General features: G+C 38.9%; 57 protein-coding genes and 2 pseudogenes (2 of these 59 running past the window's edge). 23 read left to right on the plus strand and 36 right to left on the minus strand.

Annotation, left to right across the window (positions count from 1 at the left end):
* On the plus strand, positions 1 to 507 hold the 3' portion of the coding sequence (locus DSM106972_RS09725) for an acyl-CoA desaturase (protein ID WP_127080523.1). It extends 336 nt beyond the left edge of the window; only the last 507 of its 843 coding nucleotides appear in the window; its start codon lies off the left edge, out of view; its stop codon occupies positions 505 to 507.
* A 134-nt stretch (positions 508 to 641) separates the two neighbouring features.
* Here the strand turns inward: DSM106972_RS09725 and DSM106972_RS09730 are convergent, their stop codons facing one another.
* Positions 642 to 1,484: a Uma2 family endonuclease gene (locus DSM106972_RS09730; protein ID WP_127080524.1), complete on the minus strand. Its 843-nt coding sequence runs from the start codon at positions 1,482 to 1,484 to the stop codon at positions 642 to 644.
* A gap of 152 nt (positions 1,485 to 1,636) precedes the next feature.
* Positions 1,637 to 1,783: a hypothetical protein gene (locus DSM106972_RS51310; protein WP_158632799.1), complete on the minus strand. Its 147-nt coding sequence runs from the start codon at positions 1,781 to 1,783 to the stop codon at positions 1,637 to 1,639.
* A gap of 111 nt (positions 1,784 to 1,894) precedes the next feature.
* Here DSM106972_RS51310 and DSM106972_RS09735 point away from each other — a divergent pair, with 111 nt between their 5' ends.
* From DSM106972_RS09735 to DSM106972_RS09745, 3 genes are all read left to right on the plus strand, one after another.
* On the plus strand, positions 1,895 to 2,806 hold the full coding sequence (locus DSM106972_RS09735) for a ribonuclease D (protein ID WP_127080525.1): 912 nt from the start codon (positions 1,895 to 1,897) through the stop codon (positions 2,804 to 2,806).
* Positions 2,807 to 3,011: 205 nt separating this feature from the next.
* A complete protein-coding gene (locus DSM106972_RS09740; protein WP_127080526.1) occupies positions 3,012 to 3,857 on the plus strand; it encodes a tetratricopeptide repeat protein in 846 nt (281 codons plus the stop codon).
* A gap of 245 nt (positions 3,858 to 4,102) precedes the next feature.
* Positions 4,103 to 4,324 carry a hypothetical protein gene (locus DSM106972_RS09745; RefSeq protein ID WP_127080527.1) on the plus strand — a complete coding sequence of 74 codons (222 nt, stop codon included), beginning with the start codon at positions 4,103 to 4,105 and terminating at the stop codon, positions 4,322 to 4,324.
* 97 nt (positions 4,325 to 4,421) lie between these two features.
* Here DSM106972_RS09745 and brnA read toward each other — a convergent pair whose 3' ends face one another.
* The 4 genes from brnA to dhaK all read right to left on the minus strand — a co-directional run bounded on the left by brnA (position 4,422) and on the right by dhaK (position 9,426).
* On the minus strand, positions 4,422 to 4,622 hold the full coding sequence (gene brnA, locus DSM106972_RS09750; protein ID WP_233787714.1) for a type II toxin-antitoxin system BrnA family antitoxin: 201 nt from the start codon (positions 4,620 to 4,622) through the stop codon (positions 4,422 to 4,424).
* A 433-nt stretch (positions 4,623 to 5,055) separates the two neighbouring features.
* Positions 5,056 to 7,605, minus strand: a complete 2,550-nt coding sequence (gene ptsP, locus DSM106972_RS09755) for a phosphoenolpyruvate--protein phosphotransferase (RefSeq protein ID WP_127080806.1) — start codon at positions 7,603 to 7,605, stop codon at positions 5,056 to 5,058.
* A 95-nt stretch (positions 7,606 to 7,700) separates the two neighbouring features.
* Positions 7,701 to 8,321 (minus strand): dihydroxyacetone kinase subunit DhaL, encoded by a 621-nt coding sequence (gene dhaL / locus DSM106972_RS09760; protein ID WP_127080528.1) that lies wholly within the window; start codon positions 8,319 to 8,321, stop codon positions 7,701 to 7,703.
* 31 nt (positions 8,322 to 8,352) lie between these two features.
* Complete coding sequence (dhaK, locus tag DSM106972_RS09765; RefSeq protein ID WP_127080807.1) at positions 8,353 to 9,426, minus strand: dihydroxyacetone kinase subunit DhaK; 1,074 nt, start codon at positions 9,424 to 9,426, stop codon at positions 8,353 to 8,355.
* A gap of 359 nt (positions 9,427 to 9,785) precedes the next feature.
* Between dhaK and DSM106972_RS09770 the strand changes: the two genes are divergently transcribed.
* Positions 9,786 to 10,520 carry a hypothetical protein gene (locus DSM106972_RS09770; RefSeq protein ID WP_127080529.1) on the plus strand — a complete coding sequence of 245 codons (735 nt, stop codon included), beginning with the start codon at positions 9,786 to 9,788 and terminating at the stop codon, positions 10,518 to 10,520.
* Between the two features lie 18 nt (positions 10,521 to 10,538).
* On the opposite strand, the gene DSM106972_RS09775 is transcribed toward DSM106972_RS09770, so the two are convergent.
* The 7 genes from DSM106972_RS09775 to DSM106972_RS09810 all read right to left on the minus strand — a co-directional run bounded on the left by DSM106972_RS09775 (position 10,539) and on the right by DSM106972_RS09810 (position 18,945).
* On the minus strand, positions 10,539 to 10,985 hold the full coding sequence (locus tag DSM106972_RS09775; RefSeq protein ID WP_127080530.1) for a GNAT family N-acetyltransferase: 447 nt from the start codon (positions 10,983 to 10,985) through the stop codon (positions 10,539 to 10,541).
* A 784-nt stretch (positions 10,986 to 11,769) separates the two neighbouring features.
* Positions 11,770 to 12,384, minus strand: a complete 615-nt coding sequence (locus DSM106972_RS09785) for an HMA2 domain-containing protein (protein ID WP_233787715.1) — start codon at positions 12,382 to 12,384, stop codon at positions 11,770 to 11,772.
* A gap of 326 nt (positions 12,385 to 12,710) precedes the next feature.
* Complete coding sequence (locus DSM106972_RS09790; RefSeq protein WP_073620646.1) at positions 12,711 to 13,013, minus strand: DUF5132 domain-containing protein; 303 nt, start codon at positions 13,011 to 13,013, stop codon at positions 12,711 to 12,713.
* Positions 13,014 to 13,164: 151 nt separating this feature from the next.
* On the minus strand, positions 13,165 to 15,399 hold the full coding sequence (locus DSM106972_RS09795) for a heavy metal translocating P-type ATPase (RefSeq protein WP_127080533.1): 2,235 nt from the start codon (positions 15,397 to 15,399) through the stop codon (positions 13,165 to 13,167).
* 370 nt (positions 15,400 to 15,769) lie between these two features.
* Positions 15,770 to 16,966, minus strand: coding sequence for an HMA2 domain-containing protein (locus tag DSM106972_RS09800; RefSeq protein WP_127080534.1), 1,197 nt, complete (start codon positions 16,964 to 16,966; stop codon positions 15,770 to 15,772).
* A 104-nt stretch (positions 16,967 to 17,070) separates the two neighbouring features.
* Positions 17,071 to 17,607: a peptide deformylase gene (def, locus tag DSM106972_RS09805; protein WP_127080535.1), complete on the minus strand. Its 537-nt coding sequence runs from the start codon at positions 17,605 to 17,607 to the stop codon at positions 17,071 to 17,073.
* Positions 17,608 to 17,739: 132 nt separating this feature from the next.
* A complete protein-coding gene (locus DSM106972_RS09810) occupies positions 17,740 to 18,945 on the minus strand; it encodes an HhoA/HhoB/HtrA family serine endopeptidase (RefSeq protein ID WP_170213567.1) in 1,206 nt (401 codons plus the stop codon).
* A gap of 289 nt (positions 18,946 to 19,234) precedes the next feature.
* Between DSM106972_RS09810 and dnaA the strand changes: the two genes are divergently transcribed.
* On the plus strand, positions 19,235 to 20,611 hold the full coding sequence (gene dnaA, locus DSM106972_RS09815; RefSeq protein ID WP_127080809.1) for a chromosomal replication initiator protein DnaA: 1,377 nt from the start codon (positions 19,235 to 19,237) through the stop codon (positions 20,609 to 20,611).
* A 456-nt stretch (positions 20,612 to 21,067) separates the two neighbouring features.
* Positions 21,068 to 22,228 (plus strand): DNA polymerase III subunit beta, encoded by a 1,161-nt coding sequence (gene dnaN / locus DSM106972_RS09820; RefSeq protein WP_019494879.1) that lies wholly within the window; start codon positions 21,068 to 21,070, stop codon positions 22,226 to 22,228.
* Positions 22,229 to 22,256: 28 nt separating this feature from the next.
* On the opposite strand, the gene DSM106972_RS09825 is transcribed toward dnaN, so the two are convergent.
* The 4 genes from DSM106972_RS09825 to DSM106972_RS09840 form a co-directional block, all read right to left on the minus strand.
* Positions 22,257 to 24,413, minus strand: coding sequence for a GAF domain-containing sensor histidine kinase (locus tag DSM106972_RS09825; protein WP_127080536.1), 2,157 nt, complete (start codon positions 24,411 to 24,413; stop codon positions 22,257 to 22,259).
* 166 nt (positions 24,414 to 24,579) lie between these two features.
* The gene (locus tag DSM106972_RS09830) at positions 24,580 to 25,761 is read right to left on the minus strand and encodes a TRC40/GET3/ArsA family transport-energizing ATPase (RefSeq protein ID WP_127080537.1); all 1,182 of its coding nucleotides are present in this window, start codon (positions 25,759 to 25,761) and stop codon (positions 24,580 to 24,582) included.
* Positions 25,762 to 25,838: 77 nt separating this feature from the next.
* Positions 25,839 to 26,219 carry a C6orf136 family protein gene (locus tag DSM106972_RS09835; protein ID WP_127080538.1) on the minus strand — a complete coding sequence of 127 codons (381 nt, stop codon included), beginning with the start codon at positions 26,217 to 26,219 and terminating at the stop codon, positions 25,839 to 25,841.
* Positions 26,220 to 26,234: 15 nt separating this feature from the next.
* On the minus strand, positions 26,235 to 26,798 hold the full coding sequence (locus DSM106972_RS09840) for a type III secretion system chaperone family protein (protein WP_127080539.1): 564 nt from the start codon (positions 26,796 to 26,798) through the stop codon (positions 26,235 to 26,237).
* Between the two features lie 259 nt (positions 26,799 to 27,057).
* Here DSM106972_RS09840 and DSM106972_RS09845 point away from each other — a divergent pair, with 259 nt between their 5' ends.
* The 4 genes from DSM106972_RS09845 (at position 27,058) to DSM106972_RS09860 (ending at position 29,455) form a co-directional block, all read left to right on the plus strand.
* A complete protein-coding gene (locus DSM106972_RS09845) occupies positions 27,058 to 27,384 on the plus strand; it encodes a DUF6464 family protein (RefSeq protein ID WP_127080540.1) in 327 nt (108 codons plus the stop codon).
* Between the two features lie 53 nt (positions 27,385 to 27,437).
* On the plus strand, positions 27,438 to 27,884 hold the full coding sequence (gene ybiA / locus DSM106972_RS09850; protein WP_127080810.1) for a riboflavin biosynthesis intermediates N-glycosidase: 447 nt from the start codon (positions 27,438 to 27,440) through the stop codon (positions 27,882 to 27,884).
* Positions 27,885 to 27,917: 33 nt separating this feature from the next.
* Positions 27,918 to 28,199 carry a DUF6881 domain-containing protein gene (locus DSM106972_RS09855; protein ID WP_073620633.1) on the plus strand — a complete coding sequence of 94 codons (282 nt, stop codon included), beginning with the start codon at positions 27,918 to 27,920 and terminating at the stop codon, positions 28,197 to 28,199.
* A gap of 191 nt (positions 28,200 to 28,390) precedes the next feature.
* Positions 28,391 to 29,455: a tetratricopeptide repeat protein gene (locus tag DSM106972_RS09860; RefSeq protein WP_127080811.1), complete on the plus strand. Its 1,065-nt coding sequence runs from the start codon at positions 28,391 to 28,393 to the stop codon at positions 29,453 to 29,455.
* On the opposite strand, the gene DSM106972_RS09865 is transcribed toward DSM106972_RS09860, so the two are convergent.
* Entirely contained in the window at positions 29,452 to 30,144 is a 693-nt protein-coding gene (locus tag DSM106972_RS09865; RefSeq protein ID WP_127080541.1) for a phosphoribosyltransferase, read from the minus strand. The two genes, DSM106972_RS09860 and DSM106972_RS09865, sit on opposite strands and share 4 nt — an antisense overlap.
* A gap of 231 nt (positions 30,145 to 30,375) precedes the next feature.
* Between DSM106972_RS09865 and DSM106972_RS09870 the strand changes: the two genes are divergently transcribed.
* Both DSM106972_RS09870 and DSM106972_RS09875 read left to right on the plus strand, forming a co-directional pair.
* Complete coding sequence (locus DSM106972_RS09870; RefSeq protein ID WP_127080542.1) at positions 30,376 to 31,062, plus strand: uracil-DNA glycosylase; 687 nt, start codon at positions 30,376 to 30,378, stop codon at positions 31,060 to 31,062.
* A gap of 107 nt (positions 31,063 to 31,169) precedes the next feature.
* Complete coding sequence (locus DSM106972_RS09875; RefSeq protein ID WP_127080543.1) at positions 31,170 to 31,697, plus strand: hypothetical protein; 528 nt, start codon at positions 31,170 to 31,172, stop codon at positions 31,695 to 31,697.
* Positions 31,698 to 31,747: 50 nt separating this feature from the next.
* Here the strand turns inward: DSM106972_RS09875 and DSM106972_RS09880 are convergent, their stop codons facing one another.
* Positions 31,748 to 32,056: a TIGR03792 family protein gene (locus DSM106972_RS09880; RefSeq protein WP_127080544.1), complete on the minus strand. Its 309-nt coding sequence runs from the start codon at positions 32,054 to 32,056 to the stop codon at positions 31,748 to 31,750.
* 126 nt (positions 32,057 to 32,182) lie between these two features.
* Here DSM106972_RS09880 and DSM106972_RS09885 point away from each other — a divergent pair, with 126 nt between their 5' ends.
* A complete protein-coding gene (locus tag DSM106972_RS09885; RefSeq protein ID WP_019494866.1) occupies positions 32,183 to 32,506 on the plus strand; it encodes a phasin family protein in 324 nt (107 codons plus the stop codon).
* Between the two features lie 265 nt (positions 32,507 to 32,771).
* On the plus strand, positions 32,772 to 33,302 hold the full coding sequence (locus DSM106972_RS09890; protein ID WP_127080545.1) for an FKBP-type peptidyl-prolyl cis-trans isomerase: 531 nt from the start codon (positions 32,772 to 32,774) through the stop codon (positions 33,300 to 33,302).
* A gap of 49 nt (positions 33,303 to 33,351) precedes the next feature.
* Here the strand turns inward: DSM106972_RS09890 and dnaB are convergent, their stop codons facing one another.
* A complete protein-coding gene (gene dnaB, locus DSM106972_RS09895; RefSeq protein ID WP_127080546.1) occupies positions 33,352 to 36,717 on the minus strand; it encodes a replicative DNA helicase in 3,366 nt (1,121 codons plus the stop codon).
* Between the two features lie 283 nt (positions 36,718 to 37,000).
* Here dnaB and DSM106972_RS09900 point away from each other — a divergent pair, with 283 nt between their 5' ends.
* On the plus strand, positions 37,001 to 37,711 hold the full coding sequence (locus DSM106972_RS09900; protein ID WP_201800700.1) for a CmcI family methyltransferase: 711 nt from the start codon (positions 37,001 to 37,003) through the stop codon (positions 37,709 to 37,711).
* A gap of 127 nt (positions 37,712 to 37,838) precedes the next feature.
* Here DSM106972_RS09900 and rplI read toward each other — a convergent pair whose 3' ends face one another.
* The 3 genes from rplI to DSM106972_RS09915 all read right to left on the minus strand — a co-directional run bounded on the left by rplI (position 37,839) and on the right by DSM106972_RS09915 (position 39,688).
* Positions 37,839 to 38,297 (minus strand): 50S ribosomal protein L9, encoded by a 459-nt coding sequence (rplI, locus tag DSM106972_RS09905; protein ID WP_127080547.1) that lies wholly within the window; start codon positions 38,295 to 38,297, stop codon positions 37,839 to 37,841.
* Between the two features lie 153 nt (positions 38,298 to 38,450).
* On the minus strand, positions 38,451 to 39,392 hold the full coding sequence (locus DSM106972_RS09910) for an alpha/beta fold hydrolase (RefSeq protein ID WP_127080548.1): 942 nt from the start codon (positions 39,390 to 39,392) through the stop codon (positions 38,451 to 38,453).
* A 38-nt stretch (positions 39,393 to 39,430) separates the two neighbouring features.
* A complete protein-coding gene (locus tag DSM106972_RS09915; RefSeq protein WP_127080549.1) occupies positions 39,431 to 39,688 on the minus strand; it encodes a hypothetical protein in 258 nt (85 codons plus the stop codon).
* 497 nt (positions 39,689 to 40,185) lie between these two features.
* Between DSM106972_RS09915 and DSM106972_RS09920 the strand changes: the two genes are divergently transcribed.
* From DSM106972_RS09920 to argJ, 3 genes are all read left to right on the plus strand, one after another.
* Positions 40,186 to 42,966, plus strand: a complete 2,781-nt coding sequence (locus tag DSM106972_RS09920) for an ATP-dependent DNA ligase (protein WP_127080550.1) — start codon at positions 40,186 to 40,188, stop codon at positions 42,964 to 42,966.
* Positions 42,967 to 43,616: 650 nt separating this feature from the next.
* Positions 43,617 to 45,092: an Asp-tRNA(Asn)/Glu-tRNA(Gln) amidotransferase subunit GatB gene (gene gatB, locus DSM106972_RS09925; RefSeq protein WP_127080551.1), complete on the plus strand. Its 1,476-nt coding sequence runs from the start codon at positions 43,617 to 43,619 to the stop codon at positions 45,090 to 45,092.
* A gap of 1,016 nt (positions 45,093 to 46,108) precedes the next feature.
* A complete protein-coding gene (gene argJ, locus DSM106972_RS09930; protein WP_127080552.1) occupies positions 46,109 to 47,422 on the plus strand; it encodes a bifunctional ornithine acetyltransferase/N-acetylglutamate synthase in 1,314 nt (437 codons plus the stop codon).
* A gap of 32 nt (positions 47,423 to 47,454) precedes the next feature.
* Here the strand turns inward: argJ and DSM106972_RS09935 are convergent, their stop codons facing one another.
* The 4 genes from DSM106972_RS09935 to DSM106972_RS09950 form a co-directional block, all read right to left on the minus strand.
* The gene (locus DSM106972_RS09935) at positions 47,455 to 48,267 is read right to left on the minus strand and encodes a CheR family methyltransferase (protein WP_127080553.1); all 813 of its coding nucleotides are present in this window, start codon (positions 48,265 to 48,267) and stop codon (positions 47,455 to 47,457) included.
* 22 nt (positions 48,268 to 48,289) lie between these two features.
* The gene (gene cysC / locus DSM106972_RS09940; protein ID WP_201800707.1) at positions 48,290 to 48,883 is read right to left on the minus strand and encodes an adenylyl-sulfate kinase; all 594 of its coding nucleotides are present in this window, start codon (positions 48,881 to 48,883) and stop codon (positions 48,290 to 48,292) included.
* Between the two features lie 224 nt (positions 48,884 to 49,107).
* Positions 49,108 to 49,896, minus strand: coding sequence for a carbonic anhydrase (locus DSM106972_RS09945; RefSeq protein ID WP_127080554.1), 789 nt, complete (start codon positions 49,894 to 49,896; stop codon positions 49,108 to 49,110).
* A gap of 250 nt (positions 49,897 to 50,146) precedes the next feature.
* Positions 50,147 to 51,232 carry a glycolate oxidase gene (locus tag DSM106972_RS09950; RefSeq protein WP_127080555.1) on the minus strand — a complete coding sequence of 362 codons (1,086 nt, stop codon included), beginning with the start codon at positions 51,230 to 51,232 and terminating at the stop codon, positions 50,147 to 50,149.
* 69 nt (positions 51,233 to 51,301) lie between these two features.
* On the opposite strand from DSM106972_RS09950, the gene DSM106972_RS09955 reads away from it, so the two are divergent.
* Both DSM106972_RS09955 and DSM106972_RS54820 read left to right on the plus strand, forming a co-directional pair.
* The gene (locus DSM106972_RS09955) at positions 51,302 to 51,616 is read left to right on the plus strand and encodes a hypothetical protein (RefSeq protein WP_127080556.1); all 315 of its coding nucleotides are present in this window, start codon (positions 51,302 to 51,304) and stop codon (positions 51,614 to 51,616) included.
* A gap of 7 nt (positions 51,617 to 51,623) precedes the next feature.
* Complete coding sequence (locus DSM106972_RS54820; RefSeq protein WP_267901086.1) at positions 51,624 to 51,755, plus strand: hypothetical protein; 132 nt, start codon at positions 51,624 to 51,626, stop codon at positions 51,753 to 51,755.
* Positions 51,756 to 51,798: 43 nt separating this feature from the next.
* On the opposite strand, the gene DSM106972_RS09960 is transcribed toward DSM106972_RS54820, so the two are convergent.
* From DSM106972_RS09960 to DSM106972_RS55735, 8 genes and pseudogenes are all read right to left on the minus strand, one after another.
* Positions 51,799 to 52,218, minus strand: a complete 420-nt coding sequence (locus DSM106972_RS09960) for a pepsin/retropepsin-like aspartic protease family protein (protein WP_127080557.1) — start codon at positions 52,216 to 52,218, stop codon at positions 51,799 to 51,801.
* Positions 52,211 to 52,429: a hypothetical protein gene (locus DSM106972_RS09965; RefSeq protein ID WP_127080558.1), complete on the minus strand. Its 219-nt coding sequence runs from the start codon at positions 52,427 to 52,429 to the stop codon at positions 52,211 to 52,213. Before DSM106972_RS09965 ends, DSM106972_RS09960 begins: the two co-directional genes overlap by 8 nt.
* Positions 52,430 to 52,613: 184 nt before the next feature.
* Positions 52,614 to 52,793 (minus strand): annotated as a pseudogene (locus DSM106972_RS09970) (MFS transporter); the annotation flags it as partial.
* 55 nt (positions 52,794 to 52,848) lie between these two features.
* Complete coding sequence (locus tag DSM106972_RS09975) at positions 52,849 to 53,079, minus strand: AMIN domain-containing protein (protein ID WP_186538867.1); 231 nt, start codon at positions 53,077 to 53,079, stop codon at positions 52,849 to 52,851.
* 106 nt (positions 53,080 to 53,185) lie between these two features.
* A complete protein-coding gene (locus tag DSM106972_RS09980) occupies positions 53,186 to 53,536 on the minus strand; it encodes a hypothetical protein (RefSeq protein ID WP_127080559.1) in 351 nt (116 codons plus the stop codon).
* 151 nt (positions 53,537 to 53,687) lie between these two features.
* A pseudogene (locus tag DSM106972_RS09985) lies at positions 53,688 to 53,939 on the minus strand (XisI protein); the annotation flags it as partial.
* Positions 53,940 to 54,024: 85 nt separating this feature from the next.
* Positions 54,025 to 54,144, minus strand: a complete 120-nt coding sequence (locus DSM106972_RS55730; RefSeq protein WP_411675295.1) for a hypothetical protein — start codon at positions 54,142 to 54,144, stop codon at positions 54,025 to 54,027.
* Between the two features lie 76 nt (positions 54,145 to 54,220).
* Positions 54,221 to 54,310, minus strand: coding sequence for an element excision factor XisH family protein (locus DSM106972_RS55735; RefSeq protein WP_411675296.1), 90 nt, complete (start codon positions 54,308 to 54,310; stop codon positions 54,221 to 54,223).
* Between the two features lie 251 nt (positions 54,311 to 54,561).
* Between DSM106972_RS55735 and recD2 the strand changes: the two genes are divergently transcribed.
* On the plus strand, positions 54,562 to 56,790 hold the full coding sequence (gene recD2 / locus DSM106972_RS09995; RefSeq protein ID WP_127080560.1) for an SF1B family DNA helicase RecD2: 2,229 nt from the start codon (positions 54,562 to 54,564) through the stop codon (positions 56,788 to 56,790).
* Between the two features lie 8 nt (positions 56,791 to 56,798).
* On the plus strand, positions 56,799 to 57,197 hold the full coding sequence (locus DSM106972_RS10000; RefSeq protein WP_127080561.1) for a helix-turn-helix domain-containing protein: 399 nt from the start codon (positions 56,799 to 56,801) through the stop codon (positions 57,195 to 57,197).
* A gap of 281 nt (positions 57,198 to 57,478) precedes the next feature.
* Here DSM106972_RS10000 and DSM106972_RS10005 read toward each other — a convergent pair whose 3' ends face one another.
* Positions 57,479 to 57,671, minus strand: partial view of a nucleotidyl transferase AbiEii/AbiGii toxin family protein gene (locus DSM106972_RS10005; protein WP_127080562.1) — the end only. 398 nt of this gene lie beyond the right edge of the window; the window shows 193 of its 591 coding nt (coding positions 399-591); its start codon lies off the right edge, out of view; the stop codon is at positions 57,479 to 57,481.

Below are 57,671 nucleotides of genomic sequence, written 5' to 3' on the forward strand. Positions count from 1 at the left end.
GATAAAGACCCATATTCCGCAAAAAAAGGATTCTGGTGGAGTCACATGATGTGGCTATTCTACCCACGTCCAGAATTTTTTAGCCGTGAAATTTATACTAAAGCGGCGCCGGACTTAGCACGTCAACCTTTCTATCACTGGCTTGACCGTAATTTCTTGTTATTACAAATTCCTTTAACATTAGCACTATATTTAATCGGTGGTTGGTCTTTCGTAATTTACGGAGTATTTGTAAGAGCCGTCGTATTATGGCACTCAACTTGGTTTGTAAACTCAGCAACACACACCTGGGGTTATCGCACTTTTGATGCCGACGATAACGCACGTAACTTATGGTGGGTATCAGTATTAACATACGGTGAAGGATGGCACAACAACCACCACGCTTATCCAAACGTCGCAAAAGCAGGGTTCCGTTGGTGGGAAATAGACGTTACCTGGTGGAGTATTAAAGCCTTAAAAAGTTTAGGTCTAGCCAAAAAAGTTGTAATGCCCCCACAACTATAGAGCATCATAACAATTGTGGCACAGGCATCCTGCCTGTGCAGTCATATTTTTTACCAAAGAAACCACGAGAATTCACAGACAAAAAATGTAGAGACGTAACATGTTACGTCTCTACAAAATGTTTGTAATATTAACTAGCTACTACTCATCTGCTGCACCTCTTCTACAGTCAGCGATAGAATCTGAGCAACTTGCTCTACACTCATCCCCATTTGTAACAACTGAAGTGCTGCGTTTAACTTTGTTTGCCGTTCAGCATCTGCACGTTGCCGTTCAGTATCCGCACGTTGCCGTTCCGCTTCCTGTGGTAGCAACACCAGATTTCCGGACTCGTCGTAAAACCTTAGCCAAACTGCATCATCATCTTCAATTACTCCTTGCCAGGTTCCTAACCAAAGCTTTAAAGTCTCGCACCATACCCACCCGGAGGGATTTTCTTCAATAGGTTGATAACCTTTGTAACTATCCAGGCGCCATCCTTGTAATGAGTTGGCTTTATAGGGATGGAAAACAAAATAATCTTTGGTTTTAAATACTTTTTCGTACAGGTCTTTTTTAGTTCCAAAGTCTGCAACTTCTGTTGTGTCAGAAAGTAACTCGATAATTACATCTGGATAACGTCCGTTTTCTTCCCACACTACCCAACCTAAACGTGCTGGGTCTGGTGGGACATCTTGCACTACAAAAAAGTCGGGGCCTTTAAAATCTTTGTTCTTGACTTGTTGACTACTATAGTAAACAAACATGTTGCCACCAACAAAATAGTCGTTTCTTTGTACAAAGTGATGCCTGATAGAACTAATTAACGTATTTATGGCGACACGGTGACGACTGCTTTCCAAGGGTTCTCCATCATCAAATATTAAATCAGTTGGTGGCATCGGGGGTTGCCACACTTCGGCGCCTGAATCTTTTACTAAGTCTTGACTATCACTGACTAACTTTTGAGGTGTAGAAGCAACTTGTTGTGGTGTCATAAAATCTCACTTTGGGTAACGGCGCCACCGTGTCGGATGTTAAAAACTTATGTACTATTATATCTATAAGTTGAGTTGGATAAGATAACTCAACGGGGAGGCGCCTGTTTGATTAGATAACTCGGTCAAGCGAACAAGCGATATACAGGGTTTTATGCAGCACCTGGACATAATTTTAGATTATTTAGCAAAATCAATTTTCTACCAGAAGTACGTAGACGCTTCAGAGCATCCTTAGTAGCATCATGAACGTGACCATCAGTGGCTAACGTGCCATCATAGTCAGTGGCACTCGACAAAGTAACGTATGATTTAAGTCGATATTCGCTGTTTTGTTAATTAAAATTTAATCTTTGTCTAGAGTTACTATAGTTTTTCCATAAATTTATCCAGCTTGAGACATAATCCAAATGCCATACTTAGATTCTCTATCAGAAATCCGTAAATTTATTACAGAATGCACGAAAGCCGAAATTCTGTGGTTAGATACTGAAGTTGCAGATTTTAGAACAAAAACTCCTAAATTATCATTGATTCAGGTTCTTGATGACCCTAATGATATGAGTGGTGAGAGAATATTTATTTTGGACGTACTCGAACAACCTGATGCGGTGAAAGATTTTATTAGCAGCATTATGATAAACGAGAATATCGAAAAAGTATTCCATAATGCAAACTATGACTTAAAATATCTTGGCAGTAGCAAAAAAGCGAAGAATGTTACCTGCACGCTAGAGATGGCGAAAAAAATTCCTTATCATATATTGCCGTTACGCGATTATAAATTACAAACTTTAGCTCGTGAACTATGTAATTTTGACGACATTGATAAAGAACTGCAAACTAGTGACTGGGGAAGGCGCCCTTTAAGCGATGACCAAATAGAGTATGCTATTCTTGATTGTATTTATTTAGCTCAGATTCACCAAGCATTATTAGAGTTAAATGAAGAAGTAAGTCCTGACCCTCAAACAGATGATATTGTGTCTTTAACAACAAGATACAAGCAAATTGAAGACCAGTATAAAATTTTAAATTCAGAGTATGAGCATTTGCAAGAACGTCTCAAAAAGGCAATGCAAGCGCAAAATATAACAGAAACTTCAGATTTTAAATTAAGCAGTTACGAACGTACAACAGTCAAAGTACCACTTGGAGAACTAGTCAAGTTAGTTGAACAAGGTATAGAAATAGACTTTCCTATAACTCTTACGAAAGAGATACAAAAAAATTTGGGTGAAAATCTTGAACAATTAAATGTTGATATCGAAACAATCGCCAGTTTACGATTAAATCCTAAAAAAAATGAAGATGATTTTTAATAATATGTTTTCAATGTAAAATTAAACACTCATAAATTAAAGAAAATTTGTTTAAATATTTATAGTATATTTATTTAAATCAAATGTAAATAGAACTAAAATTCGATAATGCCTCTAAAGTCAACCAACATTAATACCAAGGATATTAAGTATTTATACTCTTTGTAACTATTCGGGATAATCTACTTATTCTTTATACCGACATATGAACTTGTGGTTGTTTAAGCGAAAGTCATCAAGGGCAAGCAAAACAGGTATTGTAGTTATCCTGACAGTATTAGTCGTTACTACAATCACATCTTGTAGCCAACAAAGTAATAATGATGTGTTAGTAACAGAAATAGGAGTTACTTCACCAAAAAATGCACCAGCCAAGCCAACGAAACCTGCTGACTTCTTTGCAATTGGATTGCAACGACAAAGCAAAGGTGATTTACGCGGCGCCATAGCAGCTTATAATCAAGCAATTAAACTCAATCCGAAATACGGCGCCGCTTATAATAGTCGTGGTTTAGCTAAGTTTGATTCGGGTGATAAACAAGGTGCCATAGCAGATTATAATCAAGCGCTACAAATTAATCCAAACGATGCTCAAGCTTATAACTACCGAGGTAATGTTCGTGCATCGCTCGGTGATAATAACGCTGCAATTTCAGATTACAACGAAGCGATTCGGATTAATCCTAATTATGCCGATGCTTATAATAACAGAGGTAACGCGCGTGCAGCATTAGGAGATAGAAACAGTGCTCTTGCCGATTACAATAAAGCTATTGAACTAAATCCTCAATATTCAGTAGCTTATAACAATCGGGGAAATGCTCGTGCAGCCCAAGGTGATACAAACGGCGCCATTGCTGATTATGATGAAGCTATTCGTATAAATCCAAATTTTGCCGCTGCATATAATAACAGAGGAAATGCACGTGCAACATTAGGAAATAAACAAGGCGCCATTGCCGATTTACAACGCGCAGCAGATTTATTTCAAAAGCAAGGTTCACAGCAACTTGCGAAACTTGCTACTAATACTTTAAACCAACTTAAATAAGAGTTTTTAACTTTATATAAACCCGGTTTACACCAAATGTATTCGGGTTTATTTTTATTATAATTTCTTCATTTTGAAACTGAAAAATCGTAATTGTAACTACACACATATATATAAAACGTAGATAATATTATATGAATATAATTGGTTGGTTAGTCAGCTAATTCTTCAGTTCACCAGTGGTGTTTAAATATCATTTCAATTAAATCAAAATTCTGCGTTAAATTCATATCAAGGAGTTTGCCATGCAAGGACGTATGTGCTGGTTATCACGAGATGGCGAAGATAGTGAAAAAATATTGCATTTGCAAACTGAAACAAGTCATGGATGGCGCCCGTATACAACATTTCCACAATTTGCTGCGCCTGACCATGCTTTACCAGGCAGTTCTAAAGGTTTGGCAACTTTCCAAAAGTTATTAAAAGCAGGTTGGACTGTAGTTCCTAGTAATATGGCACACCAATAATTATCTTGTAGATATTATCTTGTGGATATTATCTTGTGGAATGGGCATCCTTGCCCGTTCTAAACCTAGGGGCAAGCAAATATGTACACCCCACAAGCTAGGCAGCAGGCTTATGCTGTTCAAGACGCTCGGCAATCCATACTTTTATAATTGATTGTCGTGTAACACCAATGCGTGCAGCTTCTTTGTCTAATGCTTCGATTACCCATATAGGAAAATCGACGTTGACTCGTCGTTGCTCATGAGTAGTCAACAAAGCGTAGTAAATCGTAAGAAAAACTCGTTTTTTGCTGTTCACTTCGCAAAACTCCTCTGTAGTCGTAACCAGTAGCAAGCGAGTCTTAGACTCAACCACATGGTACGTAGTATGGTAGGAATTTTACAGGCAGACTACCCTGTGCCTGATACAATGAATGTGGTCGTTGCATACCGTTCTAGATTCATTGCATACCCAATCTATTACTAAACTAGGCTTTCCGCAGTACATTCATGTGCGTAGCAAAGACCGCGTTAGTTCTATGTCGTAATATTGCTTTTAATCCGATGTTTCGAGCAGCATTCAAACCGGAATGAGCAGAATAACAATATACAATATTTTGTGTCAAAGTGAAGTACATTGTAACCAACTTTGTATTTTTACTTGTATTAGCGCGGAGAGAAAAGAGTTTCTTAAGTCCGGTGTCTCTGTGGTCAATAAAATCACATGTAATGCACAGGCTTTTCGGCCTGTGCTACGAGTATTTAAATGTTCTAAGTAGTTCGCGGACTTTTGCTGCTGATTCTTGTTTAAGTGCTTCGGAGGCAATGGTTTCTGCTTCAATAAAGCTTAATTGGGTGATTGCTTTTTTACAGCGAGGAATAGCTTGAGGATTTAAGCTTACGTCGTCTAATCCTAGTCCTATTAATATAGGTGTTGCTATTGGGTCTGAGCCAAGTTCACCACATAAGCTAACAGCAATTCCGGCTTTGTGCGCTGCTTTTACTGCTTGTTGTACCATTCTTAGTACTGCTGGATGGAGTGCATCGGCTAAACTTGCGACTTGCGGGTTGGTACGGTCGCAAGCCATAACATATTGACTTAGGTCGTTAGTACCAATGCTGAAAAAATCAACAATTGGCGCCAGTTGGTCAGCTATTGCAACTGCTGATGGTACTTCTATCATTATTCCGACTTTGATTTTATCGTTGAAGGGAATTTCTTTTTGTTGTAGTTCTTGTTGCACTTCTAGTAAAATGGCTTTTGCGGCTTTTAGTTCTCCAACGGTGGCAATCATTGGAAACATTACTTTTATATTACCTTCAGCACTCGCGCGCAATATTGCCCGTAATTGAGTTTTGAATAATTCTGTTCTATCTAAACAAAATCTTATTCCCCGCCATCCTAAAAATGGGTTGTTTTCTGATGGTAAGTTTAAATACGGTACTGGTTTATCACCTCCAATATCGAAGGTACGGATTATTAAAGGACGTGATTCAAGTACTTGGGTGATACCTTGATAAACTTTTAGCTGTTCTTCTTCGCTAGGTGGTGTTTTGCGTTCAAGATATAAAAATTCTGTACGCAGTAACCCAACACCTTCTGCTCCCATGCTTATTGCGACTTTAGCGTCTGCGACTCCTCCAATATTCGCATATACAACAATCCGGCGCCCATCTGTAGTTATGGCATTTTTATGAGCGTTGCGAAATGCTCTCTGCTCTGAGCTTTGCCATGCAGAACGTTGCGCTTCAATAGCTGTAATAATATCTACACTCGGTTCTACCCATACGTTTCCTGTACCACCGTTGAGCGCGACTATTGTACCATCTGCTACTCTTAATATACCTTCGGGAACACCTACAACTGCCGGAATTCCTAGACTACGGGCAATAATTGCTGTGTGCGATGTAGCACTACCTGCTGTCGTACAAATACCTAAAACTTTGCTCGTATCTAACTGAGCGGTATCTGAAGGAGTCAGGTCTGTAGCAATTAAAATAGATGGTTCGGTTAAATTGAGATGTGCTGCTGCAGTTCCTAATAATAATCTTAATACTCGTTGTCCTACATCAATAACATCAGCAGCGCGCGAGCGTAAGTAAGAGTCGTAATGAGTACGATATTGATTGGTAAGTTCTTCAACTACAGCTTGCCATGCCGAAGCAGCATTAATATGTCGAACATATATATAGTGGTGTAGTGCTTCTAAAATAACTGGGTCGTTTAAAAATAATAAGTGCGCGTCGAATATTGCCGCTTCTGTATCACCTATTTGGGTTGATGTCTGGGATAGTAGTACTTCTATTTCAGTTGCTGCATCACTAAGAGCTTTTTGTAAAAATTCCCATTCTCTATCTGGGTTATCTATATAGTATTGCTGTGACTGAACGCTTGGAAGTTGATGGCGAACTAAAGGCGCCATTGCATAGCGAAGACTAGGAGCAATAGCAACACCAGGAGATGCGGGAATACCTCGAAGCGTTGGTGCCGCTGTTGATATAAATGTTTCATCAGGAGTCGCGTGAATTTGTGACTCATGAAGTGGAGTATCACCTTCACCAAAGTTATTCTCTACCAAAGCTTGTAAAGCAGCTATTGCCGCATCAGCATCGGCGCCTGTAGCAGAAATTGCTAACTCATGCCCATGACGTACCCCTAACATTGCCACTTGGTTAATACTATCTGCGCGTACATAACCAGTATTTTTAGTTAAATTTTTAACTTTAATTTGGGCTTCAAAACGCGAAGATGTAGCAACGAATTGTGCCGCAGGACGAGCATGTAGCCCCATACGGTTACTGACGGCTATATGTATCTCTTTTGTATATTCTTCTTTGAAATATATTTCTGAGGGTTCTTCGATATGCTCTGGTTGCTGTGTTGTAGGTACGTTAATACCCAACTGTGAAGCTTTAGCAGCTAAGGCGCCGCGTGCTTCAGCCAAAACTTGTTCGATGCTACCACCAGCAGCAGCACAAACAACAGCAGCGACGGCGCCTTCAACAAGGGGAGCTTCACAAAGACGAATGTTATTGCGTTGCTCTGGTAATAAAAACTCTAGCGCCATTTCCGCACTCATCAGAGCGCTACCCATATCCATTAGAACAATAACACCAGCATCGCTGTAAACGGTCTCAATAGCTTGATGCACTTGCATGACATCAGTACCAAGCGGGTTAAGAGCATCGTCTACTCCACCAGCAACTGCCAGGGGAACTTGACCTTGAACCATCTGTGCTGCTAGTTCCCGCACACCAAGAGCGAGTTGCTTGCTGTGAGAAACAATGACAATTCCAACCACTGTTTGCGGTAATAAGCACTTTAGTGCTTCCATAAAATAAGGACTGCTTGGATAAGATAAGGACTGAAGTCCTTACAACGAGTATTCTTTCATTCTTACAAACTATCGCAAAGACACTTCAACATTAAGAAACATGAAGCGGCGCCAGGGTCCTGATGTCCAACACTACGTTCACCCAAATAACTAGCACGACCCTTTTTAGCTTGTAACATCGAAGTCTCTTGAAGCGCTTGTTCAGCCCTATCTATTGCTTGTTGCATTGCCACACGCATTAGTTTTCCTTCACCTACAGCTTTTTCATAAACTGTTACTGCTGGGTAAAGTACATCAAGCATAGTTTTATCACCTAGCTGAGTTTTACCGCGCTCCATAACTCCATCTAAACCAGCTTTGAGCAGGTCTAACATATCACGCTCATCAAGTTCATCCTTATCAGCGACAGCAGCCGAAGCGCGCAGAAAAAATGTACCATACAACGGCCCACTGGCGCCTCCGATACTAGAAATTAAAGTCATACTTACCGCTTTTAAAATACTGCCAATATCTTTAGATGAGTAAGTCGGCAATTGAACGAGTAGCTTTTTAAAGCCACGCTCCATATTAATACCGTGGTCAGCATCACCAATAGCAGCATCTAATTCAGTCAAATATTCTTTATTTTGTTCAATTTTGGTTGCAAATCGCTGCAACCACCGCAAAACTTGTTCAGTGTTCATTCAACGTTTTAGTTATAATTATCTATTTTGATTAAACCCCCCAACAAAAACTTGGAGTTTTTACAGGAGCATCCCACAACTTAATCATCTCATCATCTAATTTAAGTAAAGTTATTGAGCAACCTTGCATCTCCAAAGAAGTAATATAGGGGCCAATCAAGGTGCGAACGATATGTAAATCCCTACCAGCACAAATTTGAGCTAACTTTCTATAGATAATATAAAGTTCTGAAATAGGGGTTCCACCCATACTATTAATAAAAGCTAAAAATTTATCGCCTTTTTGAAAAGGTGAGCTACACAACTCCACATCAACCCATTTGCCATTATCCACATCCCACTCGCGGACAGTACGCTTATACGCACCATCATCGAGAATCGACAAAGCCAACATCGATGTTATCTCATTCGCGGGCAACATATCTATACGCTTTCTGCCAGGTTCGCCGTGAATCCCAATACCCACCTCCATTTCCGAGGCGCCTAAATTAAAAGTTGGAGACATCCGTACAGGAACAGTACACGAAGACAAAGCTATACCCATACTGCGTCCATTTAAACTAACTCGGCGACACAAATCAGCAACTTGCTGTAAATCATACCCTTGCTGCGCCGCCGCACCACAAATTTTCTCCGCTAGTACTGTAGTTCCAACACCTCGGCGCCCTTGAGTAAACAAACTATCCTTAACAGCCACATCATCATCAATCAAAATATTAAGCACGCGCATACCTTCAGAGTAAGCTATCTCAGTAGCCATCTCGAAGTTCATCACATCACCACTGTAATTTTTAACTATATATAAAATCCCGGCGCCGCCATCAACTTGTTTTGCAGCTTCCAGCATTTGGTCAGGAGTTGGGGAAGTAAAAACCTCACCAGGACAAGCAGCATCAAGCATACCCATACCTACATACCCCCCATGCATCGGTTCATGACCACTACCCCCACCAGAAATAATAGCCACCTTACCCTGTATTGGTGCATCCGCGCGGTACACATAAGTAGGGTCAAAGTTAACTTTTATTAAATCCTCATGTGCAATTGCCATTCCCTCTAGACTCTCGCGTACAAAGTCTTCAGGTTTATTAATCAGCTTCTTCATAGCCGTTACTCCTGGTTCTGGGCGCCGAAACCCTCCACTTGTCAGATTACCATGTTGTATCCATCTTGTGGGGTGGGCTTTAGATTGCCCGCCTTGCTTGATGAACGGGCTAGAAGCCCATCCCACAAAAGTAATTGGATATTTTTTATTGGAAGACTTCGGAGAAACGCCTTTTTTGAAAGATATCTTAATGGTAAAATGAAAGGCAACCGTTTCGTTGGCGATGCTCAATTAAGGAATATTGATTACTTAGAGATAATTTACCCAGAAACGATAAGTGATAAAACCATTTTAAAAAGAAGCTTCATGGTACGTACAGCAGATGGAAATGTTAATAGACCTTTTAGTGAGATACTAAAATGAAAAGTCAATTTAAAGATATTGTATACAAAACTGACACATTTGGATTTAAAGAAGAAACTGGCTCTTGGGATATCGAATTAGGCGTACCTGATGACCAAAATATACCTTATTTAAATAATTATGTTTATGAGTTAATTAAAGTATTTTTATCTGCATTTGAAAAGTTGTGTACACCGATAGAGATTCGTTATAGTACTATAATTTTTGATTTAAATGGCAAAATCGAAAAAGCACAAGAGGGAGAAGTTTTAATTATTCAAGGAAAAAGTCATACACAGATTTTCCAAGAACTAAAATTGTCTTTAAACAATCCAGAAACGTGTTTATTTACCACGATTTTTATTGACTGCGACTTACATGTATATATTGAAGAGCCAAAAAATATAATAAACAGAAATATATCAAACTCTTTTCGTATACCTAAAGCAGCAACATTTTATTTTGGCTTTGTAATCGAACCATCAGAAGATAATGAAGAAGTGTTAATACCAACAGACAGTAGCATTAGCTTTGAAACTTCAACAGATATTTGGGTGGAAAGGACATTAGACCAGCTAAGTTTACATTGGCAAGATAATCACTACTATGCAGCAAAAACTCAACCATTGTTAGAAGAAGCGCTACGTAAATGGGAAACACTAGTTGGAAAACCAATTTGTGAGTGGAACTCTCGCTATTACCGTGACCAAATCTTTAGATACGGTTTTAAATCTTCTAATCAACATTCTTAAGTGCAAACCATTTTCAATTTATAACTTTTTTTGCATTTTGATATGCGGCACACCAGTTGTACCGGAAAAAAAAACTTCGCCAACAGTTTCAAAGCCAGCGTTTTGATAAAATTGTACTTTTGTAGTCCTAGCATTGAGAGTTAACAGACTTGCACCTCGCTCAAGTGCTACTTTGCTCAAAGTTTGAAGAATATTCATTCCTAACCCTTGTCCTTGAAACTCAGGCATAACAACCATTTGATAAATTTGAAACTCCTGTAAACTGTTTTGACCTAATCGACCATAAGCTATAACACTGTTTCCTGGGTCAGCTATAATAGCAACATGCGAATCCTGTTTTTCTTGAGGCTCAAAAATTGAGTCAAACGGGATATTATGTTCTTGATAAAATAAACGATATCGAAGTTGAGCAGCTTGGTAGTACTCATCACTACCGTACTCAATAAACTTTGTTTGATAATTCACAGCATCCTAAATTAATGTTAAAGCGTTATATTTAGTCTATAATAGACCAAAAAAGTTTATCTTAGTACTTTATATTTAATAGGCGCCTTTTTACTAAATTATTTAAAGATGCGCCTGTATCAAAGCAAAATCTTTTATTTTGGTTATGTTACTGGGTCTAGGGGCCTCAAAAGTATATTTATTAATAATTTTTAATTCTTTCTTTGTGTCCTTTGTGTCTAAGAAAGCGGGAAATCCTGCGGATAATGTGGTTCATTTCTCTTTCTTCGCTTTGCGTACTTTGCGTCCTTTGCGGTTCGTTACACCAACGTTATTTTTGACAAATCAATTAGGAACGCTTCCGGCGCCTCAAAGCAAATCTCTCTTACTCTTGTCTCTCACTAACTTTGCTACGATAAAAACCTTTATAGAGGCAAATTCTCTCTGTGAACTCTGTGTCTCTGTGGTAAATAATAATTATATTCAATGCACAAGCGAGATGCCTACGCTACGAATACTACAAGGAATAGCTAAAAATATAAAAATTCGTAGGTTGGGTTGAGGGAACGCCCTTCGGAGTTCTCGCTTATGAAAACCCAACAATCATAAAGCTTTGTTGGGTTACGCAAAGCCTCCACCCAACCTACAATCTTTATAGAGGCAATTTCTCTCTGTGAACTCCGTGTCTCTGTGGTAAAGAAGATTATATCTACTGCACAGGCGAGACGCCTATGCTACAATTTCAATACAAGAATTTTCCCCTCTCTTTGTGGGAAAGGGGTTGGGGGAGAAGTTTCAAAATATATTACTGTTCTTCTTTCGCCAAACTTGAGGCGTGCAACTTCAGAAAACTATCAAACGAATACCAAGCGAGTACATACCAAGGAATAATATCTAACTGCAAACCTTGAAGCATGAGTTTGCGAATTGATAAACAACCTAGTCCTAATGGAAACAGAAAGCGCAAGTCAACTACTCCATCGGTTGATTTTTTGACTTGTTTGTTTAAATTAATTACTGTGCTAGCTACTCCATCTGCTACTTCAGATTTACCTCTACCGATATCACCAAAAATTATTCCTAGGTCTTGAAGTGCGGTGTGTACGTTTTCTAAACTATCTTCACCTTCGTGCTGGATGGTTATACTACCTTGTGATACGTTTGTACGTACTTGTTTGATGTTGGGATGCGATTGTAAAGCGCTGGAGATTCGCTGCATTTCTTCGATTTTGCGATGTTTGTTGCCTACTCGCAAGCGTAATCTTCCTGGTGTGTCGCTAATTAATTTTGCCGTGATTTGAGCAGTATTTTTAATGTTTTCGGCAGTAATATCTAAGACTGCGGGTTGTTCGAGTTTGACTGGTTTTGATGGTTTTATTTTTGGTGGTTTTGATGTACTAACGAATCCGTTTTTTGACATTGTGCTGCCCTCTATCATGATTTTTTCGCTTGATATAAAAATCCTATTTTATTTTTTAAGTAAATGTATGTGAGCCATAGCCCCACTTACTTTTTTGTCTTTACATTTTTTAATATTAAGAAATAATAAGAGGCAGTTGCCGTTTAAGGACATTTACTGCCTTTGGGAAACTTGTAAATAAAAAGTATCAAAATTTTCTTGTGGGGTGGGCATCCTTGCCCGCCGCTAGTATTAGGCATTTTTTTCTGCCTTAGTATTAATGGGCATTTTAGTAAACACTTTGAAGATTAAACGGGCAAGGATGCCCGTTCCACAAAGGAATTTACCTAACCGTGGTCGTGGTCGTGTGTTTCTGGATGACCACTTGCTTCAAAAGCGGGGAGCTGTTTTGAATCAGCTATTTCTGCTCTTGCTTCAGCTACCATGTCTTCCCAGGTTTCACCAAGTTCTGCAAAGGCGCCTTTGCTTTTTTCGTACAGTACTATGCCACCTTTAATTAAGGTTTTAGCGAATGGTTTACCAACGTTTGCTACTACTGGAATAACAACGGGCGCCAGTAATACTGCACCAATACCAGCGATAATTCCAGGGGCGCCTGCATCTTCAACGAAATCTGTGATTTTAGCCATTTCGATTTTCCTCCAATCGATTAATTAATTGTGATAAAGCTGTCTAGTATATAGTCGTTGAAACAACTACTTCATCTCTCTGTGTACTGAATTAAATGCAAGCAAGGAGTTATTAATCAGTTAAAACTACTAACTCAGCACTCAGCACTCATTACTCAGCACTCTTCTTGAGCATTGGACGTAAGGCATTAACACCTGCAACTACTGTTGAACCATTGTTGACAACGGTAGCTGTGAGGGGGTTAAGTCCAAATATCGCTGCTACTACCAATGCGGCAAGATTAGGTATGGCGATAATACTTGTGTTTTGTTGAATGAGCTGTTTGGCTTTACGAGCAACTTCAATGGCTTCGAGTAAACCTTGCAAGTCATTGTTCATTAACACTAAGTCTGCTGTCTCGCGCGCAATATCGGAACCGTTAGCAAAGGACACTGAAACATCCGCATATGCTAATGCGGCTGAGTCGTTGACCCCATCACCAACGAATGCGACTGTTTTACCAGATGCGTGCAACTCTCGAACTACGTCGGCTTTTTGCTCTGGGAATGCTTCGGCATGGGTATTTTTTGGAGAAATGCCTAATTCTGCTGCTACAGCGCTTGCCGTCCGTTTGTTGTCTCCGGTAAGCATGTGAACATCTATACCTTCAACTGTTAACAGCGATTGAACTACTTTTTTGCTTTCAGGACGAACTACATCACTATGTTCTATTATACCCTGTAATTCTCCATTTGTGGCAACAAATATTGCAGATGCAGCTTTTTCTTCTAAAGCATCAAGTGCTGACATGTCAACGTTTTCTTGACGTAAAAAGCGTTCGCTACCGACGTATACTAATTTTCCGTCAATAATAGCTTCTACACCTAAACCTAGTTGATATTCCCACTTTTCACGGGTGAGAAAATCTATTTGTTCCTGTTCGGCGTGACGTACTACTGCCTCTGCAACTGGGTGTGTTAAACGCATTTCGGCTGTGGCAGCTAGAGCAAGTACATAATTTGCAGATACTTCTGAATTGAAGCTTCTAACATTAGTGACACCAATTTCACCTTTTGTTAAAGTACCTGTTTTATCGAATACTATGGTGTCAATGCTTGCTAGCTGTTCTAATGCGCGTCCACTCCGAATTAAAATGCCTCGACGTGCTGCATACGTAAGTGCTGCTAAAACTGTAGTGGGAACGCATACACGAATGCCTGTTGCAAAATCAAGGGTGAGAATACTAGCTGCACGTGCTGGGTTTCTAGTCAGTGCAAATACAGAACCGCTGAGTAATAATGTTGGTACTACTGCTTTTTCTGCTATTTTTGCTGCGTAATTCTCCATACGAGTATCATGAACAGGTGCCTGTTGCATAAGCTCAATAGTCTTACCTACGCAAGTATCATTACCTACACGCTCTGCGACTATATATATTTGACCTTCGCGAACTAAGCTTGATGCATAAACAGTTTGCCCTTCACGCTTACTTACGGGCATTGATTCACCTGTAAGCTTTTGCTCGTCGAATAAAGCTTGACCACGTAAGATAGTGCCGTCTACAGGTACTTGTTCCCCAGGATACACAATAACAGTGTCACCCTTTTCTACTTCTTCAATCGGAACTTGTACTTTTTCGCCATCACGTTCTACCCAGGCAAATTTTCCTAATGATGAGAGTAAGTCGAGAGTTTGCTGTGCAGATGAACGCGCGGTACGGTCGCGAATATTCTCTCCAATTTCAATTAACCCAAGCATTAGCGCAGGTGTGAGAAATTGACCTTGTACGGTGGTTATGGCTATTGCCATAAAGTCGAGAAATTCGATATTGAATTTACGTTCGTTGTAAATTGCTGAAAATGCGCGTTTGGCTACTGGTAATGTCGCTAAAGCAATGGTTGAGGCAGTTAATAATGGTGATATTGATAAACCAAGAGGCCCACCTAAGACAGCTAAGGTTGCTGCTACTGCTGAAAACTTCCAACTTGGAATTCCGTTTTCTTCTTCAGAAGCAGGTGCAGAAGCTTTTTTTGTCTTGAGAACAGCAACATCTGTGGCAGCTTGCAAAATATGACCAATGTGTGCGCGCATTAAAGCTGTGTTTCCGAAGCTAGGTTCGTAATTTACAGTTAACGATGCTGCTGCTGGTTTTACCTTTACGGTTGTTACATATTTATCTGCTTCTATTAAACTCAGCAATCTTTGCGCGTACTCCGCATCTTCTTTTAAATGTGGAACTCGTAAGCGCAGTCTTCCTGGAGTTTCATGGATGACGCTGTAATATACTTTGAGACGACTCGAACTTTTAGTATTTTTGACTAAAGTTACTTTGCCTGACTGTACATGGTCAGGAGGTGCCGCCTTCAAAGACTGAACGGCGGAGGGTAATATCTTTGCTTGAACCATTGCTCTTTTAATGTCATAAAAAATGGGTGAACAGTTTGGCCGCTTGTTAATAAACAAATGGCTAGTAGCTAATAGCTAGTAACAAACTATGACCTATCCTGCATGAGGATAAATTTAGTTTGGTAATCTACATACAAAAAGACAACAATTAAAAGCAGTATTGAGATGAGTTATCAACTCTACTTACCTGGGACTCAATTAAATATTTGATTGTATTTAGTTGTTCTATTTGATTGTAGAAATCTATAGAAAAATCTTATTCGATTTTACTCAAAGCAGAAGCCTTGAGATATCGTGCAATCGAACTTTGAAAAAGTACAAACCTGTCATTTATGATTTGTCCTTGTGTTGATGAACTTTACAGAGGAAACTAATTAATCGGATAATGAGCTACTACGTCGATTAAAACGTTAATAAAAGGTGGCTTTAGGTCAGCAATTAATGAACTTACTCCGTTGCTTGTTGCTCCTAAAGTTGCGTCGGATGCACTTAGCTGACTCATACCGTTGTTTGACTGATTTATTGACTTAATGACAGCTTCTGCTTCCACTGTTTGTGGTCGCGATAGGACTATATTTTTATTGTCAATTTTTTTTTCTATTTGCTGTTCAACTGGTTGTGTCGTTGAAACTGCGTTCCTGCTTTCTGATGCCAATTGAATTAAATTAACCCAATAAGACACATCTAATGATGCTGGTTGATATGAAATTGCAATTGACGCTGCGTCAGTCTTTAGTCGCACATTGGTTGCTTTTGATTCATTATTCAACATATTCTCTAGGCGCCGTGCATAAGCTTTATCTTTGCCTATTCGAGGTACATTGAATCGAATTCTTCCCGGAATCGAATGCATAATGCTGTAATCTACATTAGCATTAGTTACAACATCATCCAGACTCCGTTCAATAGTAGATGTTTTGTCCACTTTTGACACCAAGGGTTGAGATGTACGATTGGTTGATTTACCTTCGTTTTTATTTTCTGGTTCAGCTTTTAAAGCTTCTCGGAAACTACTTATTGTACGCCTTGTTACATCAGATGTCAACATACAAATTGGAATTGATGCTAAACCAGTGACTCCAAGTCTGGATGTGATGGCTAAACCTGTAAGTAAAGGAATTAAATCTATTCCTTGCTCTTTCCAAAATTCAACAGACTTCCACGCTGCGAAGGGGTCTACCTTATTCTTATTATCTGGCTCGCTCAAACGGCGGACACCATATTTTTCTAAAATTTCTAATAGCTGCGACTGTGCTAGTACCTCTTTGTCAAACGCAATGACTAAATTTTGCGTTTCCTCGTTCCAGGTAACTTGCTTTATTCCTTTTAGCTTTCGCAATTCTTCTACAAGAGTATGTAACAACTCTGTACTACTCTCAGTTGCACGAATTCTAATTCGTTCTGCTGTTACATGAACCACTTGCAAATAAGCCACACCTTGCTGCACTGCTTGTGCCTCTTTTTGTATGGTTTGATAAAATTCATCGCTTTGCACCTTAATTGAGACTCCATCAGGAGGATCATCTCTCTGATTACTCAATTCGCGACTACTAATGGTTTGTGTCATTTTACGCTATTACCCGATAACCCTGCATCTAATGAGGTTAACAACTTATTAAGTTTAACTTAATAAGTTTGTAATTGTCACTACTTTTAACAATTATTTTTGAATCATAGTTTATCCGAATTCTGTAGTTTCTGATACTCTTCTTCGGATATTAACTCTTTTGTACTTTCAACGCGGTCTAAAAAGACGATGCCATCAAGGTGGTCATACTCGTGTTGAAAAATACGTGCGACAAAATCCACTAGCTTTACATTTTTTGAATCACCAGTTATATCAGTATATTCCACAGTAACCGACTGATATCTCGGCACGAGTCCGCGAATACCAGGAACGCTCAAACACCCTTCCCAACCCTTAACTGTTTCCGCAGAATGCTCAATTATCTTAGGATTAATCATAGCGATTGGTTCCATAAAAGGAGCATTTGGATACCGGGGGTTCGGGCGAGAAGCTACAATAAACAAGCGATAGTTAACTGCGACTTGAGGCGCCGCAATGCCAACACCGTTTGTTTCTGTAAGAGTTTTCATTAAATCATCAATTAGCTTTTGAATGCGAGTATCTTTAACATTGTTAACTTCATACGATGATTGACGTAATAATGGATTGCCTAGCTTAATAATCGATAACGACTTGCTCATTTTATAAACTCCTTCAAACTTTAGATATATACCTTAAGAAAGAGATACATAATTTTATTAATTCAAACAAATTAGATGAAAATCTAACATCTTTTTATCCCCCGGTTGGGGGATAAAAGTATACATTTATATTTATTGTCTAGCTTGCCGTTGTACGGGGAAAGCAGCAGGACTGACGGCAACTTGAGTAAGTTGACCGTTACGCTGAACTTGCACTTGTAATGGACTTCCGATTTTACTACTTTCTACAATTTTTTGAACTTCTTCAATTTTACTTACAGGTTGATTATTGATTGATTGAATTACGTCACCTGCTCTTAGACCTGCTGCTGCTGCGGGTGAACGAGGTACGATATCTATTAATAATACGCCTTTGTCGGTTGATAAATTAATACCTAATCGTGCATTAACTCGTTCGCGAATTTCTGGGGTGAGAGTCACCATTTGAATTCCTAAATATGGGTGGTCAACCCTACCCTTGGCGATTAATTCTTGTGCTATGCGTTGTGCTGTATTTATTGGAATTGCAAATCCTAAACCTTGGGCGCCTTTAATAATAGCAGTATTCATTCCAATAACTTCGCCGCGTGCATTAAGTAAAGGACCACCCGAATTTCCTGGGTTAATCGCCGCATCTGTTTGTATATAGTCTACACGCTTATCGGTGGCGCCAATATCACTGCTCGAACGACCTGTGGCGCTAAGTATTCCAGAAGTAACTGTATTATTCAAGCCAAGGGGGTTGCCAATAGCAATAACAGCTTCACCTGGTTGTAGTTTTTCAGAATTACCTAATGCTACCGTTGGTAAATTATTAGTTTCGATTTGAACTACCGCAACATCGGTTACTTGGTCTTCACCCAACACCTTACCTTTGAGAGTTCGACCATCTTTAAGTGTAATAGTTACCGAGTCTGCACCATCTACCACGTGAGAATTTGTTAATATCTGCCCGTTAGCATTAATAATAAACCCAGAACCACTACCACGTTCGACACGCTGACGAGGTTCAGGAGTGCTTTCGCCAAAAAAGCGTCGGAAAGGGTCTTCTAATTGTTCTGGGTTTTGCGATATTGTCCGCGATGAATCAATACGTACTACCGCTGGCCCAACTTTTTGTACTACACCAACCACAAAATTAGGGTCTCCTCCAGATGTGGAGATAATTGGTGGAGGTGCAGCTACAATCGGCGATGCTTCAACTATTGGTTCTGTTGCAGCAGTTCCACCTCGAGAAGTATTCAAACTATTGGCAAGCTGGGCACAACCACTTAGTGACATCGAAGCGGCGCCAAACAGCAACACGCATCCAAGATAATTCTTTCTATAGATAGACATAATAATTGATTTGCTGGTATCAGTGTGTTTTTTCATATAACCTCTTATTCAATATTGAACTACGGAAAACTGAGTTTGTTTCGCTCGTAAGTACATTTGCGGCTTTTAATGTATTTACTTTTCAGTGTGAGTCAGTAATGGTAGGATATTGCCTACTAGGACGTGTCAATGTCAAGATTACAACTCGCGCATGTAGTCCTAGGTATAGCGCATGGTTGGCCTTTTGTTTAGATTTGTAAGTACTTTTTGCGTTTTCTGTGTTTAAAACCTTTATTCAAAGGTGTAAATGATGTCCCTAACTATAGACAACCTGTGGCGCCAAGTTTTAGCTCGTTTACAGCTAGAACTATCGCGTCCCACGTTTGAAACCTGGATAAAGACAGCTAACGCAGAACGGTTAGAAAATAACTGCCTGTTCATTCGTACCCCAAACCCTTTCGCCCGCAATTGGCTGCAAAAGTATTACATTGAAACAATAACCAATGTTGTTTGCGACATCGCAGGTTATAAGATAGAAATTTACATTACATCTGACTCTGACGATTCTCATTCTCAGGAAAATATGGCGCCTGTTGAGAAGACAGCACCAAGAGTAGTTTCCATCGGAATTCGAGAAAATAGTCCAAAAACGAACAATTTAAACTTAAATCCTAAATATTTATTTTCTCGGTTCGTTGTTGGCGCCAATAATAGGATGGCACATGCAGCAGCGTTAGCAGTAGCAGAATCACCGGGACGCGAATTTAACCCATTGTTTTTGTGTGGTGGTGTGGGGTTGGGGAAAACGCACCTAATGCAAGCTATTGGTCATTACCGCTTGGACATCAAGCGAGACTCGAAAATTTTCTACGTTTCCACCGAGAAATTTATCAACGACTTTTCTACAGCAGTAAGCACAGAAATGCAAAGCTTTCGCGACTATTACCGAACTGCGGACGTAATATTAGTCGATGATATCCAGTTTATCGAGGGAAAAGAGCGTTTTCAGGAAGAATTTTTCCATACATTTAATACATTGCATGAAGCAGGTAAACAGGTAGTTATTGCTTCAGACCGTCCTCCCAAACAAATTCCCCAGCTTCAAGAGCGCTTATGTTCGCGGTTTTCAATGGGGTTAATTGCCGATATCCAAAAACCCGACTTGGAAACACGGATGGCGATTTTACACAAGAAAGCTGAGTATGACAATATTCGTTTGCCTAGGGATGTAATCGAGTATATTGCATCAAATTATACGAATAATATTCGCGAACTCGAAGGCGCCTTAATTCGTGCGTTAGCGTATATTTCCATTTGGGGTTTGCCAATGACGGTAGAAAATATTACATATGTTTTAGAGGCACCAAGAGAAAAAATTGCCGCTACACCTGAAGCTATTTTAACTGTAGTTGCTGACACTTTTAATGTATCAATCGAAGACATGAAAAGCAACTCGCGGCGCCGGGAAATAAGCTGGGCACGTCAAATTGGCATGTATTTAATGCGGCAATACACAGATTTAAGTCTACCCAGAATCGGCGAAGAATTTGGTGGTAAAGACCACACGACAGTACTTTATAGTTGTGACAAAATTACTCAGCTACGCAAGAAAGATGCTGCACTCAAACAGAAGTTATACCAGTTAACCGACCAAATTCAAATAAACAATCCGCGCAAGTTATTATAGAAACGTGGCACGGGCATCCTTGCCCGTGTTATTAATTGAAGGAATGAACCACAAAGCACACAAAGGACACAAAGAAAGAAATAAAGAAAGAAAGTAAATATTATTACTAATTAAAAAGTAAATTACGTATTATTCGCAAAAAATGCGCTGTTTTACAGGTTAAATTATAGAATTAACGATATTTTTATACATCAAGGCTTACGTAAAGAAACCTGGTTTCTACCCAAAATATTCATTTTTATTAAATGCTATCAACAAAGAAACCAGGTTTCTCAGGCGCCTGTTCTGTACTAACTAATTTTAAAATTAGTACATAAGTGTTAGTAAATTGGCATACGATGTTATTATCTTAAGTTGCTGTGACGATATGTAAGGCAGTGTTGATTTCGATGCAATACTACCCTAGTCTTACTTATTGCGGCATATCAAACGCGCGCTCACTTTTATCCTCAGCATATGAAACTAGTTTGTAACCAAAGCGACCTTAACACAAATCTTTCCCTGACGAGCCGTGCAGTACCTTCACGTCCTACACATCCGGTACTAGCGAATGTGCTGGTAGTAGCTGATGCTGATACTAATATTGTAACGATTACAGCTTTTGACCTGAGTTTAGGAATTCGCACTAGCTTTAATGCAGAAGTTATTCAAAGTGGCACAATCGCAATGCCAGCGAAGTTACTTAATGATATAGTCTCGCGGTTGCCAGAAGGGGAAATTACTCTTGAAGATGAAACTAATACAGAAGAGAATACAGGCGAAGGTATACTTGTTACTTTGACACCCCGAAGTGGTAGCTACAAAGTTCGAGCAATGGGTGGTGAGGAATTTCCTGAGTTACCAGTAATTGAAGATACTCAACCAATATATTTGAGTGCAGCATCGTTAATTGAAGGGTTGCGAGGAACTTTATTTGCTACGAGTGCTGACGAAACCAAGCAAGTATTAACAGGAGTTCACTTAAAAGTTTTACCTAATGCTCTTGAGTTTGCGGCAACTGATGGACACCGTTTAGCAGTTGTGGAAACAATAAACGAAGGTTCTGACGATAATAATGATGCTGAGTTAGAAGTGACAGTACCTGCTCGTGCTTTACGCGAGCTTGAGCGGATGTTAGCACATAGTGCCCAATCTGAAGAAACTATTGCGCTGCATTTTGACCAAGGACAAGCGATATTTGAATGGCAAAACCAACGTTTAACGAGTCGAACATTAGATGGGCAGTATCCGCAATATCGCCAACTATTACCTCGTCAGTTTCAACGCGAACTAACTTTAGATAGAAAGCAACTTTTGAGTACTTTAGAACGAATTGCAGTTTTAGCCGACCAAAAGAATAATATCGTTAAAGTTAGCATTGACAGCGGCGCCCAAGAAATAACCTTATCAGTGGAAGCAGCAGATATTGGTAGTGCAGTAGAACCAATGCCAGCACAAATATCAGGAGATGATATTGATATTGCTTTTAACGTTAAATATTTAATGGAAGGTTTAAAAGCACTACCAGCAACCGAGATAGTAATGCAGTTAAACTCAAATTTGACGCCAGTAATTTTCACACCCCTTAGCGGTGTTAAAATGACCTATTTAGCGATGCCTGTACAATTAAGGAATTAATTTTGTAGAGACGTTACATGTAACGTCTCTACACCTTGATTGGTATTTGAATTAAAAATTCTGTTCCTTCTCCTGGTTGGGATTTACATTTAAAGGTACCGCTATGTTTATCGACAATGATTTGGTAACTAATAGATAAACCTAAACCTGTACCTTGACCGACTTCTTTGGTTGTGAAAAATGGGTCAAAGATTTTCTTAATTACATGTTCTGGTATTCCACATCCATTATCAGCAATAGAAATTAATACGCTGGGTCTATTATCTGAAAATTGGCTGATGTTAGTGCTAATTGTAATTGTATTTTTTTTTGATTCTCGCTGTTGCTCTAAAGCATCAATAGCATTACTCAAAACGTTCATAAAAACTTGATTTATTTGTCCTGCATAGCATTCTACAGGTGGCAAATCTCCATACTCCTTAATGATGCAAATTGCTGGACTTTCGGGTTTCGCTTTCAAACGGTGTTGCAATATTACTAGTGTGCTGTCAATTCCTTCATGAATGTTCACTGGCTTAACTTCTGCTTGGTCGAGTCTAGAAAAATTACGCAGTGATAATACTATTTGCCGAATCCTATCTGTTCCCAGTTTAATGGAAGACAACATTTTGGGCAAATCTTCGACGATAAAATTTAAATCAACTTCTTCTGCACGTTCAATTACTTCTGGTATATCAGTTGAACAATTTTGCTGATATAAATCTAAAATGCCAAGTATGTCATCTACATATTGATGAACGTGATTAATATTACCGTATATAAAATTGACGGGGTTATTAATTTCGTGTGCAATTCCCGCTACAAGCTGACCCAGACTTGACATTTTTTCAGTTTGAATAAGTTGAGTTTGAGTTTGTTTTAATTCTTGTAATGTTGTTGTGAGTTCTAATGTACGTTTCAGAACTTGGCTTTCGAGATTGAAATTAAAATAATTTACTTTTTGATAAAGCTCATATTCATATGTAGCTGTAGCAAATTGATGTCCTATGCTCGCTGCAAGTGTAATTTCATCGGAAGTCCATTGTTTTGCTTGTAGCTGTTTGGACTGGCGCCAAATTTCAAAAGATTGTCGAGGTAACCGTTGTCGTTCATCAGGGTCAAACTCACCTGCCCAAAGGGTTTCAGACTCATAGCTGTCACGAAAAACACTCAAATAACCCTGTAGCTGCGAACGATACATCAACGGTATCATTAAAATACTACGAATATTAGTGGCTTGAAAGGCAATTTGTAAGTTTCGCAGTTCGGGCGTTTGATATATATCTGATATTGCCCAGACACTATAATGTCCTTTATAATGTTCTTCCCAAGCGCTATATTGTTCTATTATGTCAAATTTCGCAATCTTGGGAACAACTGGTTGCTTACCAATTTGATAAACTTTAATTTTTGTAGCGTCTGTCAAACACTCAATAAAGCTTTGTAATGTATCAGTTTGATGAATAGTTTCTGAACAAATACATAATCTACCCCCACAACCATCAAAAGCAGTAACCGTTTCTTCTAAAGCTGTCTGTAAATCCATATCTGGCAATAAATGAAGTCGGTCGGCAATGTGATTGATTATCGTTTCACGATGAGCTTTCAAACGCGCTTCTTGTAGTGGAGTAATATAAGCAATCACGACTGCAAGCAAATCAGCAACTGTTTGCACTGTATCAACTTCAACGTTAGAAATTAAGCGGGGTTGAGAATGATGCGATACTAGCAGTCCCCAAAGCTGATCATGATAAAGTATGGGCACGACAATAGAAGACTGTACCCCCATTGCAGTTAAATATTCTGCATGACAAGGGTCAACTGAACGCTGACTGGCGCTCATCCCATTAAAATTCATAGGGTTCTGAGCAATTTGTCCAGTATCGACATTCACAATCGAGCTAATCCTTGACTGCACGAATAATTCACGCGCATGAGCAGGAATATCATCTGCTGGAAAATTTAAATTTAGTAATGAAGGTAATTTATTCTCGTTTAGAGATTCAGCTATGACTTGCCCGTTATTGTCAGCATGAAACTTGTAGACCATTACTCTGTCAGTCGTGAGAAATAGACGCAACTCTTCTACCACTACCTTGAGAATATTTGGTAACTCTAAAAGCTTACGAATCCTATCATTAATAGAATGTAGCAGTTTAGTCGGCTCAATATTAAGACGTAAATCTGAATCACTAGCTAGAGTCATTGCCTGTACTGAGATAAAAAGGTAACAACAAAAATATGACTACTATTGTCAGATTTTTTGAACAAATTTGTCTTCAGTACAAGTACTGCAACGGATATAAAGGATGTAACGGATAGTTGATTGTACTTAACCATTATGTAACAAATTAATCCGTTACATCCGCTAATTATCCGTTGCCAAAGCGTATTTTGAGATAGTCGTCTTCCATTTTGGCGCCTGTAGGTTGTAGAGCAGCCAATGCTTGAGGTAAGACTAAATTGCGGCGATGGTTGCCAATACGTATATTTAATTCATCAGCATTTTTACTCAATTGAACTTGATTCTTAGGAATTCCTGGTAGGTATAACTCTAAACTATACTGTTGATTTGGTTCTTGAACGACACGAATCGTATTCTCTTTATAATAAACCTGAGCAGGGTCTTCATCTTTGTAGAGTGTATCTTTAAGACGCTCAAGAGCTTGTAAGCCACACATTTCTTCAGAGAATAATGGCACCTCTTTGACTGGCAGAGGATGGAAATTATCGTGAATTTCTTGACGATACTGTTTTTGATTATCTTTCCAGCGTTGGAAAAATGGGTCTTGCACTTCGTCGGGAATAATACGGTTTGCAATAATTAAATCTGTCGCCACATTATATAAGCTTAGATACGCATGGGCACGCAGCGATTCTTTAATAACCATTTTCTCTGGATTTGCCACCAACCGTACACTTGTTTGCGTGTTATCAGTTAAGACTTTTTCTAATGCCTCAATTTGCTGATAAAACTCATACGGAGCATCCATTACTTCTCTATCTGGTAACGAAAAACCCGCAATTGGTCTAAATATAGGTTCTACTAAAGGTCGAAGCGCAACTGATATATTTTGAAATGGCTTATAAAAGCGGCGCATGTACCAACCACTAACTTCAGGTAAACTCAACAGTCGCAACGCTGTACCTGTTGGCGCCGAGTCGATAATTAAAACATCATACTCGCCTTCATCATAATGACGCTTCATTCTGACCAAGCCAAAAATTTCATCCATGCCTGGTAATATCGCTAACTCCTCAGCTTGCACTCCATCTAAACCGCGCGCTTGTAATACCTGGGTAATATAACGCTTTACACTTCCCCAGTTTGCCTCTAACTCCATTAACGCATCTAGTTCGGCGCCCCACAAGTTCGGACGAATTTGCTTTCTCTCATGTCCCAACTCAATATCGAAGCTATCTGCTAGCGAGTGAGCAGGGTCTGTACTTAACACTAAGGTACGATAGCCAAGTTCAGCGCAGCGAAGCCCTGTAGCAGCAGCGACAGATGTCTTACCTACGCCGCCTTTGCCTGTCATTAAAATTACACGCATGGAATGATTCTGTCCTGCCAGTCGCTTTGTTTACATTTATTTACATTATCGACTAAATTCTCTAAGACTGTTCAATATTAGTGGAAGCGAAAGTGCTGTTTAATCACATCAAGACGCGAAGTGTTCCAATAGTCGATATGCGAGCAAATTAAACCTTCGGCATTAAGCTTTAATTCACTCCACCCATTAATGGCAACATGAGGTTTCCAAGGCAAAGGAGTATTCCAATTTAACGTCCACTCCATTTTGATGGTATCGGAATGCTGAGAGATATTATGCAAATCCATCTTGCAATTGAGAAAAAAAGTATCGATAAATTTAATCATCAGCTTGTAACGCCAAAGACCATTGAACTTATTCAAAGGGTCTTTGAAGAAAACATCTGGAGTATAAATAGAATAAGTTTGATTATCAGGAAATCTTTGATAATCCGCCTTGAGGGTTTCTATGATATTCATTGATTTATCTTATATTTATGCTACTTCATCCCATAAACGTTCGAGTTGACGGCGCCATGCAGTAAGAGTTTTCTGACGCACTTCAGGGGATTCATCAATTTCACCCATCAAACCTTCCGCATAAAAGCGGTCTAAGTTTTGCATCGTTGCTTCTAAAGTTTGCCCTTGCTGTTTCGCAGCTTTGACAATAAGTTGAATACGACTTTCTACCAAGTTACCAAAAACATCATTCAAACCAGTTTCCTGAAGTGAAACGAGTTTTGCGATTGCGTCTTCAAAATCTTGTGTAGTTAAAGTGTTGGTAAAATGCTGATACACTCCCCACACAACATTTTGGTGTAAAGCATAGCGACACGCATGTGTATCGTCAAAGTTTGCTTCGAGCAACTGCTGTAAAAAAGGTTGCGCTTCTTGAATTGGCATTATTGGCAGTAATGCACGAAACCAGCTTCCATCATCCGAAAGTAGTACCAGCAACCGAAAGCTTGGTGTCTCAACTTGCCAAGAACCAGGCGCCACCGCATTTACACTCGTATCAAATAATTTGGTTAAAGTACTTGCAATTTCATTACTGTCCATATCTTATGCTCCCTACTCCTTCATTTAGCGTATCGTACCTGCGTCACAGCGAAACTACCTAAAGTAATGCCCTTAAATTCAAACTATAATTTTTCATTAAATAGTACATAAATATTAAAAAATATTCAAATAGATGTTTAAATAAATGTTTAACCTACATGCACCCCAAGGGATGTAAAAGTTATGCTGGGTAAAATGGCGAATCGAAGCTTGTTTAAAAATTAGCTTAATATCGCGTAATCAAAGAGGTGAAATTCCAGTGTTAAAAACACTTTTAGTCCTTGTTATCGGCTGTTTGCCGTCATTGTTTTCACTGTGGATAATTCGCAAAGCTCAGTGGCGCACGCGAATGCGGATTAGACAGGCAGCTAATACCTTTACTTCGGGGCGCCGCGTACCACAGCATCCAAGACCATTAGAACATGACCGTTACTATCTTGAGGGTGTAGGTTATTTGATTGGTGATATTAGCTGCCAGTATAACGCCCGTTCTGGCTACGTTCGTTGTGCGGTTAATCCTAGCGGACCTTGTGAAGGGTGTCGTTTTTACGAAGCTAAAGAAGTTTCATGTCGCGACAGCGTTTGACTGCATCAATTTAATTTTATATATTAGTACAATGGTATACCGTAGGGTAGATGATGACTATCTATTTTTATAGTACTCAAGGAGAATATGGATGTTTTTCCAACTTTTCAACGCATGGTTTTGAGCTAGATGGATTGTATTGGCAAACAAGCGAACATTATTTTCAAGCGCAAAAGTTTGTCGGAACTCCACATTTAGAACAAATCCGTAACTGTAAAACACCCAATGAGGCAGCTTCCGAGGGTCGTAAACGCACTCGTCCACTACGTAAAGATTGGGAAGTAGTTAAAGATGATGTTATGCGTGCAGCAGTTATACGCAAATTTCAAACGCATAAAGAAATATGTGAAGTTTTACTAAGTACTTCAAATGAAGAATTAGTTGAAAATGCACCTCGTGATTACTATTGGGGTTGCGGTCAAGACGGCAGCGGTAAAAATATGCTAGGAAAAATATTAATGGAAGTTAGAGAATTATTGCGCGACTTAAATTTCAAGTAAAATTATGAAAGTAATGTTGTGGGAGTATTGCGTATGCGGTATTATAAGTGGTTCTGGACGGTGCCTTTAGGTGGAGATTTTGATGCATGGGGTACAAGTACCTACTTCTTGGAAATAGGTGAAAATGCTTACACGTATAGGCAAATAGAACTTTACGAAAACGGCAATGTCTTGTCCTACGACAAAAAACATTTCAGTGATGACTATGGTCGGTTAAGTGACCAGCCGATTAAAGATGATAATCTGGAAGAGTTTGAAATTACTGAAGCCGAATTTGAATATGTGTGGAATGAAAATATTCCGATGAATAGGTAATATTAATCAAAGTCAATATCATTTTCAAACAGGCGCCAGAATACGCATCATCAAAAAGCACCCTTTAATATAACTTAAGACAGGTATTTTATGTGGGATGAGAGAAAATAACTATTTCTGGGAAAACTAAAAAATAAGAGTAATCAGGGTGGTTGAATGTGGAAAGCGGATGTAACAACATTACAGAAGAGATGATTCAGGTGCAGTCAAGAACCGTATATCCGAATGTTAGACAGCGCGGCACAATTAACCACGAGTATCAACAAGTACCAGCAGAAATACTAATGTCAGAACTAGATGACTACTCATCTGAAGCATACACACTATTATGCGAAGGTATTCAACACCAGCAAGCCGGTGAGTTTGTTGCTGCAACTAAATCTTTACAACAATCATTAGCATTGTTTCAAGCTTTTGGCAACTCCCATTTACAAGCACAAGCGATTAGTTCTTTGATACTAGTTGCGTATAATTCAGGTGATTACAAAGGCGCCATATCATACTCACAGCAATGTTTATCTTTGGCGATAGAAATCAATGACGTGCGTTTGCGACTACAATCATTATCCCACATAGGCAATTCATACCGTCATATAGGTAATTATGAGCAAGCAACTGAATATTTGCAAGACTGTTTAAATATTGCACGTTCTTGCGGTGATAAAAAAAGTCAAGTTGCCGCACTGAATAATTTAGGGCTTGTGTATAAGGCGAATGGAAATCTACAGCAAGCAATAGAATATAAAGAGCAAAGTCTTAAGCTAGTACGCGAACTCAAAGATAGTTTTGCAGAAGAACAAGTTTTGAAGAACTTGGGTAATGCTTGGTATGCTTTAGGAAATTACCAGAAGGCAATTGAGTGTTATAGAGATTGTGTAAGAATAGCACGCACGCTTAATAATCATCGTAGTGTCATTCAGGTACTTAAACATTTGGGTAATGCTTGTTATGCTTTAAACAATTATCCACAGGCTATTCAGTATTATGAAGAACGTTTGAAAGTTGCTGAAAAAGCACAAGATAAACGTAGTCAGGAGCAATCTTTAGGAAGCTTGGGAGTTGCTTACGAAGCTTTAGGTGATTACTCTAATGCGATTAAGTATTATGAAGAACGTTTAAATTTATCACAAGAGATGAAAGACCTTAAGAGCGAAGAACAGGCGCTTGCGAGTTTGAAGGCTGCTTGCTATGCTTCGGGAGATTATGCGAAAGCAGTACAATATGAAGAAATTATAAAAGGAACACAGACGCGCTAACTTTTAACCTTCAAATATTCTAATGCTTCGGATGTTGGGACTTGTGGAAATTTGAAGTAAAAGCTGCTAACGCTAACAAATTGTTCGGGTGTTGCAAGTACTATGACACGATGGTTAATTTTTGAGTCGTGTAGTATACTATCGCACCATTCTTGTAACCAAGGTATCATCGATGGTGGTGCTAGCGGCGCCACTAACCAAATTTGTGCGGGTTCAAGTTTTGCTAGTGCTTTGACTGCGACAGCTATAGTCATTCCCGTGGCGATACCATCATCGACCAAAATTAGTATGGCGCCTTGATGATTAACTTCTGGACAAAATGGCAGAAATTGTGATTCTAGTGATTTGGCTTTATCAATAGCTGTTTCCATAGCTTGTTCTCGCCAACGCTCTGGTCGAAAGCTAAAGGTTTTTTGCTCCATCCATAATACTTCGCCAGATGCAGTGACGGCGCCTACTGCTAACTCTGGGTTATTGGGGTGGGTAATTTTTTTAGAGACTAAAACCGTTAAAGGACACGAAAGGGCATTTGCAATTGGTGAAGCAACTGGTAGTCCTCCCCGTGGTAGTGCATAAACAATTTTGTTACATGTTGCATCCACCGGATGTTGCATTAACTCAGCTTGAATAAGTGCCGCTAGTTTTTCACCAGCTTGGGTGCGGTCTTGAAAAAGTGGGGCATTTATCATTAATTAACCCCCATACTCTAAAATGACATTACTTTTATAATGACCGATTTTTGAGATAGTTGTAATTATCTGACCAAAAAGATTTAAAATTGTTATACATACGACAAATCGGCAGAAACCTGGTTTCTATGCAAAATCATTGTTTTTATTACACGATATCGACAAAGAAACCAGGTTTCTAGTTAAACTATAATTTGATACCCGGTGCTTTTGCCCGTAAAATAAAGTTTCATGAGTAGTGATCAACTCAACCTCTTCAATCTCTCAGAACCAAGTCTAAGTCCTGGAATTAACGACTTAATTCCAACTGATGCCAAAATTCCTATCCCTGCTGGTACTTATGCAAGCATGGTTCAATTAGCACAACATTGTAATCAGTGTCACCGTTGTGGATTAGGAGATACCCGTACTCATGCAGTTGTCGGACGCGGAAATCTCAATGCCGACATTATGATTGTGGGAGAGGCGCCAGGGCAAAACGAGGACGAAACAGGTTTACCATTTGTGGGCCGTTCGGGACAACTTCTAGAAAAAATCTTACAATCAGTTCGACTTGATACTGAGCAAGATGTTTATATTTGTAACATAAATAAATGCCGACCACCAGAGAATCGGGTGCCAACTGCCAAAGAAATGGCAGCTTGCAAACCTTATATATTTGAACAAATTCGCTTAGTTAACCCAAAAATAATCCTTTTGACAGGTGCAACAGCAGTAAAAGGTCTAATTGGTGACAAAGGGTCAATGACAAGTATTCGTGGTAAATGGATAGAGTGGGAAGGAAGATTTTGTATGCCAATTTTCCACCCATCTTATTTATTGCGTAACCCTACGCGCGACCGAGGTGGTCCAAAATGGCAGATGTGGCAAGATATTCAACTTGTGCGTGCAAAGTATGATGAAATACGTACTGCTTGAATGATATCTGAGTAAATACGCGCATTAAAGTTTTAATGTCGATACACGTGTTTCTATTTCACACTTGTGTCAAAATAAGGTTGCTTTCTTATATATCAGTAAAAGCCATGTACGCTAAAAGTTTAATAGCCATAGTATCGAGTTTAATAGCAATTGCTTATACAGTCCCAGGTGCAACCCAGAATGCACCAGAGCAATCTGCCACCACACGACAAGTAGATAGAAGATTTAACATTTCTTTTGAACCCCGTCCTTGTCAGCGTAGTAGTAGTACAAGGGTAACTTGTGATGTGATAGTTACAAATTTTACAGATACACATCGACAAATCAGCTTTGGCGCCGGATATGATAGTTATCAAACACGTCTTGTAGACACTGATGGAAATGTTTACACAGCAGGTAGTTTACAGTTTAACCAATATCAGCGTGCATCTGAAAGAGCATTAATTGAACTGGCGCCTGGGGTTCCCACAAGACTTGCGTTCAACTTTAGAGTACCACAGACAATTAGTAACTTATCAGTACTCGATTTAGGGTATCGAGTAACTGGCAGAATAGACACAACAGCGCGATTGAGTTTACCTAATATAGGTACCATTACATCGAATAGTGCCCAGAAAAAATCGGATAAATAGCATTTTGGCGCCGGGGGAAAATTGGCACTCCTCCCCCATTAATAAACAATTTACATCTGGAGAAATTTCCGAACCTGATATTCGGATGACTCCACCATTTGGTAAGCAAAGCCAAGAGCGGTATCAAACTGCTGATATATTGGCTCTAAATCCTTTTCTGGTATAGCTTTCCACTGTTCGCGAGTAGCCCACTGTATCACCAAGGTTATTTCTTCAGGTACATTTGGATTAATCCATACTTCTTTACCGAGAAACCCAGGATACTTAGCTAGTGCAGTTGTCCATATTTCATCATCCAATGAGATGAATATTTCGCGCCGTTGCGAAGGGACTTTAAACTTGAGTAACTCGATAACCATGCACTTACATTTACCTATTTTAGTTTGCCACAATAGAGCTGTAGTCTAGAGACACTAGCGATTAGCATAACTTGACGGTAGTTACAAATAACCAGCTAGTTTAAAAAAAAACAATAGGAAAAAGGTATGGATAACAACAATTGGATGCAGCAGCTATTAATGCTTGGTATTGGCACAACCTCAGTAATGGCAGAAAAAATCAAAGAAGCTGGTGACAGATTAGTCAAAGACGGAAAACTCGACCCAGAGCAAGCGAAAGCAGTAATGGACGACATGGTGCAGCAAATGAAATCTGAGCAAGGTAACTGGGATGCCACCATGCAGCGTCAAATGCGAAACATGATGCAAGATTTAGGAGTAGCACGTCAATCAGAAGTAGACGAATTACGCGGTAGAATAGACCGTTTAGAGCGTCAAGTACGCGACCTAGAAAATAAAATGTGGAAATAATCTTGTAGCACAGGCCGAAAAGCCTGTGCACTGATATTGTTATTTTTTTATTACCACAGAGACTATTAGGACATACAGAAAGAATTATTAAGAAATAAACCTAGTAAAATTAATAACATCTAGTACTTATTTACTTCCTCTTCTAAAGATAGAGGAGAGGGAAGTTTTTTCATAAATACCGTTTCTGATTTAAACTTAATTTTGTCGTACTCATAACTCAGCACTCAGCACTCATAACTCATAACTTCCAAAGGAGGGTTTTAAGTTGAAAGCGATATTTCTTAGTGTGGGTATTATGATGGTCTGCGTTGTAGTTCTAGTACTAGCGCAAATCGGTGGCAATAACGCAGAAGCAAAAGCTGCTCAAATCAGTCAACCTACACCTGTTATCACACAAACAACACCAAACATAGAAAGCAACACCTTAATAGCGAGCAAAGACATGTCAGACGAAAATATTATCACTACTCCCTCTGGACTAAAATACGTAGAAATCCAAGAGGGTACAGGTGAAACTCCCCAAACAGGACAAACAGTACAAGTACACTACACAGGTACATTAGAAGACGGTACCAAATTCGATAGCTCACGCGACCGTGGTCAACCCTTCAAATTCAACATAGGTCGTGGACAAGTTATCAAAGGTTGGGACGAAGGACTCAGCACCATGAAAGTTGGTGGGCGCCGTAAATTAATCATCCCATCCGAACTAGGTTACGGAGCGCGCGGTGCAGGTGGCGTAATTCCACCTTACTCAACCCTAATTTTCGATGTCGAACTATTAGGAGTCAACTAATACTCCATTGTAGGGTGGGCACTGCCCACCTTACGAGCAACACCTAACTCTAATAACTGCCTCGTGCTAAATTTTTGAACTGAGTAAACTGTGGGTCAAACAACAGCTTTATAGTTCCAGTTGGCCCATGACGGTGTTTAGCGACAATAACTTCAGCCAAACCTCGCTCAGGTGTATCCGGAGAATAATACTCATCACGATATAACATCATCACCAAATCGGCATCTTGTTCAATTGAGTTGTGAGCAATGATACCGTTAACTACAAAATTATGTAGCCCAGGAACTGTTAAATCATAAACTTCAGTCTCCCCACCTGGTTCGATAGAAATAATTTCATCCCAGTAAACATCACTTACAGATAAACGAGCTAGATCATTGGATTGTACAACAGCAGCTAATCTTGCTGCTCTATCACGACTTATATTTTGCTTGTATAATGTTGTCCCGCAGTAGTCATAATTTAATTGAACTGTTGAAGCAATACGTGAAGAAGGTTCTAACTCATCAAGTCTACACCAACCATTGATGGTTAAAAATTTGTGATTACCTGTGGCACGAATTTTTCTTCCTAATCTAGTAGTCAAAGTAAATACAGGTTTAACACCTGTAGAAAAGGCATTACTCACAATTGCTTTTTCTAATTTCATTGTGGCTTCGTTAAGTGCCCAAACAGCAAAACCAGATTTACCTACTAATTCTTTAATTGGAACTTGCATACCAGTATCAGCTAACGTCACCAAGCTGTCACCAGTTAAGCAACCTGACTCGCGTAAATCTGCTAACATTGGTCGCTTATTTGTACGTGATTCTACGCCTCTACTTAGCTGCGAAAGCGCAATAACTGGTACATTTAATTCCCTTGCTAAACCTTTAATGTTACGAGTAATTTTCGATAACTCTTGAACGCGGTTATCACCTGCACCCTCCATTAATTGTAAGTAATCTATCAAGATTAGCCCTAAATCGGCGCCTGCTTCTGCTTGTAGGCGCCGTGCTTGGCTTCGCATTTCAGTTACAGTAATGCCAGGTGTATCATCTATATAGATAGGCATATCCTGTAATAAGCTAATACCGCGCGTTAAATCTTCCCATTGATTTTGACTAATACGTCCACTTCGCAAATAAGTACTTTCAATTCTTGCTTCGCTCGATAACATCCGCAACGCCAATTGTTCTTTGGACATTTCTAAACTAAATATTGCCACTGGCATTCGCATTGAACCAGCAATATAGTGAGCTATATTAATCGAAAAGCTCGTATTGTGTACACATATATCATTAGCAACAAAGTTGTGAGTTTCTGGAATAGTCAAGTCATAAACTTGCTTTTCTCCCATTGGTTCGATTGAGACAATTTCATCCCAATATACATCACTATTAGCTAACTGTTGAAGTGGTAAACTTTCTAAGGTACTTGCAAGAATATAAAGTCTTTCTCGTGATAGACACCGCTTACCAACATGCATATTTGAAGCTCCTTTGATTCCTGCACGCCTCGCTAAAACAGCCCAAGGTTCATTTCCTTTTACAATAGCAAGTTGTTGCCAAATATCTACAGGAATTGTGTCATAGTTAGTCTGATAAACTCTGTTTTCTAAAGCTAACTCTATATTAGATATTGCTTTCTCTTTACCAAAAATACCTATTTCTGAAATAAAGGTTTTGATAGAGTAAGCATCAGTTATATCTAATTGCCAAGCTTCTCGACGACTCTCGTTATATTTAACAGATTTTCTTTTCAAAGTTGCGATAATTCCAAATCTCAGAAGCAGATGTTGAATTTGCCTAGCAAGTTTCTCACTAACACTACAATACCCTAATTGTGCTTGACCTGATTTTAATAATGATGCCCATCCATCAGTTGCAAATAAGCGGTTTAAGAACAGAGCGATTTGCGCTCGTGTCAATTTAAATACAATCGGTGGAATAGTTTTCTTGTGAGCATTTTTGCCCCATAGGTTTTGTTCTTGTAACCATAATTTTAATAAATTATCGCTACTCTTACGAATTGTTGCAAATCCTAAAGGAGCTAATTGTTGCGGTGTAACTTCAAGCGTTTTACAAAGTAATTCAAAAATCTGAGCATTTGGTACGCTTTTTCCTTGCTGCCACATACAAAGCAAAGCAGGTGAAACTCTCAATTTCAAGCTTATTTGTCTACTTGATAAACATGACAAAGAAATAGCAGTTTTTAAACGTTCAGCAAAAATCTGTCTTTGAGTAGAAATAAATTCATAATTTTTAGCCACGTAAAGTGATGGAGCGCGCATTCCTGAATAATCCTGTAATCTGACCTTCATCCCCACAAAATTTGTTACAGCGTGAGAGAAATCTTCTTGCAGTAAAGGATTGGTATTTGTAAATTGTGGATTTGTTGCAGTTAAACAACCATCACCAATAAGATACGCTAGCAATTTCACTTCGCTATCGGTAATAGTTTCTGTACCGAATACATTATACTTTCTAGGTACTGCGACTTTATCACCTACCTTCAATTCAGAAAGTGGGCGCCATCCATTAATGGTTAAATATGGATGAGTTACAGTTGTTTCTACATATCTCCCTAAGCGAGTAGTAACACGGAATACTGGCTTATAACCATCATCTACGTAAGCTGCTGGTTGAGCTACTTTAAATTTCCAATTATCTCCCAATGTAATTAAATTCCCTGTTTGGCGATGATATATCTCTTCTATAGAAGAAATAGAACCATCAGCTAGCAAAATTTCTGTATCGTAAGCTACACATTTCCCCATCGCCGGTCTCCCGGCAATAATAACTAAGTCTGAGCGCTGAAAACCACCGTTTATCATTGCGTCCAAATCGTAGTAACCAGAGGAAATACCTGGTAAGGCTATACCTTGATTACGATTCTCAATATCTTTAAAATTACTAATTAGAGAATCACTGATATGAACTAAACCGGAATTAGAGCGGTCTTGAGCAATATTAAAAACTTTTTGCTCTGCTTGGTCTATGACTTTACTAATATCCGTTTCTGTCTCGAATCCTAACTGGACTATTTCATTTCCAGCTTTGATTAATCGGCGCCGTTGGTATTTGTCTGTAATTAATTGTGCTAAAGCATCAATGTTTACAGCAGATACTGTAGATTCAATCAAAGACGCGAGTTTATTTCTACCACCAACGCGCGTGAGCAAATCATGGTCAGACAGCCAACTTGTTACACTAAGTAAGTCAGTTGGTTTACCTTGCTGATGCAGTTTTAAAGTCGCTTGGTAAATTTCCTTATGGGCACTGATATAAAATGCTTCTGGTTGCAGACGGTCACTGACTCTACTGATTGCTTCTGGGTCTAATAATATACCGCCAAGCACAGCTTCCTCAGCCTCAATAATTTGCGGTGGTAAGCGGTCAACACTACTATTTTGAAAATTTAATTCTTCAGACATAAAGACTTGTATTAAGGTAAATACCCTTGGAGATTTGGAAACCTCCGAAACTATGATAGTATATATGTATTTTAATTGCTACTGTAGATGCGAAGAAACCGGGTTTTTTTATTGAAATATTGTAATAAAAATAACATTTTTGCGTAGAAACCCGGTTTCTAGGATTTTAGATAACAATAGTTTATATAAAATTAATTTACTAATTCATTTAAATTGGAACAAATGATAACAAATAATCTTCTGAGGCAAATAAATATAGATTAGAGTATTTTTTTGATAAACTATGACAGACTCTATCGCTACAAATAATCTTCATAATCAAATACCCGTAAACGATACAATTGCGGGTTATATGGAAGTAATCAACGAATTCTCTAAAGCTTATTACCATGCACCCGTATTTAATAATCAACCTGTATGGACAAGTACATACTGGCAGGGAATACAAATATTAAAATGTCCGTTAGACTTATGGCTTTACCAAGAAATTATTTTTAACCAAAAACCTGATTTTATTCTTGAATGCGGTGTAGCGTATGGGGGAACAACAGCTTATTTAGCTGATATGTGTAAGTTAGTGGGTAAAGGTGAAGTAATTGGGGTTGATATTGAAATTAAACAACAAACGCGCGAGAGTTTGACGAAGTATAAAAATATTCACTTAATCGAAGGAAGTTCTGTTGATATAGAAACGAGTAAACAAGTATTTGAAATAGTAAAAAATTCTAACACGTTAGTAATTTTGGACTCAGACCATACTAAACACCATGTGTTACAGGAACTTATGTTATACAACCAATTAGTTCCATCTGGTGGCTATTTAATAGTTGAAGATACTAATATAAATGGTCATCCTGTGTGTCCAGATTATGGTTTGGGACCTATGGAAGCGGTAGAGAAGTTTTTATCAACGCATTCAGAGTTTTACATTGATAAAGATTGTCACAAGTTTTTGACAACTTTTAACCCAAATGGCTATTTGAAAAAGGTATAAATTCTTTACTCTAGTGGCTCTTGTGGAATGGGCATCCTTGCCCGTTCCGCTCCACAAGACTTGCATGGGCGGGCAGGGATGCCCGCTCCACAAGAGAACATTCCACAAGAGAACATTCCACAAAAAACTAGCTGGCAACAACCTGGAAGCTGACTTTAGCGCTGACATCCGAGAACAGTTTAAGGTCTGCTTCGTAGGTACCTAGCTTACTGATATCGGGAATAGTAATACCGCGCTTATCAATTTCGAGATTTGTGGCTTTTTTGATTACATCAGCTACGTCTTGGGTAGTTACTGTACCAAAGATTGCTTCGTTTTCACCAGCTTGTACTGAGATACTGTAATTTGTAACTTTTTCTATCGCAGCTTTTTGGTCGAGCGCTTGTTGCTTGAATTCAGCTTGACGCTGACGTTCGAGTTCACGGCGCCGTTCGACTTGTTTTAGAATACCTGGGGTTGCAGGAGAGGCTAGTTTTTTGGGAACTAGGTAATTGCGTGCATAACCGGGAGCAACTTCGACTAAATCGCCCAGCTTACCCAATTTGGCGACATCTTGATTTAATACTAACTGTGTACGTTTTGGCATTGTTCTTTGTTTTCTTTTCCGTGTAAAATCTCATTTGTTAGGAGCAGCTGGATAGTCGGCTTTCCTAGTTAGCTATATTTAGCCTGAAACTTACAGATTTTAGCGCTCGTTGGAGTATAAGCGCAACCCATAGCCCTAAATTTATTTTGGCTCTTACGCAGGCGCCAGTACTTGGTGGCGAATCCAGTATAACAGTTCAAAGTTCACCCGTTCTGGACATTCATCGTGGGCGCAGTGTCCAGCGTTTTCTAATTCTACTAACTGCAATTGTGGATTGAGCTTTAACAAACTATGAGCTAGAGATAAAGGAATCATTCGGTCAAGAGTCCCCCATATCAAAAGGGATGGCAGTTTCAGGTCGGTGACAATGGAACGAATACACGGACTAAAGTCTTTACTCATCATGCTTTTTAGAATTGCACAAAAAGCATGGACTGCACCTTGTTCACGTGCTGGTGTCATGAGAATTTCTAACAGTTCTTCGGTTACTGCTTCTTTACAAGCATAAGCAAAGCTTGCCCAGCGTTTGACTATACGTGGCTGTCGTAGTAGAAAAAATAGAGGTTTTAATACAACTGGTGATGTTAACACACCTAGAATTTTATCTTGCAAGAAGCGTAAACTATTCGATTTTTTATTTTGCTCTGACATGTCAGGCAAGCTAATCATTGCAACACCTCGCACCATTTCTGGATGTGTTGCTGCTGCTTGTAGGCAGGTAAGTGAACCTATCGAGTTTCCTACTAAAACTATTGGAATTTGCACGAATGTCTGCCAGAATTCGTGAATCTGCTCGACCCAAAGTTTAATTGTATATGGTGTAACTGGTTTATCGGAGGCGCCAAAGCCTAATAAATCTAATGCGTAAACGCTGTGATGCTTTGATAATTCTGATATATTTTGGCGCCAGTGTCGAATAGAACCGCCAAAACCATGTACCAACAGCACTGGAACTGGAGATTTAGGATTATTGATATAAGCGTAGCGAATTTTCCAACCTCGCCACATCCATTCACCAAACTCACCGCAAAAATTGCTATTGGCTATGTTTGGTTCAACTGAGATTTGAGTAGGCATTAATTGTGTATTAGTCATATATAGCCAAAGCAATTGCGTATCGTTAAGTTGGAATTTTACAAGCGCACAAATTGTAAGGCGCCGACATAAGGTTCAGCTTCTTTTCTAGGAGTGGGAACTATTTCCCAACCTGCTTTGAATAATTTTTGGAAGGTTGCCCAACCCTTAGAGCCTCTAGGTATTGGGTAATCTGGAACTGCATATTCGCGGCAAAGAGTGTAAGGTAGCCAAGGTTGATTTTCATCGGTACGAAGATGTAAAATCAAACTCTCATTATTAGCAAAGCTTGGAAGCCAACACATTTGTCCAGACATAAATTACTCCATGACATTTAATAGAAGACAAACAAAATCCTGAGAATACAGATAATCTCGTTACTGCTCTGAAGACTTTTCGTTTGAATATATTTCATGTTGTATTAAATAACTACGTGTAATATCTCTACCAATAGTTTAAGTTTTAAATTTTGCTTATATTTCTTGAGATAAGTAAATCTAGTTGCACTTATCTCATGAAGGCTGCAACGGCTTACTACAAATAGATTTTTGATTGCATTACTTTTTTATTATAACTTTCAAATAGCTAAATGTGATACCAAATTGTATTAAAGTGGTAGACATAAACAATCATTAATACCCAAAAACATTAAAACTTTTATTACAAAGACTTTTGCTGCCTCTAGCACAAGATAGATATTGTTGTGCAATCATCAAATCTAAAGTCAGAAAATTTCAAAAAATTATTTTTGCTCTTCAGGTAGAAGTTAATCAAGAATCTACTGGCTAGAATTAGCAAATATTGAATTAATTTTATGAGTTCTTTAATTGAATTTGCCCAGACGGCAGAAAGTATAGCTGCGACATCAAAGCGAACCACAAAAGCTTTGCTACTTGGCGAATATTTCAATAAACTGGTAGATGAAGATTTAATAACTGGCGCGCGCTTTTTTGCTGGTTATATTTTTCCGCTACGTGACCAACGTACAATCAATATTGGTGGAGCAGCTTTACTAACAGCGATTACAACTATTGCGAATATAGAAAAATCTAAATATCAAGAGCGTTTAGTTAAACTGGGAGACCCTGGAGATGTCGCATTTGAAGTTTTGAGCGATAATCTTAAATCTAGCGAACTTGCATCTACTCTTAGTTTAGGTAACTTATTCTCTAAACTCGAACAACTCGCTGGGGTTAGCGGAACTAAAAGTAAAACTTCGTTAGTTACTGAATTATTAAGAATTGCAACTCCTCTCGAAGCGAAGTATATCGTTAAACTGTTAGCAGGAGATTTGCGAATTGGATTAAAAGAGGGAGCAGTTGAAGATGCTCTTGCTCGTTTGTTCAAAGTCCCAGTTGCGAAAGTGCAATGGGTGAATATGTTAACTGGTGATATTGGGGAAACCGCTATCCTTGCTCGTCATCACCGACTTGAGCAAGCAAAAATGCGACTTTTTCATCCCATCAAGTTTATGCTTGCTAGTCCTGCGGATGATTTAACCGAAGTTACAAAGCAAATGCCACAGGGGTTTGCGGTCGAAGATAAATATGATGGCATTCGCGCACAAGTCCATATCGGAGGGGGAAAGCGGCAAGATAGTTTGCATGGAACTGTTATTAATGATTGCCGGGTAGCTTTGTTTTCACGAACTTTAGATGAAATTACATGGACATTTACCGATTTAATTGAACCGCTCGCCCAACTTATAAGCGACGATACTGACAATGGTTTAATTTTAGATGGGGAAATAGTACCAATTCGAGGCGCCAAGATATTACCTTTCCAAGAATTACAAAAACGACTTGGACGTAAGCAGGTTAAACAAGAGTTAATAGAAGAAGTACCTGTAGCATTTATTGCCTACGATATTTTATATGCTAATAATAGCGTATTAATTGAGGAGCCTCTAAAAGAGCGTAGAACTATATTAGATTCGCTACGGTTAGATACAGAAAAAGTAAAACGAGGACTTCATAAACAATTTGACGATATTTCTGGTTTAGACGCCGAATTTGCAGCAGCACGTGCAAGAGGTAACGAAGGATTAATGGTTAAAGACCTTAATTCAACATACAAACCAGGTCGTCGTGGTAAAGAATGGCTAAAAATCAAACGTGCTATTGCCACACTTGATGTTGTAATTACCGCAGCAGAAGTAGGAACTGGGAAACGCGCACGGTTTTTATCAGATTATACGTTTGCTGTTCGACAAAGCGAAACGGAACCGACATTACTAAATATTGGTAAAGCTTACTCAGGACTCACCGATGCTGAAGTCACAGAAATTAGTAATTGGTGTCGCGCGCATACAATACAGGAATTAGAACATGGTCGAGTTTGTATAGTCGAACCAAAGTTAGTATTAGAAGTTACTTTCGACCGAGTACAACCATCATCGCGTCATAATAGCGGTTTTGCGTTGCGGTTCCCTCGAATTTTGCGAATACGTACAGATAAACCAGTTGAAGAAATTGATACTTTAGAAACAGTACAAAGTTTAGCTGAAACAACTCACGTTAATGAAATCAATGTTCCACCTAATTTAGAAGCTGCACAAGAAATCTTTAAAAACATAATTTCCAATCTAGACAAAAATCAACATATAGTAATAATGCATGACTCTGACGCGGATGGAGTTACAGCAGGAGTAATATTACAAAAAATCTTACAGCGTACTGGGTTTGTGCAAGTAACGCGAATAATTCCAGACCGTGAGCGTAATGCATGGGCGCCGAGTAACCGCGATAAAATTAAAGCTACTGCACCCGATTATTTATTCGTTTTAGATTTAGGCTGTCAATCAGAACCTGTAATTCCTGGTATCCCAACTTGCTTTATCGACCATCACCGTCCCGAAGGTACACCACCTAATAGTACTTTAATTACAGCATATACATGGGCGCCAATTCCTAACACCTCGCTGATAGTATACTCACTATGTACAGCTATAACAGACGCAACAGATTTAGATTGGATAGCGGCAATTGGTACAATTAGTGACTTAGGGGAGAAAGCACCCTTTGAAATGCTAGCTGTTACGAAAACCAAGTACACAGCAAAATACCTCAAAGAAGCCACAACATTAATTAACGCATCACGACGCGCAGCTGATTATAATCCAGAAATATCAGCCAAAGTATTGCTTACACATAATTCACCACGCGATATAGTAAATTCCACCACACCCGAAGTTGAACAACTGCGTTCTGCACGCGAACAAGTAAAAGTCGAAATGGAAAAAGCGAGAAAAGCGGCGCCTACTTTTGCTGGGTTAGTTGCTTTAATTAGAATTAACTCACCCTGTCAAATTCATCCTCTTATAGCTCAAAGTTGGCGCACACGACTACCAAAATATATTGTTATTGTGGCAAACGAAGGATACTTACCAGGTAAAGTCAACTTTAGTGCCAGAACAGATTCTGGAATAAACATACTAGATTTTTTACGCAACGTTGGTTTACCAGAAGGAGAAGGAAGTTATGGACATGGACATGATTTTGCTTCTGGAGGCAGTTTACCAATCACACGGTTTTATGAATTATTGAGTAAGTTAGGCTTTGATCCCCCCCAACCCCCCTTGATAAGCGGGGAGTAAGAGTTTCAACACCACGTTTTCTCTTTGGTAAAATCAAAGCACGCTCCAGCAGTAAAGTTTCAAAGCGGCGTGGCGATTACTGATTTGACCCATTCATAGGTGTTTGTGTGGCAACATGGCACAAAAAGTGGTCGCAGCGCACGTTCAAGTACTTGATTTGAGATGCACGCGCTTCCAATATCACTTGTATATAACTTTACCGTCGGCACTCTGCTGCATTAAATGAAAATATCACCGGAGCGTAAATAAAGAATTCCTTCGGGTTTCAACATCTCTCGCATTCGCATTAACCCTACCCTTTTCCAAAAATCGGGCAAGTGATGGAAAGCAGCTTTTGTTATAATAAAGTCCACTGGCTCATCTTTATGCTCATAGCTTAAAAATTACGCATGGTGAAACTCGATATTTGTAGCTTTAGCAGTTACACCTTTATCTTAAGAATGCGACAGCATACGTTTTGAGACATCAACCGCATTATATGGCGCCTGCTTTTTTAGCTTGAGTTGCGTTGATTATTGGCGCCGTAGTTAATTTTATATTATTTTGTGATAAGTCAAGCACTGAAGTGCTTACTACGGGTTCCCTTTCCCCTTTTCCCCTTACCCCTCTACAATAAAAAGCTGAGAAGTAAAGCGAGATAACGTAATTATATGACTACTGCTACTCCTGTTAAAACAGAGTACGAAGCGATTATTGGGCTTGAAACCCATTGTCAGCTAAGTACCAACACTAAAATTTTCTCTGATAGTTCGACCGCGTTCGGCGCCGACCCCAATACAAATATCGACCCGGTTTGTATGGGTTTACCTGGGGTATTACCTGTACTCAACCAAAAAGTTTTAGAATATGCCGTTAAGGCAGGTTTAGCGCTCAATTGCCAAATTGCAAAATATAGTAAGTTTGACCGTAAGCAGTACTTTTATCCTGATTTACCCAAAAATTACCAAATATCGCAGTACGATTTACCTATTGCTGAACATGGTTGGTTAGAAATCGAGTTAATCGATAAAGATGGTAATCCTGTTCGTAAGAAGATTGGTGTAACTCGTCTCCACATGGAAGAAGATGCGGGTAAGTTAGTTCACGCAGGTAGTGATAGATTATCTGGTTCGACTTACTCACTTGTAGATTACAACCGTGCAGGTGTTCCATTGGTGGAAATAGTATCCGAACCTGACTTACGCTCTGGACAAGAAGCTGCTGAATACGCGCAAGAACTACGTCGAATTATGCGCTATCTCGGTGTCAGCGACGGTAACATGCAAGAAGGTTCGCTACGCTGTGACGTTAATATATCTGTTCGTCCAGTTGGACAAAAAGAATTTGGCACTAAAGTCGAAATCAAAAACATGAACTCGTTCAGCGCAATTCAAAAAGCAATTGAGCATGAAATTGAACGACAAATAGCTGCTGTCGAAGCTGGTGAACCTATTATTCAAGAAACCCGTTTGTGGGAAGAAGGTTCACAACGTACTATTAGTATGCGTAAAAAGGAAGGTTCTAGCGATTACCGCTACTTCCCTGAACCTGATTTAGGACCAATTGAAGTTAGCAGCGAACAATTAAATGCTTGGAAAAGCGAGTTACCCGAACTCCCCGCTCAAAAGCGTCATCGCTACGAAACTGATTTGGGACTTTCTCCATATGATGCGCGTGTTCTTACCGAAGAACGTACTGTTTCTGAATATTTTGAAACAGTTATTGCTACTGGCGCCAGTGCCAAAGCTGCGGCAAACTGGATTACACAAGATATAGCAGCTTATCTCAACAAACAAAAACTCGCTATCACCGAAATTGGTTTAACTCCACAAAACCTAGCGGATGTTATTACGCGCATTGAGAGTGGTAAAATTAGCAACGCCATAGCAAAAGAAAAGTTAACCGATTTGCTCAACGGTGTAACCCCCGAAAAAGCTTTCGCAGGCAAAGAACTCATTAGCGACCCTGCTACTCTCGAATCTATTATCGACGAAGTTATCGCCGCTAACCCCAAAGAATACGAAAAGTACAAAGGTGGTAACGTCAATCTTAAAGGTTTCTTCGTCGGACAAGTCCTCAAAAAAACTAACAAACTCGCTGAACCCCGTCTCACCAACGAATTGGTCGAGAAAAAGCTAAACGCTTAAACGGCGCCTTTAATATTTCTTCATCAAAAATTTACAAAAAAACATCTAATAGGGGGTAGCGCACCTCATACCTATAATGATATTGTGCGCTAAGTAGATGCACCCTGATGAATCCGGAGAGTTATGTAAATAGCTCTCCCTTTTTTTGCCTACTTGCGTACTTACGTAATTTCCCTGGCTTTTTAATGCCTACAAAATTTTATTAACGCTTTATTCCGAAAAAATACTTATAGGGGGTATTGCACCTCATCCCAAATATGCTATAGTATGTTAAGTAGATGCACCCTGATGATTCGGAGAGTTACGTAAGTGGCTCTCTGTTTTTTTATCTACCCATAAATATAATCCACCAAAAATTCCCAATTTTAAATAGATTCGGCGCCTAGATGCTAGTAATATCACGCTCAAACAGGCGCCTTAAAAATTTTCTTAACGCATGGCTCAGAGAAAATACTTACAGGGGGTATTGCACCTCATGCCAAATATGCTATAGTATGTTAAGTAGATGCACCCTGATGATTCGGAGAGTTACGTAAGTGGCTCTCTTTTTTATTGCACTTTAAATAGTACTAAATAACTATCTCACCAATTGACTTTAACTTTAAGAATTTATCATATTAACTTCATACCAAATTAAACTAAGGGGTCTTACCCATCATCCCAAATATGCTATATTATGTTAAGTAGATGCACCCTGATGATTCGGAGAGTTACGCAAGTAGCTCTCTGTTTTTTTGTCTGTTTTTCTGTTGTATACTAGATAACAATTACACAGAAATTAATAAAATTTTTCAAAATAAAATGGGGGGTAATGCACGGCATCCCCAAAATAGTGTATTATGTTATCAGATGCACCCTGATGATCTGGAGAGCTGCTGAAGTAGCTCTCTCTTTTTTTCCCCATGAAGCATTTTTACTAACATCCATATATAGTTGCTGGTTATTTAACAAAATACCATTAAGTGGTGACACTATATTGATATAATCGCCAGTCAGTCATAATTGCGGGTAAAGTCATGGCAGACTGGCATGAAATAGATGGTGGAGTTACGGCGCCTAGAGGATATCGGGCAGCAGGAATAAAAGCTGGGTTAAAACCTTCGGGGTTGCCAGATTTAGCGTTGATAGTATCGGATGTAGATGCGATAGCAGCAGGAGTATTTACAACGAGTCACGTGAAGGCAGCATGTGTAGATTATTGTCGTGAGCGGTTGCAAAGTAAACAAATAACCCGTGCGGTTCTTTGTAATGCGGGACAAGCGAATGCAGCAACAGGTGAACAAGGAATGCGCGATGCACTCGAAAGTGCAGAACTTTTGGCTAGTGCATTAAATATTTCTTCAGAATCAATACTATTGGCATCAACGGGTGTAATAGGGCAACGTATCAAAATGGATGCGATGCGAAGCGGAATTCCTAAAGTTGTTGCGGCACTTTCGGGAACTGGTTCTGATGCGGCAGCAGGAGCAATTATAACTACCGATTTGGTGCCAAAAACAATTGCATTAGAGACAACTATTGGAGATAGGACAGTACGAATAGGTGGAATAGCTAAAGGTTCAGGGATGATTCATCCTAACATGGCAACATTACTGGCATTTGTAACGTGTGATGCGGCTGTTTCACCCCATTTATGGCAGCAAATGCTTTCGCGTGCTGCGGACAAAAGTTTCAATGCCATAACTGTAGATGGTGATACTAGCACCAATGATAGTTTAATTGCGCTTGCCAATGGTGAATCAAGAACTCCTGCAATTACAGAAATGGGCACCGAGGCAGAAAAGTTAGAAGCGATGTTAACGGCAGTGTGCCAGCATTTAGCTAAATGTATTGCTCGTGATGGAGAGGGTGCAACTTGCTTGATAGAAGTACAAGTAGAAGGGGCGCCAGATGATGCAGCAGCACGTACTGTAGCAAAAACGATAGTAGGTTCATCGCTAGTAAAATCAGCAATATTTGGGCATGACCCAAACTGGGGAAGAATAGCAGCAGCAGCAGGACGCGCGGGAGTTGTATTTGAACAAGAGAACTTGCGAATTCAACTTGGTGATTTTTTACTAATGGAAAATGGGCAACCATTACCCTTTGACCGTTCGGGTGCAAGTAATTACTTAAAACACATTGCTGCAAATTCAAGTATAAAGAGCGATTTTACAGCAACCAACATGAGCAACGACCTTACAGTTGACCGTAGCACCGTGGCGCCGCAACGAGTGGATAACCCAGTGATAATTAAAGTCAGCATTGGTAACGGACACGGTTCGGGTATAGCTTGGGGTTGTGACTTGAGTTACGACTACGTGAAAATTAATGCCGAGTACACAACTTAACGTAAGGTGGGCATTGCCCACCCTACTGTGATTTAAATACAGCGGCGATATATTTTTTCAACTTTATCTATATATTTATAACTACCTTCATAGGGTGAAAAGCGTATAGATTCTTGTTTGCCTAATACCAATATACCAAAATTATTTAAACTATCATAAAATAATTGATGAACGCGGGTTTGCAAAGTTTTGTTAAAATAGATTAAAACATTACGACAAATAATTAAATTAAATTCATTGAAAGAATTATCACTAGCTAGGTTATGCAAAGAAAAAATCATATTATCACGTAAAGACGTATCAAATATTGCATTTTTCCCAGATATTAAATAATATTCAGAGAAAGACTTTTTACCGCCAGATTGGAGATAATTTTGTGTATATTCCTGCATGAATTTAAGAGGAAAAATACCTGTTTTAGCTTGACGCAATACTCTTTCGTTAATATCAGTTGCATAAAGACGGCAACGATGATATAAACCTTCTTCTTGAAGTAAAATTGCCATCGAGTAAACTTCTTCACCAGTTGAACACCCAGCGTGCCAAATTCTGATAAACGGATAAGTTCGCAAGATAGGTATTACTAAGGAGCGCAAAGCTAGAAAAAAACTGGGGTCGCGAAACATTGAGGTAACGTTAACTGACACGTTAAGCAAAAAACGTTCCATACACTCACGGTCGTGTAAGATTTTATCTTGGAGTGCAGAAATTGTTTTTAGTCCTTCTATGCCAACAATATATGAAATTCTACGTGTAATTGAAACACGAGAATAATCACGAAAATCAAAACCGTAGTAACGATATATTCCCTCTAGTAGTAAATCGACTTCAATATCTTCTAACATGATTCATGAAGTATTAAAATTATCAATTCAAAATAGCTTTTAAATTGTGAATTTTAAATCTTAAGCTGTGACTATCAATTAAAGGCAGGTAATATCCTAACTCTTCCATTTTTCTCAACACTTTACCTGCGCTTTCGGCTATTGTCTCTAGGTGTGTATTACAAGTCACTTCGGGAAAAAGAGGCGCCTCGTAAGGGTCATCAATACCAGTAAAGTTTTGAATTTCCCCTAAACGTGCTTTTTTGTACAAACCCTTAACATCGCGCTGTTCGCACACTTCCAAAGGCGCATTTACATATACTTCTAAAAAATCTGCCGTGTCTAAACGCATCTGATTGCGAATTTGACGGTAAGGTGAAATTACTGAAACTAGTACAATTACATCATTGCGTGTAAGTAAATTCGCAACATAACCGATACGACGAACATTTTCATCGCGGTCTTCTCTACTATAACCTAGTCCCTTAGTTAAACACTGTCTTAGCACGTCACCATCAAGAACTTCAACTTTATAGCCTTGAGAGCGTAACTCATTTTCAACAACACGACTAATAGTTGTTTTACCAGCACCGCTCAATCCAGTAAACCACACTGTTAAACCTTTTTGCTCAATCATTGCTTTTATAATAAATTGACGTATCAAATTATTAACATATATTAAGCTTATACATCATCGTTCCTTCTCTAGATACTATTGTAAAAGTTAATACCTCTACCGAGAGATATATTTATTGACTAAGTATGAATATGTATATATTTCATGGGAAAATATGAATGCACTTGAGTTTTAAACTCAGAAACCGGGTTTCTACGTAATGAAGAAACCGGGTTTCTAGAATTTTAGTTAGATGAACCTCGGTAAATTCGGTCAACTTGCGATTGTGGAAGTCGCGTCATGGGGAATCCGTGAAGTCTGTCAAAAATAACTTCTTGAGGTTCAGCAGGGGTTCTTGTGCCATAACCATTTGAATCGCCATTAGTTGATATCTCATCATCTAGCGAAGGAAGCAGACTTTGAGCTAAGACGTAAGAATGAGTTTCGGGGTCGTATGCTAAAACTTCTCCAGTCTCGATATTATAAATCCATGCGTAGATGCGAAGTTGATTGTGATAAAGCTTCGAGCGAACTACCGGATAAGTTCTCAAGTTTTCAATTTGAGTTAAGACATTTTCTGCGGTAATAATTTCGAGCAGTTCCTCTCCCTTATAGTGACTGTAGTGTTCCTTTGCTAAAAGTCGAGTAGCTTCTGTATACTTCAACCAGTCATGCACAAGTGGCATTTCCTCATCTAAAGTATGGAGCTTCGTCAACCCTTTCATGGCGCCACAGTGTGAGTGGCCACAAACAATTATTTGCCGAATACCCAGAGCTTGGATGGCATATTCAATCGTGGCGCCTTCACCACCGTTAGTGGCGCCATAAGGTGGAATAATATTACCAGCATTGCGAATCACAAACAATTCGCCTAATTCAGCTTGCGTAATTAAGTTTGGGTCTACACGCGAATCTGAACAGGTAATAAATAATACCCTAGGTTTTTGACCATGAGAAAGCTGTTCAAAAAGTTGTTGATGACTACTAACATACGTAGACTTAAACTCGCGCAGCCCTTTGATTAATTTCTTCATTATGATTAACTTTTAGCAATCAGAGACTGTAATATAGCAATCTGTGTATCATTTGTAAAATACCAAATTGTTGTAGAGACGTTACATGTAACGTCTCTACATTGCACATTTTTGCACGGACTGCTATACAAATTTTCTCTCAAACGGCTGATATAATACCGATGTGTTATGAAATTGTGAGTAATCGTTATAGTACCAACTAAGTATAAGTCGAATTTTTGTGAATAAAGTTTATGAATTAAGAATTATTTTAACGAATTAAACTAGACTCAATATCCTGTATACATGTACATCCACTTAAAGCCATAGCTAAATCAAACTCCGCGCGTAGCAGTTCAATAACATGAGTGACACCCGCTTCACCGTTTAAAGCAAGTCCCCATAATATAGGTCTACCAATTAATACAGCATTGGCGCCATAAGCGATTGCTTTGAGTATATCAACACCTCGACGAATACCACCGTCAACAAGAACTGCTGCAGTATTATTAACTGCTGCTACAATATCGGGTAATGCTTCAATTGATGCAATTGCACTATCTAACTGGCGCCCGCCATGATTAGATACTATTATTGCCTTGGCGCCGCATTTTACTGCATTCACCGCATCATCCGCACGTAAGATACCTTTTATCACCAAAGGTAAGGGTGACAAAGATTGTAACCATTCTAAATCTTGCCAAGTAACTGCTGGGTTGAGTTGTTGAGCAAAATAAGCGAATAAACCAGATTCTCCTTGTTCATGGGGAATATCCAGACCAGACATACTTGTTAAATTAGCCAAGTGTAACCCAGTCGGTAAAACAAACTGATTACGTTTATCACGTTCACGCTGTCCTAATAAAGGTGCATCAACAGTTAAACATAATGCTTTGTAACCTGCGGCAAAAGCACGTTCTACCAAAGCACGAGTTAAACCTTTATCTTTATGAATATAAAGTTGAAACCAGCGTAGACTATTATTACTACTTGCTGCGACTTCTTCAATGCTCTTAGTAGACATAGTACTGAGTATCATTCCGGCGCCAGTCGATGCAGCTGCTTTTGCAGTAGCAACTTCACCTGAATTATGAGCAAGACATTGAAAAGCCATCGGGGCAATAAGTATAGGTAATTGTAGAGACTCTCCTAAAATATTGACCTTTAAATCACGCTTACTTACATCTACGAGCATTCGAGGTAATAATTTTATGCGTTCAAACGCTGCACGATTATCACGTAATGTTACCTCATCCCAGGCGCCACTGCTATAATAATCAAACGCCATTTGGGATAGATGACTTCGCGCGCGCTGCTCATATTCAAATAGATTAATAGGTAGCGAGTAATTAGCCATAAAGATGAGTGGAAGTAATACGTTTATATTCGTAAAATAAATTGTATCGTTTAACTTTCTATAAGTACTGTGCTTAAAAAACTACTAATTCTTGTATCGCTGACTTCCCCCCTCTGGGTAATAACAGCATCAACTGCCCAAACACAACCTACCGAAGCAGAAATTCGTGAAGCTTGCACTACTGGGCAAGTTAATAAATTACCGTCACCATATACCGATGTATCCAAAAACCACTGGGCATACACAGCAGTAGCGTCGCTGTATTACTGCAAGTCTAGAGGTATCTTTGGAACGGCGCCTACGAGTCAACTACAAACAGAACAGAAATTTGGAGAACCAAACCCAGCAACACCTTATAAGGCGCCAACAAATCCAAACAACTAATTAAAATATGGAACAAACAGGGGTTACGTCGGAAAAGTTTGAAGTAGCAAAACATCATGGTGCAAATGTCGCAAGAGTTACAGCGCATTTACAAGGCAAGAATTTACTAGCAACACGAAATATTGGTATACCTAGATAGCTATGGAAACAGCCTAATGGCACCAAATATTGTTTAGCCGCCATCAGGTTATTTTAGGGGTAATTTCAAATGCTAATTCTGAACGGTAAAAACATACATCAAAAGCCACGAAGAAATTCATATGTCCAAGAATTAATGGAGCATTTCTGTCTTTCGTCCAAGCGAAAGCTAGTTCGACAGGAGGAAACCGTTCAATATTTGCTATCAATAATAATGCTCGTGCGTCAAACCTCGCTAAATTACCTCCGAGTGGAACAGAGAGCGTTTGGCGTTCCCAAACAGCTCCTAACCTTAATCCTATTTCGTAAGGTAATACATTGACACTAGAACCTGTATCTAGCAAACCCGATACACTTATAGAACAGTTCTGGTAAGTCAGGATTAATGGTAGATAAGGTAACGTACTCAATGCACCAAGTTGTGGGTCTACCTGAGTAAATGCAAATCTAACTTTATCAGCCATGTGTTGCAGTTTTTCCCTCTGCTAGAGCTTTTGCTAGTACAGCAGCAGCTTCAAAAGAATCATGTAAACCTTGGCTTGCTATTTTATTGTGTCCGTTTAGTGGTACCAAACCTGATTCCTCTAGCAATTCTGCTGTTAAAAAATTTATTACTAGGAGTTTTTCAGATTGAGATAACTCTTTAAGGCAAGGTATTAGTTCTGTAAGAGACATAAACTGAAGGTTTGACGAGTATAGTCTATATATATTTTACAGCACTAACAGGCTCGGTGCCTATATTATATTCCTAACAGTAAATATTTTCTGGTACGAACAGGCGAGACGCCTATCCTACAGCAACTGTGCGTATTCTGGTGACTAAATATACGCTGATTAAGCTGATTATTGTAGTAGCAACAATGAACGGCGCCCAAAGAAATTTTAATCCAGATGGAAGCATTAATAATCCCATATAACCAATTACATCCAGCGACATGTTTTGTTGTCGCATGAAAACTGGTAATGCTTGGATAAAAAAGGTGGTGGGAATAAATTGTGATGTATAAAGCGTAGCAAGTAAAATTAATTTATAAAACATATCTTATTATTGCTTGTCTGTGTAGAGACGCGATAAATCGCGTCTCTACTGTGATTTAAAGATTGGTTCTAATTTGCACACCATAGGTTACTGGGTCGCCAAAACCTGCTGTAACGGTTGGTGCATTATCAACTCCAGTAACCCTAACTTGCACTTTATTCTCTAACTGGGTTACTGTAATAACAGAAATTCCCTCTGCTGGATTTTCCGTCGTAAAGTTATCTGTATCAGGTAAAGCTAAAACTGCATTTGGTATATCTGTAAGCAGAAAGAATTCATGCAGCAACTATAGCTGCAGAATCTCTCTCAGGTAAATTAATAAGTGTGGTACGCTCTTACTGAATAAAAGAAATAAAAACAGCGATTAGAGAGAATGAAGAAGCGATGAGCATCTAATTTGGAAGACTTATTTCACCGAATTGTAACATTTGGAGTGCCCTGGCACGGCAAGTAAGACAATCACAACCAAATTGTGCGCTTGCTACATCTCCAACTGTGTCGCTGCTTGGGTCAAGAGAGAATAGTCTAGGATTTAAATATATAACCTTAGTTGCGGCAGGCTGCGTTGCATTTTTTACTTCGGGGCTGGCGCCTGCTTTTGTATTACGATAAACTTTGTACTGCTGAAGTTGGTTTACAACAGTTATCGATTGTAAAGGCGTTTGAGCGTGAGCATTACTCATCCAAAACGTTAAAGATAGAAAATTAATACAGCCAAGAAGCGCTAGAGTTAGTTTGCTCATAGGATATACAAATAAATACTCAAAATTTTACTTTATCATTATCTCAAGACTGGCGCCAGTTTAATTTAAATTGTTGGATGAACTACATAACGAGTTTTGGGATATACATACTCAATAATACGTCTACTTAATAGTAATTTTATATCCTGTTTTATTTTTGGAATAAATTTTTCTGTTTCAAAAGCTTTGGTACACCCAAGGTTTCCAAATCGAGAACAATCCCTATTTCCGTGCCATCATGTTGAACCCAAATTTTACCATCTTTAATATCTAAGTGCAGCACACAACCATATATTCGTCGTTGATTCCGCCAACCAACGTGGACTAACTGATAATGGTCGTGTTCCTTATCAAATACTGTTTGAGCTTCTACATCTTCATTTAGACTTTTATGATTACTATATTCAGTTAGTAACCTTTAAATATATTCTCGATACTTTTCTACTTTATCCATTTGGCAATTACCTCCGTTAATGAGTTAAAAACAATTAATTTAATATTATTGTTCCGAATAATCTTCTGAGTGAAAGATAGCTGAAAAATGAATCATAAACATCTAAAGGTATTGCTAAATATAAGATTCTGTCTGGTTGCTCATCTTCTAGAATAGAACGTTAATTAATAAATTGACCGACTGCTACGTGAAATTCAGTAATATTAGAATAGCCGTAAAAAGCTTTTAACTTATACTGCAATTTTGTCGCCATCTCGTTCTGCTGCAATAATTTTTTCTGCTCCAATATCAACATAAATTTCTACGCCTCTAGAACGAATATAAAACTGCTCATCAGTAACTAACCAGTCATCTTTGTATTAATGCATTCTTTACAGCATCATGGAAAATATCTTTGGCAGGCATTGGAAAACAGTTTTTGATACTTATTTTACTTGAATTATTAATTATATACTAACAATCGTAGCACATCGTATAATTTGCATAAGTAAATTATACAGTAGTAGTGACTGAGGTTTTCAACACGTCATAAAAAGTTAGGTATAATATTGGCGCCAATCCCAATAATATAATGTCTAGCGCACATCCAAACCAGCCAGTAAATGCTACTCCCAAGTATGAGTCAATAACGGGAGTGGTAGAGCGTCTTACTTTTCATTCGGAAGAGTCAGGTTACACTGTCGCACGCTTACAGCGTCCGGGTGCATCTGATTTAACAACAATTACAGGTAGTTTTGCTGGCATTCAACCAGGACAAACACTTCAATTAACAGGGTTTTGGCGTGAACATCCACAGTATGGTTTACAGTTTCAGGTAGTAAATTATAAAGAGACGAAACCTGCCACACTGACGGGAATGGAGAAATATTTGGGTAGTGGGCTAATTAAGGGTGTTGGGCCAGTTACAGCCAAACGTATAGTAAATCATTTTGGGCTGGAAACTTTAAATATCATTGAAAATCAAATAGAGCGTTTGCAAGAAGTTAATGGTATTGCGAAGAAACGTATTACCATGATTCAGAAAGCTTGGCAAACACAAAAAGCCATTAAAGAGGTAATGGTATTTTTGCAAACTCATGGCGTTTCCACTACATACGCGGTCAAGATATATAAGCAATATGGGGATTTATCGATACATCAAGTTAACGAAAACCCTTATCAGTTAGCAACGGATATATATGGCATTGGGTTTTTGACTGCTGACCAAATTGCTCGTAATTTAGGTGTCCCTAGTGATTCGGAATTTAGATACCGTGCGGGTCTGATTCATGTATTGAGCGAAGCAGCAGAAGAAGGACACTGTTATTTGCCACAACCAGAATTAATACAGCATGTAACCCAACGGCTAAAAACTAATGACCACGAACCAAATGAGGCAACTATAACTGGAATTATCAGTAAAATGTCGCGCGAGAATGAATTAATACGAGAAAACAGCGATGATACAATTATATGCTACAAGCCAACTTTCTTTTATACTGAACAAAATCTCGCTATTAGTTTACAACAACGTTTAATTCCCACTATTAATATAGATATTCCGCGCGTTCGCAATTGGATAGAACGTTTTTGTGATAGTCGCAGAGTCACTTTATCACCTCAACAGCAGCAAGCTGTAGAAATAGCTGCTTACTCAAATTTGATGGTAATAACAGGTGGACCAGGTGTAGGAAAAACTTTTACTACTCATACAATTGTAAGCTTATGGAAGGCAATGGGTAAATCTATTGCTCTCGCGGCGCCTACCGGACGTGCAGCACAGCGACTTGGTGAAATGACAGGTTTGGAAGCAAAAACTCTGCACCGACTTTTAGAATTTGACCCCAAGACGCGCGGGTTTAAGCGCAATAAAAATAATCCGCTACCGCATTCTGCAATTATTGTAGACGAAGCGAGTATGTTAGATTTATTTTTAGCGCACTCGCTAGTACAAGCATTAGGCGATGCTCAGTTATTATTAGTAGGGGATATCGACCAACTACCATCGGTAGGCGCCGGGAATGTACTCGCTGACTTAATAAATTCTGGTAAAGTACCTGTAGTTCGACTTACACAAGTATTTCGTCAAGCTGCTACAAGTAAAATTATCACCGCTGCCCACCAAATAAACCTTGGACAGCAACCCAATATCGAAGCTATTTCCAACACACCAAAATCAGATTGTTTATGGCATGGAGGAGGATATCAGCCAGAACATGGAGTACAAGCAATTTGCGAACTAATAAATGATTTTATTCCCAAACTTGGTTATCATCCTGCCACTGACGTACAAGTACTGTGTCCAATGAGTCGCGGTTTAGTAGGTACACGCAATCTCAATAACGTATTACAACAATTAATTAACCCACCTAGTTCTCAAAAAGTTGAAGTTACCAGAGGTGGGACAATTTATAGAACCGGAGACAGAATAATTCAGCTAACTAACGATTATCAGCGTGAAGTGTTTAACGGTGACGTTGGTTTTATTACCCATATAGACACCGAAGAACAAGAAGTTAAAATTCTATATCAAGAACGCGAAGTTACTTATGACTACGCTGACCTTAACGAAATAGCACTCGCGTGGAGCGTTACAATTCATAAAGCCCAAGGGTCCGAATACCCAGTGGTAATATTGCCTTTATATACGCAACATTACATGATGCTATCACGCAATTTACTTTACACAGGACTAACGCGCGCGAAGAAGTTAGCAATTATTATTGGTTCCAAGAAAGCAATATATATGTGTGTTCGTTCTACTAAGTCACAGGAACGTTATACACAGTTACAACAGAGATTAATAATCCCCCTTAACTAAGTGGAAAAATGACCCATACTTTTAATTCTGAATTTTACGCTAAATTATTAGCTCAATATCAGCCGAAAACAATTACTACAGAGGAAGATTCGGAGCGTGCAATAGCTTTGGCAACAGAGTTAGAGCATCGTACTCGTCGAACACCAAAAGAAGATACATTGTTAGAGCTATTAGTAACACTAATTGAGAAGTTTGAGGAAGCTCATTACCCTATACCACAAGGTACACCGCATTCAATGTTACATCATTTGATGGATGCCCGTGAATTGGCGCCAGAAGCATTAGTTGAAGTAATTGGCTCTAAGCGAGCTGTTTTCGAGATAATCAATGGTGAACGCAGCATTAGCAAAACTCAAGCACAAGCGCTAGCAGATTTCTTTAAAGTTGATATCAGCTTGTTTTCGTAACAAATGTAGAGACCGAATATACTCGGTTTCTATAACGCAAGATTTTTCTGCAAAGGAGTAATTTAAAATATACCTTGTTGCAACGCTTCAAACTTTGCCACAACCGTATTAAATTTATCATCCCACTCATCTGAGTCAAATGTAGAGGGAACTAACTGAGGAAATAAAGAATTTTTTCTATTTAAAATATTTTCGATAATTTTTGTGAACTTGTTGATTACAATTTGACTAAAAGTATTTTTAATATCACGCCCTAGTAAGAAAGCAGGCGCCTCAGAGTATTATATTACTTCTTCAGATAATTCATCAATGAGTTCACTAAATACACGTTCATCATCATTATATTTTTCAAGTATAAAATAGATATCTTCTAAATCCTTTTTAGCTTTCCGGTCATTCCAGGCAAATAGCTTTAAGACTAAAAAGGCAGAAATATTGATAACTTTAAACTCAACTTCTTCTATTTTTCTTGCC

Origin of the sequence: Dulcicalothrix desertica PCC 7102 (assembly GCF_003991905.1) — a bacterium.
Taxonomy (GTDB): Bacteria; Cyanobacteriota; Cyanobacteriia; order Cyanobacteriales; family Nostocaceae; genus Dulcicalothrix; species Dulcicalothrix desertica.

Coding starts and splice junctions, on each gene's coding strand:
- DSM106972_RS09885 (WP_019494866.1), top strand. CDS start 32,183: ATGGATAACAACAATTGGATGCAGCAGCTATTAATGCTTGGTATTGGC.
- DSM106972_RS09910 (WP_127080548.1), bottom strand. CDS start 39,392: ATGACTAATACACAATTAATGCCTACTCAAATCTCAGTTGAACCAAAC.
- DSM106972_RS09945 (WP_127080554.1), bottom strand. CDS start 49,896: ATGAAGAAATTAATCAAAGGGCTGCGCGAGTTTAAGTCTACGTATGTT.
- DSM106972_RS09855 (WP_073620633.1), top strand. CDS start 27,918: ATGCGGTATTATAAGTGGTTCTGGACGGTGCCTTTAGGTGGAGATTTT.
- def (WP_127080535.1), bottom strand. CDS start 17,607: ATGAGCAAGTCGTTATCGATTATTAAGCTAGGCAATCCATTATTACGT.
- DSM106972_RS09730 (WP_127080524.1), bottom strand. CDS start 1,484: ATGACACCACAACAAGTTGCTTCTACACCTCAAAAGTTAGTCAGTGAT.
- DSM106972_RS09785 (WP_233787715.1), bottom strand. CDS start 12,384: ATGTCAAAAAACGGATTCGTTAGTACATCAAAACCACCAAAAATAAAA.
- DSM106972_RS09920 (WP_127080550.1), top strand. CDS start 40,186: ATGAGTTCTTTAATTGAATTTGCCCAGACGGCAGAAAGTATAGCTGCG.
- DSM106972_RS09860 (WP_127080811.1), top strand. CDS start 28,391: ATGATTCAGGTGCAGTCAAGAACCGTATATCCGAATGTTAGACAGCGC.
- gatB (WP_127080551.1), top strand. CDS start 43,617: ATGACTACTGCTACTCCTGTTAAAACAGAGTACGAAGCGATTATTGGG.
- DSM106972_RS09830 (WP_127080537.1), bottom strand. CDS start 25,761: ATGCGTGTAATTTTAATGACAGGCAAAGGCGGCGTAGGTAAGACATCT.
- DSM106972_RS09795 (WP_127080533.1), bottom strand. CDS start 15,399: ATGGTTCAAGCAAAGATATTACCCTCCGCCGTTCAGTCTTTGAAGGCG.
- DSM106972_RS09950 (WP_127080555.1), bottom strand. CDS start 51,232: ATGGCTAATTACTCGCTACCTATTAATCTATTTGAATATGAGCAGCGC.
- DSM106972_RS09900 (WP_201800700.1), top strand. CDS start 37,001: ATGACAGACTCTATCGCTACAAATAATCTTCATAATCAAATACCCGTA.
- DSM106972_RS09740 (WP_127080526.1), top strand. CDS start 3,012: ATGAACTTGTGGTTGTTTAAGCGAAAGTCATCAAGGGCAAGCAAAACA.
- DSM106972_RS09840 (WP_127080539.1), bottom strand. CDS start 26,798: ATGGACAGTAATGAAATTGCAAGTACTTTAACCAAATTATTTGATACG.
- DSM106972_RS09800 (WP_127080534.1), bottom strand. CDS start 16,966: ATGACACAAACCATTAGTAGTCGCGAATTGAGTAATCAGAGAGATGAT.
- DSM106972_RS09965 (WP_127080558.1), bottom strand. CDS start 52,429: ATGTCTCTTACAGAACTAATACCTTGCCTTAAAGAGTTATCTCAATCT.
- DSM106972_RS10000 (WP_127080561.1), top strand. CDS start 56,799: ATGACCCATACTTTTAATTCTGAATTTTACGCTAAATTATTAGCTCAA.
- dnaB (WP_127080546.1), bottom strand. CDS start 36,717: ATGTCTGAAGAATTAAATTTTCAAAATAGTAGTGTTGACCGCTTACCA.
- DSM106972_RS09825 (WP_127080536.1), bottom strand. CDS start 24,413: ATGACTCTAGCTAGTGATTCAGATTTACGTCTTAATATTGAGCCGACT.
- DSM106972_RS09915 (WP_127080549.1), bottom strand. CDS start 39,688: ATGTCTGGACAAATGTGTTGGCTTCCAAGCTTTGCTAATAATGAGAGT.
- dhaK (WP_127080807.1), bottom strand. CDS start 9,426: ATGAAGAAGCTGATTAATAAACCTGAAGACTTTGTACGCGAGAGTCTA.
- DSM106972_RS09865 (WP_127080541.1), bottom strand. CDS start 30,144: ATGATAAATGCCCCACTTTTTCAAGACCGCACCCAAGCTGGTGAAAAA.
- dnaA (WP_127080809.1), top strand. CDS start 19,235: ATGTCCCTAACTATAGACAACCTGTGGCGCCAAGTTTTAGCTCGTTTA.
- DSM106972_RS09960 (WP_127080557.1), bottom strand. CDS start 52,218: ATGGCTGATAAAGTTAGATTTGCATTTACTCAGGTAGACCCACAACTT.
- cysC (WP_201800707.1), bottom strand. CDS start 48,883: ATGATTGAGCAAAAAGGTTTAACAGTGTGGTTTACTGGATTGAGCGGT.
- DSM106972_RS09880 (WP_127080544.1), bottom strand. CDS start 32,056: ATGGTTATCGAGTTACTCAAGTTTAAAGTCCCTTCGCAACGGCGCGAA.
- DSM106972_RS09790 (WP_073620646.1), bottom strand. CDS start 13,013: ATGGCTAAAATCACAGATTTCGTTGAAGATGCAGGCGCCCCTGGAATT.
- DSM106972_RS54820 (WP_267901086.1), top strand. CDS start 51,624: ATGGAACAAACAGGGGTTACGTCGGAAAAGTTTGAAGTAGCAAAACAT.
- DSM106972_RS09870 (WP_127080542.1), top strand. CDS start 30,376: ATGAGTAGTGATCAACTCAACCTCTTCAATCTCTCAGAACCAAGTCTA.
- DSM106972_RS09810 (WP_170213567.1), bottom strand. CDS start 18,945: ATGTCTATCTATAGAAAGAATTATCTTGGATGCGTGTTGCTGTTTGGC.
- DSM106972_RS09935 (WP_127080553.1), bottom strand. CDS start 48,267: ATGTTAGAAGATATTGAAGTCGATTTACTACTAGAGGGAATATATCGT.
- DSM106972_RS09835 (WP_127080538.1), bottom strand. CDS start 26,219: ATGAATATCATAGAAACCCTCAAGGCGGATTATCAAAGATTTCCTGAT.
- DSM106972_RS09980 (WP_127080559.1), bottom strand. CDS start 53,536: ATGAGCAAACTAACTCTAGCGCTTCTTGGCTGTATTAATTTTCTATCT.
- argJ (WP_127080552.1), top strand. CDS start 46,109: ATGGCAGACTGGCATGAAATAGATGGTGGAGTTACGGCGCCTAGAGGA.
- DSM106972_RS09745 (WP_127080527.1), top strand. CDS start 4,103: ATGCAAGGACGTATGTGCTGGTTATCACGAGATGGCGAAGATAGTGAA.
- dnaN (WP_019494879.1), top strand. CDS start 21,068: ATGAAACTAGTTTGTAACCAAAGCGACCTTAACACAAATCTTTCCCTG.
- ybiA (WP_127080810.1), top strand. CDS start 27,438: ATGACTATCTATTTTTATAGTACTCAAGGAGAATATGGATGTTTTTCC.
- recD2 (WP_127080560.1), top strand. CDS start 54,562: ATGTCTAGCGCACATCCAAACCAGCCAGTAAATGCTACTCCCAAGTAT.
- DSM106972_RS09875 (WP_127080543.1), top strand. CDS start 31,170: ATGTACGCTAAAAGTTTAATAGCCATAGTATCGAGTTTAATAGCAATT.
- rplI (WP_127080547.1), bottom strand. CDS start 38,297: ATGCCAAAACGTACACAGTTAGTATTAAATCAAGATGTCGCCAAATTG.
- DSM106972_RS09735 (WP_127080525.1), top strand. CDS start 1,895: ATGCCATACTTAGATTCTCTATCAGAAATCCGTAAATTTATTACAGAA.
- DSM106972_RS09770 (WP_127080529.1), top strand. CDS start 9,786: ATGAAAAGTCAATTTAAAGATATTGTATACAAAACTGACACATTTGGA.
- dhaL (WP_127080528.1), bottom strand. CDS start 8,321: ATGAACACTGAACAAGTTTTGCGGTGGTTGCAGCGATTTGCAACCAAA.